The sequence below is a fragment of the Janthinobacterium sp. genome (assembly GCF_031995485.1).
Classification (GTDB): Bacteria; Pseudomonadota; Gammaproteobacteria; order Burkholderiales; family Burkholderiaceae_D; genus Janthinobacterium.
In genome coordinates, this window is the sequence record NZ_DAMAGB010000054.1 from 1 (window position 1) to 43,740 (window position 43,740).

Genomic DNA, 43,740 nt, shown 5'->3' on the forward strand with positions numbered 1-43,740 from the left:
AAAAATATTTGATCCGACCTTGCACACCGCTTGACGGGGATAACAGTATCTACGGCCACGATTATTCCGTAGGTCGGGTTAGCGCGCAGCGCGTAACCCGACAGCATCGTTAACCGGAGCCATACCGCACTACGCCAGCTTGACCATCTCCCGGTACAAATCCGCCTTGCCTTCAAAACCGATACCGGGCAGCTCCGGCAATAAAATATGGCCATCGTCGACCTTGACGCCATCGGGAAAACCGCCATACGGCTGGAACAGGTCCGGATAGGATTCATTGCCGCCCAGTCCCAGCCCGGCCGCGATATTCAAGGACATCTGGTGGCCGCCGTGCGGGATGCAGCGTTTGGCTGACCAGCCGTGTTCCTTCAGCATGTCGAGCGTGCGCAGGTATTCCACCAGGCCGTAGCTCAAGGCGCAGTCGAACTGCAGCCAGTCGCGGTCGGCGCGCATGCCGCCGTAGCGGATCAGGTTGCGCGCATCCTGCATCGAAAACAGGTCTTCGCCCGTCGCCATCGGGTTTTTATAATAGTTGCGCAGGGTGGCCTGCAGTTCGAAGTCGAGCGGATCGCCCGGCTCTTCGTACCAGAACAGGTCGTATTGCGACAGCGCTTTCGCATATTTGACGGCCGTATCGAGGTCGAAGCGGCCATTCGCATCGACCGCCAGCTTCTGGCCATCCTGCAACACGCTGAGCACGGCATCGATGCGGCGCAAGTCTTCGTCCAGATCGGCGCCGCCGATTTTTTTCTTCACCACCGTATAGCCGCGGTCGATATAGCTGCGCATCTCGTCCTTGAGCTTGTCATGGTTCTGGCCCGGATAATAATAGCCACCGGCCGCGTAGACAAAGATATGGTGGTCGGGCATGCCGTTGCCGTAGCGGTCGGCCAGCAGCTGGAACAGCGGCTTGCCTTCGATCTTGGCTACCGCATCCCATACGGCCATGTCGATGGTGCCGATCGCCACCGAGCGCTCGCCGTGGCCGCCCGGTTTTTCATTGGCAAACATGCAGTTCCAGATCTTGTGCGGATCGAGATTGGTGCCGGCGTCATCAATGAGGCTGGCCGGATCCGCTTCCAGGATGCGCGGCATGAAGCGTTCGCGCATCAGGGTGCCCTGGCCATAGCGCCCATTCGAATTGAAGCCATAGCCGATCACGGGCTTGCCGTCGCGGATCACGTCGGTGACTACCGCAACCAGGCTCAAGGTCATTTTGCTGAAGTCGATATACGCATTGCGGATCGGGGAACTGATGGGAACGGTCTTTTCGCGGATTTCAATGATTTTCATGAAGGCATCTCCTGATTAAGTCAATGCCCAGCTTACTCTTGAAGCTATCCCCTATAATTCACCTGAATGAAAACCATTATTCACTTCAGGTGAAAACTAATGAAAAGTGACACTGCGCCCGACCTGGCTTTTTTCGTCTTGCTGGCCAAGCTGGGCAATATGACGGCGACCGCGCGCGAACTGGGCGTGACGCCACCGGCCGTTACCAAGCGCCTGAGCCTGCTGGAACAGCGCCTGGGCGTGCGCCTGGTCCACCGCACCACGCGCCGCATCAGCCTGACCAATGAGGGCGAACTGTACCTGGCGCAAGCGGCGCAGATATTGAACCAGATCCGCGATATGGAAGAGTCGGTTGCCAGCGGCCGCGCCGCGCCGAAAGGCCTGCTGCGCGTGAATGGCACGCCCGGCTTTGGCCGCACGCGTATCGCCCCCATCGTGTCGCGCTTCGCGCATGCGTATCCGGAGGTGGAAGTGGAACTGCACCTGACGGACCGGCCCATCAGCCTGGTGGAAGAAGCGTATGACCTGGCGATCCGCTTCGGCGAACTGCCCGACACGCGACTGACAGCCAGGAAACTGATGCGCAACCGGCGTTTCCTGTGCGCCTCGCCGGCCTACCTGAAGCAGGCGGGCGAGCCGCAGACGCCGGAGGAACTGCACCGCCACCGCTGCATCCTGCACCGGCAGAACGATGATGTGTATGGCACCTGGCGGCTGCAAAAGGGTCGCTCGGTGGAACTGGTCAAGGTACGCGGCGCCGTGTCGAGCAACGATGGCGATATCGTGCTGAACTGGGCGCTGGACGGACATGGCATCGTGCAGCGCTCGGAATGGGACGTGGCCAAATACCTGGACAGCGGCCGCCTGCGCGAGGTCATGCCAGGCTATACCCTGCCCCCGGCCGACCTGTATCTGTATTACCTGAGCCGCAGCAACCTGCCTGCCAGGATGCGCGTGTTCATCGACTTCCTGGTGGCCGAGTTCAGCACCTGAAGCACAGCCTTACCATTGGGCAGCGTAGTTCGGAAATGGCGAATGCATGTGCTCCGGTTCGACCGGCGCTGTCATCCAGTCGCGCGGGTCGACCTTGTAATACTTGAGAAACTCGGCATACAGCTCTGCATGATGCTCAGCCATCTGGTACGGTTTCTCAAAAAACGTTTCGGTGGCGACAGCAAAGAATTCGGCCGGATTGGTGGCGCCATAATGGTCCATCACGCTATGCTGGTGATAGATGGCGTCATGGCGCAAATGCTCAAAATCGCGCGACAGCACCGTGGCCCAGCTGCGGTAGCTCGATACGTTCGGCAGGTAGGGCGCGCCATTGGCGGCGCCCGCTTCGCTGTCGAGCTGGTGGGCAAATTCATGCAGCACCACGTTCTGGCCGTCGGTCCAGTCGGCCGCGCCGCGCTGCACATGGTCCCACGCCAGCACCACGCGGCCATCGCCCCAGGATTCGCCAAGCAGGCCATTGGCGGCAGGCGTGACCACGCCGCCCGGCCCCACTTCGTTGCGCGTGACCACGAATTCATTCGGGTAGACGAGGATGGTGTCGAGCGCCGGATACACCTGTGTTTCGCGGTTCAGCAGCAGCAGGCAGGCCTGGCCGGCGATGGTGTAGCGCATCTCGTCGGTAATCTCCAGTCCGCCGCAGCCGACAAATTTCTTTTGATACAGGAACTGCACCACCAGCCGGCGCAGCTGTTCCTGCAGCGGCGCCGGCATGTGCCTGTAGACGGGGATATTGGCGTCCAGAATCGCCAGTCCTTCGGGCGCCAGCGGGCGCGCCAAGGCACGCTTCAAGCGCCAGCGGGGAAACCACAGCGACAGGGCGATGCCGATGGTGACCAGGGCGATCCACAGCAGCGGATTCATGCTTCAACCCGTTCCGACAGGAAAGTCGGGCCAGTCAGTGGCGGGCGGGAATAAGTGGGGCAGGCAGGGGCAGACAAGGCAAGACTCCTTGGTTAGGCAGTCCAGTCAACATGGGGATGCATAACAACTTTTCAATCCGCCGCCGTGCAAACCATTCCCAGAGAACAATAGCAAAAGCCGGGATGTGACCCGGCTTCCGTGGCACCTGGAGTGCGCATGATAATCATAGTGCCTATCATTACGCTGCCGGCTGGCAAAAAGCCGCGCCGGCAGGCATGTGCTTACTCGCTTTTTTGCTGCGGTGCGCCGAACAGGGCGGCGACCAGCGGATCGCGCGTGACCGGGCCACGGTTGACGCGGATTGCGTAATGGGTGTCATCGGCCAGGATATGGAAGTGACGGCCGCTGCCTGCCATGCTCTGCTCGCGCAGGCCTGGACGATCCTTGCGTGGTGGCGCGCCTTCGCGTTTCGGCTGCACAATGGCGGCCAGGAAAGCACGTACACGTTCCGGATCCGGCGTCAGCTGATACACGGCCTTGCCCAGATAGGTGGCGGTGCCTTCGATATAGCGTGCCAGTTCGATCACGCCCGCTTCGCGCAGGTCGCGGATGTATTTGCGGGCGCCCGATGGCGAAAATTTCAGGAACCAGGCGATTTCATCAGCCAGCATCTCGTGCAGCGACAGCTCACCGATCAGTTTTTGCATGTTTTCGATACGGCGCAGCGTGGCCGAGGTGGAACGTACGCGCTCGATGGGAGCCATGGAAATCGGGTTCATGCGCTCCGGAGGGATCGGGGCTGCACGCTCTACCATTGCCATTGAGGAACCTTTTTCGGATCCACGAAGTTCCTGGTGCGCTGCCTTCATTTCGCTCTTCACGTGAGACTGGGTCATTGCATGCATTTGAATACTCCTTTTAAACGATTGCCGGTAGTCTGAATTGCTGAGTACTTGGTGTTTGCCAAGAAATCACTAATTCCAGACGTCTGACCACAGAATGCCTGTCTTGCCGCCCCTGGTCTGTGCGTTAACGAACATTACCGAACATTAGGGGCCGAGAAAGTAAAAATATTTCCATGTGGAATTAGTTTCTTTTCTGCATTGGGTCTGAACGCAGTATTGCATTTCAATTCAGGACCGAACGTGCGATGGCGAACAGAAGGGCAAATGAGCTTGCAATAAGATCAAGGTGATCGTCAGGCATCGAGCAGGCAAGGGTTTGTCCGGCCCGCTCACCGTTATACCGCCTGGCGCCCACTCCTGATGACTGGCCGGTGGACTTGCCGCTGCCGGAAGCGCCAACAGGCGGGCTGTCTTGCATGCTGTCCCGTTGGCCTGTACCAGCATCGCCCAACCATTCTTTGCAAAGGAATCATGATGAAAATGCCTTATCTGCTGGCCGCCGCTGCCCTGATCAGTCTTTCCGCGTGCAAAAAACCCGCCGACGCACCGCTGCCTGAAGCAGCGCCGCCAGCAACCGCGCCGGCCGTTACTCCGACTCCGACCCCGGTCGATCCGGCCGCTCCCGCTACCACGCCCGAGACTGCCCCAGGCGCCACGCCGGCTCCATTGACCGATCCGGCCACCGCACCGGCCGTACCGCCAGCAACGCCGGCCAAATAATTACCTGCCTACGACGCCGCGCACGCAGTCACGACTGCAACAACAGCTACAGCGCGGCGTGCCCCCACTCCTCGGGGGAGTTACGCGTTGCGATTGTTGATGCAACGCGTTTTTTTATGATTGGAGTCGGTTGCCGTTACCGGGTTCACCGTTCCAGTCTTGACATGCCACAAACTCCTCTCAATCAATCCGGCAATCCGCACGCTTTTCCAGCCGATCGTGCGAAAACACGGAATCGGGCCACAAACCGTTTTGTGCGCGCCACAATTTAACGTTTAGAAACAAACACTTGCTATCGTCGCCAAAATACGTTTCACTGGCACGGAAGATGCTTTTATATTTTCATGGCCGCCATCAGAGCAGCCCCATAAATAAAAATCATCTACTTTTGGAGACACAGCATGATCACCCCTGCCCGCAATCCGTCTTTTTTCGCGTCTTTTCTCAATGCCAAAGCCCTGGCCGTCGCCGTTGCGCTCGCTGCGCAATTCCCGCTGTCGGCCCATGCCGCCGACCTGGTACGCCTGGGTAACCTGAAATTTGCACACTATGGCGCGGTTGCCTATATGAAGGAAATCGCTCCGAAATACGACCTGAAGATCGAAGAGCGCATCTTCGCCAAGGGCCTCGACATCGTGCCGGCCATGATCGCCGGCGAAATCGATGTCTCCGCCAGCGCGCTGGAAGCGGCCATCACGGGCCGTGCCACCGGCCTGCCGGTGTACCTGGTAGGCGGCTTCGCCAAGGGCGGCGTGCAGATCGTCGGCCGCCCTGACCTGAACATCAAGGGCATCGCCGACCTGAAAGGCAAGAAAGTCGGCGTCACGCGCGGTGGTCCGCAGGAAATCCTGCTGTTTGCCGAACTGACCAAGGCCAAGCTGACCTGGTCCGACAAGCCGGGCAAGGACGTGCAGATACTGTACATGGGCTACCCCGACCTGAACCAGGCGCTGCTGACCCGCGACATCGATGTGATGAGCCAGTCCGAGCCCTACTCGACCCAGGCGATCCACAAGAAATACGGCGCGGCCATCATCAAGCCGTACGACACGCCGCTGGGCGAACCGGTGCGCGCGCTGGTGATGACGGAAAAAATGTACAAGGAAAAGCCGGCCGTGGCGCAGCGCTTCATGGATTGCTTTGTCGCTGCCACCCGCGCCTTCCTGGCCGATCCGAAGCTGGCGGAAAAATACGTGCGCGAGTCGATGTTCAAGAACCAGATCACCAGCGAGGACTACCGCGACGCCATCGACAACGCGATCTTTACGGAAGACATCACCCAGAGCCACGTGCAGCTGACCACCGACTACATGGTCAAGTTCGGCGTGGGCCGCATGGCCAAGGCGCCTGCCGCCAGCGACTGGGTCAAGCTGGACCTGCTGGAAAAAGCCAAGAAATCCTACGCACCACGCTAACCCTGGAAGGCTGACGATGAATGTACCCATGATGAAACGTATCGTGCACGGCTCCGCCGTGCCGGTGGCCGTGCTGCTGCTGTGGCAGGCCATGTCCACTTTCGGCTGGATCAATCCGCAGATCCTGCCCTCGCCGGTGGCGGTGGTGGTGAAGTGGTATGAATACCTGATCCCGATGCAGGAATATACCCCCGAGGCCGGCAACTATCTGGTGTGGATGTTCTCGGGCGAACTGCCGCATGACGCGTGGGCCAGCCTGTCGCGCGTGCTGGGCGGCTTTGCCATCGGCGCCGGCCTGGCGCTGCCGCTGGGCCTGTTGATGGGCACCAACAAGACCATCTACAAACTGTTCGATCCGCTGGTGCAGGTGCTGCGCCCGATTCCGCCGATCGCCTATATTCCGCTGGCCATTTTATGGTTCGGGCTGGGCAATCCGCCCGCCTTTTTCCTGATCAGCATCGGTTCGTTCTTTCCCGTGCTGATGAATACCATCGCCGGCGTGCGCCAGGTCGATGGCATTTATATCCGCGCCGCCCGCAACCTGGGCGCCAGCCAGATGACGATGTTTCGCCGCGTGATCCTGCCGGCGGCCACGCCGTATATCCTGGCCGGCGCGCGCATCGGCATGGGCACGGCGTTTATCGTCGTGATCGTGGCGGAAATGATCGCCGTCAACAGCGGGCTGGGCTTTCGCATCCTGGAAGCGCGCGAGTATTTCTGGTCCGACAAAATTATTGCCGGCATGTTTACCATCGGCCTGTTTGGCCTGGCCATCGATATCGCCATGAACGCCCTGAACAATCATCTGCTGCAGTGGCACCGCGGCCTGGAACACTGAAGAGGAAGCGCCATGACCACCATTAATATCAAAGCAGTCAACAAGGTATTTACCACCGGCGGCAGCGACGTGATCGCGCTCAAGGACATCAACCTGGACATTGCCAGCGGCGAATTCATCTGCCTCTTGGGGCCGTCCGGCTGCGGCAAATCCACCCTGCTCAATGCGCTGGCCGGCTTCGCGCATCCGACCTCGGGCCAGATCCTGGCCGGCGGCAAGCTGATCACCGAACCGGGTCCGGACCGCGGCATGGTGTTCCAGGAATATGCGCTGTTTCCGTGGATGTCGATCGAAAGCAATATCGCGTTCGGCCTGGAAATCGCCGGCAAGTCGCAGGCCGAGATCAAGGAGCGCGTCGACATGCTGCTCAATATGCTGGGCCTGACGGAATTTCGCCTGCGCTTTCCGAAGGACCTGTCGGGCGGCATGCGCCAGCGCGTGGCGATTGCCCGCGTGCTGGCCCTCGATTCGCCGATCATGCTGATGGACGAACCGTTCGGCGCGCTCGATGCGCTGACGCGCCGCAACCTGCAGGATGAACTGCTGAAAATCTGGAAAGTGTTCGGCACCACCATCGTCTTCGTCACGCACTCGATCGAGGAATCGATCTACCTGGCCGACCGCACCATCGTCATGACCTACCGTCCCGGCACCATCAAGCGCGACGTGACGATCGACCTGCCCCGTCCGCGCGACCCGAGCGACCCCGAGTTCAACCGCCTCAAACGCATGCTGGGCGAGATGGTGATGGAGGAGCAGCAGCGCCACCATAATGCCGAAACCATGGCCAGCACGGCTGACTAAGCGCGGGTCAGCCTCCCCCCGCTGTGCTGGCGCCAAGCCTGACGCCGGTGGCATTGGGGGGCTGACCCAAGCCTTCATGATACCCACCATAAAACCCTCGCTCGCTGCGCTGCTGGCCATCACCTCGCTGGTGGCGCTGACCTGGTCGACCCATTCCTGGGTCCAGCAGCGCCAGCTCGACGAACTGCACCGCACGCTCGATTCTCGCGCCGAGCTGTATGCGGCGTCGATCGGCGGCGCCCTCAACAAATATGAATTCCTGCCGCTGGCGGTGGCCCAGAGCGAGGCGGTGGCGCAACTGATCGAGCAGCCGACACCGGCCAGGGTCAGCGAACTGAACGCTTACCTGGTCGACATCAACCGCCGTGCCGGCGCCTTTGCCGTGTATGTGCTCGATGAAAACGGCACCACGCTGGCGTCGAGCAACTGGCAGGACGCCAGTTCCTATGTCGGCGTCAACTATGGCTTCCGGCCCTATTTCAAGAACGCCATCGCCGGCGGCATCGGCCGGTTTTACGGCATCGGCGCTTCCACCTTCGAGGCCGGCTATTTCATTTCGCAGCCGGTCTTGCGCCACGGACGCATCATCGGCATCGTGGCCGCCAAGGTCAACCTGGACTGGATCGAGCAATCGTGGCGCACACCGGGCGCGGGCGAACAGATCTGGGTCAAGGACGCCAACGGCGTGATTATCCTGGCCAGCACGCCGTCGTTCAAATTCAATACCCTGGCGGCCCTGTCGGCGGCGGCCAAGCAGGATATCAGCGTGCAACGCCAGTTCTTGCAGGAAAACCTGCCGATCCTGCCGCACCGTGTACGGCGCCAGTTTGCCGATGGCGCCAGCGTGATGACGCTGGAACGTGCGCAGACCGACCAGCTGCCGGCGTTACCGGGCAAGGCCGACTACCTGGCCGTCAATCGCCCGCTGGGCCCTTTGCGCTGGCAGATCACGGTGCTGGCCGAACTCGACCAGGTCGACGAAGCGGCCCGCAACGCCGCCATCGCCGCGGCCCTGGGCTGGGCCCTGCTGATGCTGGCCCTGATGTATGCGCGCCAGCGCCGGCGCCGGATTGCCGACAAGCTCAAGGCCCAGCAAACCCTGGCGCTGGCGTATGAACAGCTGGAAATCAAGGTGGCCCAGCGCACAGCAGACCTGGTGCACGCGAATGGCCGGCTGCAGGCGGAAGTGGGCGAGCGCGAACGGGCCGAGCAAACCCTGCGCTACGCCCAGGCCGAGCTGGTGCAAAGCGGCAAGCTGGCCGCCATCGGCCAGATGGCAGCCGGCGTCACGCATGAGCTGAACCAGCCGCTGGCCGCCCTGCAGACCTTTTCCGACAATGCCAAGGTATTCCTGGCGCGCGGGCGCATCGATGACGCGCTCGACAACCTGTCGACCATTTCCGACCTGGTCAAGCGTCTCGGCTACGTCACCTCGCAATTGAAGGGCTTTGCGCGGCGCAGCGACGATGCGCGCAAACCCGTCTCCGTGCGCCAGGCGTTTGCGCAAACCATGCTGCAAGTGCGCACGCGCAAGAATTCACAGCGTTTGAGCTTGCATGAAAGCTGGCCCGAGGAAGAAATCGTCGTGCTGTGCAATGCCATCGGCCTGGAACAGGTGTTCAGCAACCTGATCACCAACGCCATGGACGCTGTGCCCGAGACCGAACCGGTGCAGATCTGGCTGCAGGTACGCAGCGAAGGCGCCCTGGCCGTACTTCATGTGACCGACAATGGCCCCGGCATTGCGCTGGCCTCGCTGGACCGGATATTCGACCCCTTCTATACCACCAAGGAACATGGCCTGGGGCTGGGCCTGTCGATCAGCGCCGGCATCGTGCGCGCGGCCGGCGGCGCGCTGGCCGTGCGCAACCGTTCCAGGGCCGAAGGCGGCGGCGCACAGTTTACAATCACACTCACGCGTGACGACGATCACAAAGAAAACAAATAAAGAGACCAAGGATTCAGCGGATGCATGAGAACAATTTCGACGGCATGCAAGTGCTGCTGGTGGAAGACGACGCGGTGGTGCGCAAAGGTGCGCGCCAGTCGCTGGAACTGGCCGGCCTGCAGGTCACTGCCGTTGCCACGGCCGAAGAAGCCCTGCCCTACCTGATGCCGGAATTTGCCGGCATCCTGCTCAGCGATATCAAACTGCCCGGCATGGACGGCCTCAGGCTGCTCGACATTGCCGTGGCGCAGGACGCCAGCCTGCCGGTGATCCTGGTCACCGGCCACGGCGACGTGTCGATGGCGGTAGGGGCCATGCGCCGCGGCGCCTATGACTTCATCGAAAAGCCGTTCTCGGCCGACCTGCTGGTGGAAGTGTGCCGGCGCGCGCTCGACAAGCGCCACCTGGTGCTGGAAAACATGAACCTGCGCCGCCAGCTCGAACAGCGCGTCGGCATTGAGGCGCGCATCGTCGGCCGCAGCCCGGCCATGGCCAGGGTGCGCCAGCTGGTGCTGAACCTGGCGCCGAAATCGGCCGACATCATTATCCTGGGCGAAACCGGTACCGGCAAGGAACTGATCGCGCGCTGCCTGCACGACTTCAGCGAGCGGCGCGACCATCCGTTCGTCGCCATTAACTGCGGCGCCTTGCCCGAAGCCATCTTTGAATCGGAGCTGTTCGGCCACGAGGAAGGCGCGTTTACGGGCGCGCAGCGCCAGCGCATCGGCAAGATCGAATATGCGAACGGCGGCACCTTGTTTCTCGATGAAATCGAAAGCATGCCGCTGGCGCTGCAGGTGAAATTGCTGCGCGTGCTGCAGGAACGCCAGGTCGAGCGGCTCGGCTCGAACAAGCTGATTTCCGTGAATTTCCGCGTGATCGCGGCGGCCAAGGAAGACCTGAACGTGCTGGCCGAACAGGGCAAGTTCCGCGCCGACCTGTATTACCGCCTGAACGTGGCCAGCCTGACCCTGCCGGCGCTGCGCAACCGGCGCGAAGACATCCCGCTGCTGTTCGAGTTCTTCGTGCTGCAGGCCGCGCTGCGCTACGGCCAGCCGGCGGCGCTGGTCAGCGCCGAACTGGTGGCCTCATTGATGGCGCAGCGCTGGGCCGGCAATGTGCGCGAACTGCACAACGTGGCCGACCGTTTCGTGCTGGGCCTGCTGGACGAGACGCTGAGCCCGGCCGGCTGCCGCGAAGCATCGCTGGCCGAACAGGTCGATGCGTTTGAAATCTCGATCATCGAGGAGGCGCTGCGCCGCCATAACGGCAATGTGATCGACGCCGCCGCCAGCCTGAATATTCCGAAGAAAACCCTGTACGACAAGCTCAAGCGTTTCGATATTTCGACTGAGCAATTTCGCTGAAACCTGCACGCCGGCCAGCCATACGCCCACAGCAGCTAGGGGCGTACTCCTACTTGCCGGGTTTGCTTTTGGTGACAAAATGGACACTTCTTAATTGACATCAAAGGAGTTTTCCATGAAATCATCCTCACTGATTTTCGCGGCCCTGCTGGCAGGCGCCGCCTCGCTGGCCCAGGCGCAGTCCAAATCCAATCCGCCGGTCGACGCGCCAATGCGCGACAGCACCAGCACGCCGCAAGGCGAAGAAGCACGCAAGACCGTCGATCCGACCGGCAAGCTGGAAGCGCAGGAAAAGAAACACGCCAAAAAACCGACCAAGCGCGTGCAGTCCGAAGCGCATGTCAATCCGAACAAGGGCACGGCCATGCCGCCGCCGCCACCGAATACGCAAAGCGAAACCGGCAATACTGGTTCGAGCAGCAACACCGGCGTCGCGCCACCGCCGAAACCGGCACGCTGAGCTGAAATCGCCATCTGACCATTTCCACCACCACTAAAGGAGTTTCCCATGAAATCGACCACCATGCTGTTGTCCTCGATGCTGCTGGCAGCCACCGTTTCGCTGGCCCAGGCCCAGACCCAGACCACCCCGGATATGAACCGGGACAGCACCGGCACGCCGCAAGCGGCCACTGAAATGACCGACACCCAGGCCGCCAAGCCGGCCAAGAAAGCCAAGAAAGCCAAGCGCGGCAACCAGGGCGACGCGGCCGTGCATAACAAGGTCACCCAGGACGGCGCGGTCGCTCCGAAGGACATGCAGCCAGCGTCCACGCCAGCGCAATAATTGCTGAGTGACAGCACTCAACTGCCGGCAAGGTCTTCACGGCCGGGCCGGCAGTGTGTTTTCCAGACATGGAGGAAGCATCATGAAAGCTCCCATTTTCTTGCTGGCCGCTGCCCTGATGGCGGCCGCCGGCGCGTCGGCGCAGGTCCAGCCCGACACGGCCGCCTCTTCATCGCAGGCAAAGCAGCCGGCAAAAGCGCCATCTGCCAGACATCCGCATCAGGCCAAACCGGCACCCAAACCGCGCAAGGGTGCGCCGGCCTCGGAGCCGACCAGGCCAGCCAAGCCCAGCCTTCCTGTCGTGCCTGAAGCGCACTGAGGCTATAGGCCCACAATACCATGCGGCGCACTCCTACCCGCAGCGCCGGCCAGGCATGTGACAATGGTTCCATCGATCAATGACCACAGGATTACGTACCATGAAAACCGCCGCGCTGTTGCTCTCCGCTACCCTGATGACCGTGGGCGGCGCCTGGGTGCAAGCCCAGTCGACCACCAATGTGAACCAGACCGGCAACCACGTCAATAACCGCGCCGACCCGGGCCAGCAATCGGACCAGTCGGACAAGCTCGATAACAAGGGCAAGCCCATGCCTGGCAGCAAAATGCGTGAAAGCACCAATACCCGCCACAAGGCGCCAGCCAAACACGCCAAACGCCCCGCCCACGCGACGCCGGCAACGCCAGCAACCCCCGATACCCCGGCAGGTCCTGGCACGCTGTCGCCGCCGCCCACGCCTGGCGTGCAGAGCATGCCGATTCCGCCGGTGCCGCCGACCACGCCGGCTACCATGCAATAAACACCTGGTTTCAGGGATGCCGGCGTCTGGCCGCGCATCCGGAAACCAGCCGTCGCGGCGCTTTTTCCCATGACGTTGAGCAGCGCCAGCGCATGGCGACCGGCACCGCCCCAGCTGACAGCGCCGACGGCTGCCCCTCTCTTTTCCATCGAATATCGAGTGCAAGCCCGGCCTGCGCCATGCCGCCGCATGGTCGAGTTGCCCAACTGCACCCGCGCCTGGCGTACCGCCTTGACAATGCCGCGTGCGAAAAACTGGCGACGCCGCTATCGGCCTGGGTCGCAGCAAATACAAGACAACTGGCCGGACAACCACAGATTGCTCGGCAGCGAGAGTGCCGGATTAACCTCGGACGCGTAGTGACTCCTGCTTGACAAGCGAAAAGACAAGCGGTGGCGTGCGATGCAACTGCTGTCTTAGCCCCGCAATGGAGCCGGACACGACAGATTGGCAATAACACTGTCGTATAAGTTAGCAAGCCCATCATTGTTGCTAATATACATCTGCAAACGAGGGCTCGGTCGTGGCATTGCTTGCTGTGTCGACCAGGCTTTCCCTCGGCTGTGCAATTGAATAAACAATTTATTGCGTATAAATTGTTTTTTTGTGGTGGTTTTGCAACACTAATGAGTTACAACAAACGTTTGTGCGCTAGCGCACCGACCGGTTGAACCTGGAAACGTATTCTCCAATCCAACAGCAGTGCATTTCACGCAAAACATGCGCATCTGGAATTGTTGTCGCGGTAGAAGGCAGTCCATCTAGCCGTTTTGATGTCTTAGAAAAATCTCTTATTAACGTTGGGAGTTACTTGTGAATAATTTAAAAAAAATCGCCGTTGCCGCCGCCGTCCTGTGCTCGTCCATCGGCGCACAGGCTCAGGAAATCAATCCATCCTGGTACATTCAACCTAGCATTAATGCTTCGAAACCAGATTCGGATTTTTCTTCCGATAAAACCGGCTACGGTGCTGGCTTGCGTTTTGGTAAACCAGTTTCGCCACAGTGGGATGTTCAGTTCGGCACCACCTATACCCGTTCGAAAGACAACGGCAACCGCTACCAGCAAAACACGCTGGGCGTTGATGGCCTGTTGTTCTTCAACCGTAACCCATCGTTTGCTCCCTTCCTGGTAGTCGGCGCCGGCATGCAGCGCGACAAGGACAATGGTCCTCTGGGCGAACGCAGCAAAAGCTCCCCATACGCCAACCTGGGCCTGGGTTTCCAGAGCAAGCTGACCGACCAGTGGTCGACCCAGCTGGACGTGCGTAACGTGCATGGCTTCCTGCGTGGTAACACCTTCCCACAAAGCAAATCGAGCAACTGGTATGTCAACGTCGGCCTGAACTACGCTTTCGACAAACCGCCAGTCGCCGCTCAGCCAGCGCCACCGCCGCCAGTGCGTGAAGAAGTCGTCGTGGTGCCGCCACCACCGCCACCTCCGCCACCGGCTCCACGCTTTGAAAAAGTAACGATGGCTGCGACCGAACTGTTCGCATTCGACAGCGCCAAGCTGGCACCGACCCAGACCAAGCTGGACGAAATCGCCCGCGTGCTGAACGCAGCGCCGGACGTCAACAACGTCGTCATCAGCGGCTATGCTGACCGTATCGGTTCGGCCAAGTACAACCAGAAACTGTCGCAGCAACGTGCTGATTCGGTCAAGGAATACCTGGTTGCCCACGGTGTTGCCGCCAACCGCCTGTCGGCCGAAGGCAAAGGCTCGACCAATCCAGTCGTTACTTGCGATAACAAGAAACGTGTTGACCTGATCAAGTGCCTGGAACCAAACCGTCGCGTTGAAGTCGAGCAAATCACGATCGAACGCCGCGTGCGCTAATCTTCACCGTTAGTGGTACGCCACTGTTCAAAAAAGGGGCCTCGGCCCCTTTTTTTCATTGAAAGCCACGCATGAGCATATCTACCCGTAATCCCCGCCTGGCCAGGCTGGCCCCGCTCGGCAAGACGATGCGCAGCGTGATCGTCTGCTCCGTCACCGAATGGCTCGAACACCGCGCGTCCAGCAAGGGCGCCGCCCTCGCCTATTACACCCTGTTTTCGGTTGCCCCCATCCTGGTACTGGTGATCGCCATCGCCGGCTTTTTCTATGGCCCGGCCGCCGCGCGCGGCGAATTGATGGCCCAGCTGCAAGGCCTGCTGGGCACGCAAGGCGCCGAAGCGATCCAGCTGGTGCTGGCCGGCGCGCAAAATCACGATCAGGGGCGCATCGCCACCCTGATCGCCGGCGCGCTGCTGCTGTTTGGCGCCACCAGCGTGTTTGCCGAACTGAAGGCCAGCCTTGATGAAATCTGGCAAGTTCCGGCCCTGAAAGAATCGGGTGCCTGGGACATGCTGCGCACGCGTCTGCTCTCGTTCGGCCTGGTGCTGGTACTGGCCTTTTTGCTGATGGTGTCGCTGGTGATCAGCGCCGCCATGGCCATCCTGGAAAACTACTGGGAGGGCCACTGGAAAGATGCTGCCGTGCTGTTTTCCGTATTGTCGAACCTGATCGGCTTTGGCGTGATCGCCTGCCTGTTTGCCGTGATCTACAAGATGCTGCCGCGCGTGCGCCTGTCATGGCGCGACGTGATGATCGGCGCGCTGGGCACCGCCTTCATGTTTTCATTGGGAAAATACGCGATCGGCGTGTATATCGGCAACAGCGGCGTGGCCAGCAGCTATGGCGCCGCCGGCTCGCTGGTGGCCCTGCTGATCTGGATCTATTATTCGGCGCAGATCTTTTTCCTCGGCGCTGAATTCACGCGCCAGTTCACCTTGCAACTGGGCAGTATGAAAGATGCGCCGAAGACGGAAGATGGCGATCTGGTGACGAAGGTATTGAAGCGGCATCAGTCGTGATGTGATTATTGCGCATGTTACGGCGCAGGTCGGATTAGCGCTACGCGCGTAATCCGACAATATGGTTGGCATTACCGGTGGTGTCGGGTTACGCCCTGCGGGCTAACCCGACCTACGCCACCGTCGCCAGAAAAGGCGTTCCGGGCCAAGCGGGCCTGAAAAATGTCGAGGGCAAGGCGCAGCGACGAAGACAGTACGCATGTACGGCGAGGCGCTGCAACGCCGCCATCGGCATTTTGTCGGGCCCGCGCCTGCGGCCCGCCGTTTTCAGTAACGCAGGTCGGATTAGCGCCACGCGCGTAATCCGACAACATGGTTGGCATTACCGGTGGTGTCGGGTTACGCCCTGCGGGCTAACCCGACCTACCCGACCTGCCCTACCTACTCTCCCAGCAGTTCCGCCACCACTTCCATCCCCTGCACGCGCTCGGCCACCACCTTGACGATGACGATAATCGGCACGCCCAGCAGCAAGCCCCAGACACCCCACAGCCAGCCCCAGAACAGCAGGCTGACGAACACGGCGGTCGGGTTCATGCGGGCGATGCGGCCCGTCATCCAGGTGGTGACAAAGGTGCCGATCAGGGTGGCGATGCCCAGCGACGAGGCCATCACCAGCAGCACCAGTTCCAGCGATTCGAACTGCAAAAAGGCAACCAGGCCGGTGGCAACCGTGATCAGCAGCGGACCGAAATACGGAATGATGTGCAGGAAGCCGGCCATGATGGCCCAGGCGCCCGCGTTTTGCAGGCCGATCATGTGCAGCGCCACCCACATCAGCAGCGCCAGCAGCACATTGGTCACCAGCAGCATGAACATATAGTTCTGGATCGAGGTGTTGATGTCTTCCAGGATATGCACGGTGACCTTCTTGCGGCTCAGCGAGGGGCCGGTCAGCTTGACCAGCTTGCGCTTGAAGGTATCGCCCGACAGCAGCAGGAAGAACACCAGGAAGATCACCATGGTGGCCTGGCTGACAAAGCCCATCAGGCCCAGCGAGCCGGCCCAGACCCAGTCCATGATCTTGAAATTCGGTCCTTCGGCCGCTGCCGCGCGGCGTACGTTGCGGCGCGCTTCGGCGCCGGCCGCGACCTGCTCGATTTCATTGGCCACGGCCTGCATTTTCTGGAACGTGCTTTCCTTGCCGCCCGTGTTGGCGGCGATCAGGCGCGCCAGCTTGTGCGTGGCGGCCGGCAGCTCTTCGACGATCGATTCGAACTCGCCCTGCACGCGTTCGATCACGACGATCGAGCCGAACAGGATCAGGCCCGTAACCAGGGTGGCGCCGATCACGCGCGGCAGGCGGATTTTTTCCAGCCAGCGGACGACCGGATTGAGCGTATAGGCAATGAAGATGCCGAAGATAACGGGAATGAGGAATTTCTGTGCCCACTGCAAGGCATACACAAAACTGACAGTGGCGATGATGCCGAGGGCCAGGCCGCGCGCATTGACATGCAGCGGGAGGCGCAACGACGGGTCGAGGTGATGCTCCACGGGCGTGCCGGCAGGCGGCTCGACAGGAGCGGCAGCAACCGGCTTGGGAGGAAGATCGGCTGGCTGGTGCTTCATGAGACTCCCGCGACGGTCCGTGGATAGCCAAAGCGCCCGCCATCATGGCAGGCGCTCTGGCAGGGCTGGCAATTACTTGGTGCGGATATCGTTCTTGACCGATTTCACGCCTTTGACGCCGCGGGCGATTTCGCCGGCTTTGACAGCGTCGCCTGGCTGGGCAACGAAGCCGCTCAGCTGTACCACGCCTTTGAACGTTTCAACGTTGATTTCGGTCGATTTCAGGGTCGGCTCGTTGATGATGCTGGCCTTGACCTTGGTGGTGACCAGTGCGTCATCCACATATTCGCCCGTACCTTCTTTGGTTGGGGTCGAAGCGCAGCCAGCAACGGCGAACAGGGAAGCGACGAACAGGCCAGTAGCGATAGATTTGGTGAATTTCATGGTATTTTCCTTCTTAGGAGTGGTCAATCAGGGTGCTCACGAGGAGCTTCTTATAACAGTTCAATTCAGGCGATTACGAGTGCTTAGTAATTGAACTGAGTCTTTGCAGCCTTTACACATTCATCTTTGGCTGCGCCGGCCAGGGCGTCACATTTTTCCGTGGCGACCTTGTACTCGGCTTTTCTTTTTTCTTCACGCGCATCGCTGCGCGCTTCGATGACTTTCTTGTCTGCCTTGGCGTCGGCCAGGGCCGCGACCTTGGTCGACTTGGCCAGCTTGACGCAGACATCCTTTTCGTTGCCGGTGACGGCGTCGCAGCGCTTCAGGTCGACATCGTAGTTGGCATCGGCAATCTTGACGCGGGCCTTGGTGTAGGCACGCAGCGTATTGGTGTATTGGGCTTGCGCCACGGCTTCATCGTAGGCACGCACGGCTTTCGCTTCGGCGATGCACACATCTTTCGGATTGCCGGTGATTTTTTCGCACTCGGCGTGCGCTGCCTTGTAATTGACGCCGGCCTGCTCATTGGCTGTCTTGTAGGCGGCCTTCGCTTCGGGAGTGGCGGCCATCGCCGAGCTGCCCCAAGCGGCGCATGCCAGGCTGACGATAATCGCGGCGAACGTCTTGTTCTTGTTGATGTTGTTCTTGTACATGTGTTGCTCCCTGTTGGTGATGATCTTTTGCCGATCTGCGTGGCATGACTACCGTTTTACGTGGATCGCCGGCCTCCTTCTGTACGCTGCCGTACACAAGTTATCGAATTTTCCAGCAGCGCATGAAGATATTGATAAAGAACAACGAAACAGCAGAAAACCGGCGCGACCTGTGCAGATTAAGCAACAAATAAGTACGTGCGGCAGCGTACAGACCGGCTCTTTGGCGATCCATAAGATGAGCCCATGTCATTAAACAACGTCAGGAGAAAAAAAATGAAAACCAATACCACCTTGGCCGCACTGATGCTGGCAGCAACCGCCGTACTGAGCGGCTGCGCCAGCACCACACCTTCGCAGAATTACAATGGCACCCAGCCTGAATCGGCTACCTATGGCACCATCGATTCGATCCAGGCGGTACAGGGCCGCGGCCAGACCAGCGGCGCAGGCGCCGTGGTTGGCGGCATCGCCGGCGCCCTGCTGGGCAGCAATATCGGCTCGGGCAGCGGACGCACGGCTGCCACCGTGGCCGGCGCTGTCGCCGGTGGCGTGGTCGGCAACCAGGTCGAAGGCCGCCAGCAGCAGGCACAGAATTACCAGATCAACGTCCGCCTCGATAACGGTCAATACCGCAACGTGGTGCAGGACAGCATCTATGACCTCAATCCCGGCAACCGCGTGCGCGTTATCGACGGCCGCGTCTACCGCTATTAATTCACAGGTCTTTCATTGACCACCGGCGCGGCCATTGATCGCGCCACTTTAACCGCATGACTACAAGGAGATACCATGGGCACCATTATTCTGGTTATTTTGATTCTGGCGCTGATCGGCGTGCTGCCGACCTGGCCGCACAGCCGCAGCTGGGGCTACGGCCCCAGCGGGGTAGCCGGCCTGATCGTCGTGATCCTGATCCTGCTGCTACTGACCGGCAGGCTATAAGCAAAGGCGCTACGGCGCCTTTTTTCATTTCAGAGAGGAGAAAGCATGAACAAGCAAATTACCCACACCGCGCTGGCAGGCCTGCTGCTGGCCTGCCTGGCGCCGCTGGCGCAGGCGCAGACGGCGCCGCCGGTGGCCGGACCACAGGCAGGCGACCCCGCCCGCTGGTACCAGGCCGACAGCACGCCGCAGGCGCAACTGCGCACCTTGCAGAAAGAAATCGGCGCCGCGCTTGCAGAAGCGAAAAAAGCCTGCCGCCAGGAAGCGCCCGCCAACCGCGCCGCCTGCCTGAAAACAGCGCAGGACACGTACAAACAGGACATGGCCAATGCGCAGTCACTGCGCGACGCGGCCCATCCGAAATAGGTTATACAGTGCTCTGCTCGTATGGTGGTAATTCATGCACCACCAGCGGCGTGTCTTCCGTCACGAACGCCAGCCAGCCCGCCGCCTTGATGGCGCGCAGCGCATCCTGGTAGCCCTGCTCCCAGCGCCATTCGATCGAGCCCCTGGAAAAATTGATGTCCTTGGCCGCCATATGCCAGTCGCGCCCGGCATACGGCAGGCGTACGATATGCATGGTGCTGTCGCAGCCGAGCGCAATGAGCTCCTCGGTCTGCCGTCGGTTGTGCTCGGTATCGGGCAGCTTGGCATACAGCTCGCGCAGCTTGTGCTGCAGCGTATGCGTATTCACATAATCTTCGATATGGCGCTTCGAACGCGAAGCAAACGTGACGTCCTTCTGCCGCGTCTGCACCTCGTCGAGCGTGGTCGGCTCCGGCCCTTCCGAACTCCACAGGTCGACCATGAACACCAGCGTGTCGACGTGCGGTGTGTCGTCCAGCACGGTTTCCAGCGGGGTATTCGAATACAGGCCGCCATCCCAGTACAGGTCGCCATCGACGCGCACGCCGGGAAAGCCGGGCGGCAAGGCGCCGCTGGCGCGGATGTGCTCGACGCCCAATCGCTGGCGCTGGGAATCGAAACTGTGCAGGCTGCCACATTTGACGCGCAGCGCATTGACCGACAGGCGCATGCCGCCCGGTTGGTTCAGGTAGTCGAAGTCGACCAGTTCTTCCAGCGTGCTGGCCAGCTCGTTGGTATCGTAGAAACTGGCCTCTTCGGGCGGTACGGCCAGGCCGGCCGGGAACAGGCTGAAGTTGCGCGGCTTGAAAAAACCGGGCACGCCGCGCAGCACCGTGTCGAGCGTGGCCAGCCAGATATTCGAGCGCCGCTGCGCATCGCCCACGCGCGTCATGTCGATGCTGTCGCGGTGCGAGACGCGCTGCCAGAACTCCTTCAGGCGCACCAGCCGGTCCTCATGCTTGTTGCCCGCCAGCAGAGCGGCATTGATGGCGCCGATCGAGGTACCCACTACCCAGTCGGGCGCCAGCGCGTGCTCATGCAGCGCCTGGTAGACACCGGCCTGGTAGGCACCCAGCGCCCCGCCCCCTTGCAACACCAGCACCACGCGCAGGCGCGCAGGATTCAACGGATTGATCATGGTAGTCAAGATAGCCCCTGTTTTCTCGCGTGCAGTGCTGCACCGTAAGTCATTGTAAGGGATCGTGGCAGCTTGCGCAGACTGCCGATTGGGAAGCGGACGGCCAAAAAAAAGCCGTCCCGAAGGACGGCGTTGCAGACATGCTTGCGTCAGCAGCTATCAATGCTTGCGGCGGAACCAGGCGGTGGCGGCGGCAACTGCCGCCACCAGCACCAGTGCCGGCTTGACCAGCTTCTTGCGGCCGATAAACGACAGCGCTGTCAGCGCATACGGCGCCAGTGCCTGCAGACGCATGCCGCCAGGTGCCACAAACGCTTCGACGCGGTGGCCGGCAAAGCCGACGGCCGTGTCGACCACGCCCTTCAACAGCGTTTCGGGACGCAGCGCATAACCGACGCTGGCGCGTGCATGCACGATGCCGACGCGATACAGTTCGCCTTCGGCAATCAGCTGGCGCTTGCGCGCTGCCGGTGCCATCAATTTGTCGTTGTCCGACATGAGTTCTCCTTGTTTGGGCAGCATGAAATAGACAGGGCCCGCATGGAATGATTCCATGCGGGCCCTGCCAGCTGGCTACATCAACATGTCGCGGTCCGCTTTCAGTTCGGCCATGGTAGCCGGCATGGAAAGCTTACCTTGGCGCAGCATGGCCCGTGCATACATGACCAGGCCGATGGCCAGCAGTGCGAACACTGCCGTCATGATCAGCAGGATCTTCCAGCCCAGGCTATCCCAGGCCAGGAAGACCACCAGCACGCTGCCGTAAGCGATGGCAAACAGGCCTGCGACCATTGCCAGCGCGAACATGACCACCAATTGCAGCAAATGATTGCGCACTTCCGACAATTCGATGCTGGCCAGTTCCAGCCGCGACAACATCAGTCCGACTGCGTTCCTGGCCAGGCCGGCGATCGATGCGATCAATCCCGGCCCCTGGTGTGACGAAGCAGACTTGTCCATATCGCTCCCGACAGTAGATTACTTGCGGCCCAGGATGAAGCCGATCAGCACGCCGACGCCAGCGGCCAGCGCCACGGTACGCCATGGATTTTCTTTGACGTAGCCATCCGCCTGGGCAGCGATTTCCTTGGCCGACACGATGGCAGCGGCTTGCGCTTCCTGTGCCTTGACCAGGGCGGCGTCCAGGGTTTTCATGCCCTTGACGCGCACTTCGTCGGCTTTTTCGCCCGTCAGGGCTGCAGCGGCGCTGAACAATGCCTGGGCATCTTTCACCAGGGTTTTGACATCGTTATTGACGGTGGTGATATTGTTTTCCAACATGGTTAAACTCCTCAGCTGTGGATGGATGTAGTTAGTAGTGACAACGCGATGGAAAACTTATTCCATCAGATCGCGCATGTCGTCGGCGTGCTCTTCTTCGACGGCCATGATCTTGATCAACAAATGACGCGTGGTCGGGTCTTTTTCGCCGATCGTGACGATCATCTGGCGGTACGATTCGATCGCCACGCGTTCGGCGATCAGATTGGCCCGCACCATGCTTTGCACGTCGTCGGAGTCATCATACTCGGCATGGCTGCGCTCAAGCAATGTTGCCGGATTAAAATCAGGCTTGCCGTTCAATTGAACGATGCGCTCGGCCAGCCAGTCCGCGTGTTCCTGTTCCTGCTCGGCATGTTCGAGGAATTCGGCCTTGATGGTGCCGTTGTCACGTCCGCTGACGGTGTAGTAATGGCGCTTGTAGCGCGCAATGCAGACCAGCTCGGTCGCCAGCGCTGCATTCAGCATGGTGATGACTTCCTGGCGATTGCCTTGATAGCCTTCCGTCACGGCGCCATCGTCCAGATTGCGGGCGGCGGCGCGGATGGCGGCGGTATCGATTCCCGAAGGAGTAGCGACTGAAGTATCGGACATAATTTTCCTCTCAATTCTAGCGTGGGTATCCGCCGGCCAAACAGGGCCGGCGCTGCCTTGGTACTGCCGCGGCAAAGGGCGCCTGCCCCATGCCGCGCGTGACACCAATCAGTTCAAATTAACGACGGGCGGGAATCGCCGTGTTGTCTTCCGACAGCACGATTTCCACGCGACGATTCAGCTGGCGGTTGCCGGCCGTATCGTTGCCCGCCGCAGGGTAAGCGGCGCCGTAACCGCGCGTGGCGATGCGGTCGCGGGCGATGCCCTGGCCGACCAGCGCGGCGCGTACCGAATCGGCACGGCGCTGCGACAGATCCAGGTTATGCGCCGAGCTGCCGGTGCTGTCGGTAAAGCCTTCGATCAGCACGGTACGCTGTGGATTGTTTTTCAGCACGTCAGCCAGCTTGCGCGCCGTGTTGGCGCCGTCGGCCGTCAGGTCCGACTTGTCGGTGCCGAACAGCACATCGCCCAGGGTGATGATCATGCCGCGTTCGGTTTTCTTGGCGGCCAGGTCGGCCAGCTGCACTTCCAGTGCGGCGGCGCGTGCCTGGGCATCGCGGGTCGCCATTTCAGCGCTTTGCGCCTGGGCCTTGGCCGCTTCGGCCGCAGCCTGGGCAGCCTGGGCGCGGGCAGTGGCCTGGTCAGCCTGCTGGGTACGCGCTTCGAGGCGCAATTCGTCGCGCTGCTTGCCGGCGTTCGCCACATCGGCTTCGGCGGCTTTCTGTTTCGCGACTTCCTGTGCGGTGGCGATTTTTTGCTTGGCCAGATAGGCCAGCTTGTCGACCTGTTCCTTGTCTTCCTGGCGCGTGGCGGCAGCGTTTGCCGCTTCCAGCGCGGCGCTGGCATCACGCCATTCGCGCGCCGCATAGGTCGATACCATCGGGTTCGACTGGGCGGCCATGTAGTCGCCGCGGGTCTGGTCGAGCAGGCTGGTGGTAGTTGGCGCGGAGCTGCAGGCAGCAACCAGGGCAGCCATGGCCAGCAGGCCGGGAATGGTGGTGTAGGTAGCTTTTTTCATGATGGTCTGTTCCTGTTCTTATTGTTGGGGAGCTTGCATGTTGGCGCGGTTGAGTTCTTCGCGCATGACGCGGATGTTCTCGTTGATTTCGTCGGCAGCCGTGGTGGCCTTGGTCGAATTGGCCTTGCTTTGCGCCAGCTTGGCGTCCGCTTGTGCCTGGTCGGCCAGTTCGCGTGCCAGCTTGTAGTCGCGCTCTTTCAAGGCCTGGTTGGCGCGCATCATTTTTTCGCGGGCCGAACGCATTTCGTCAGGAGCCAGTTCGGCAGCGCCGGCGCTGGCGGCGTTGTCGAGTGCTGCGCGCGATACCGCCACGTCGGCGGTGGCTGGCGTTTTCTGGCTGGCGCAGCCGGTCATCAGTACAACTGCGGTGGCGCAAGCGGCCAGGGCGGTCAGGGGGGATTTCAAAAGATCTCGGTTTGTCATTTTTTTTCTCCTGGAGAACATGAATGGGTTACAACATTAGGGGAGCATCAAAAACTTGTGCTACTGCGCCGTACTGATGCATGAAGCGGCGCCTGATGTATGACGTTATAGCCCCTGGCTCCAGCGCTATCAGTTCGGTGCCGCACATAGCGTACGAAAGCGACAATAGTTCGATTTGCAAGGTGCGCCAGCGCACAAATGGACACGGAAAACGGCGCTTTTGCTGTAGCATCGGGCATACTCCTGCGCCGGGTTTTCTCGCCCCTGATCTATCCAGAAAGAATCGTTCCATGCCTCACCTGCCGCTCCCCAAGTCACGTCGCGCGAAGATTGCGCTTGCCGCAGCCGGCCTGCTCGTTGCCGTGCCTGCCACCGCCATCATCGTCCTGTTGAATGCCGACTGGAACCGCGCCAAGCCCTGGCTCAGCGCACGCACCAGCGAAGCACTGGGCCGCCCCATCGCCATAGACGGCGACCTGACGCTGGCCTGGCGCCAGGAGGGAAATCAACGCGGCTGGCGTGGCTACCTGCCCTGGCCGCACCTGCAGGCGCGCGATGTGCGCATGGGCAATCCGGATGGCGTCCCGGTCGACCCTGCCCATCCGCAGTCGGCCACTGTCAGCCAGCTGGCGTTTTCGCTCGACCCGCTGGCACTGCTCGAGAAAAAGATCGTCATCCCCGAACTGCGTTTCGACGCGCCGCAACTGCGCCTGCTGCGCGGCAAGGACGGCAGGAACAACTGGACGTTTGAAAAAAAGAATCCCGATTCGCCGTGGCGCTTCGAACTGCAAAGCGTCGTCTTCAGCAAGGGCACGGTCTACCTGACGGACGCCATTACGCAATCCGACATGCGCGCCGATGTCGACACCATCAACGATGCCCGCTACGGCATTGCCTGGACCCTGGCCGGCAGCTATCGCGGCGCCCCCATCAAGGGCAGCGGCAAGGCAGGCGGCGTGCTGTCGCTGCAGCGGCAAGGCACGCCGTTTCCGCTGCAGGCCGAAATGCATTCGGCCGGCACCACGCTGGCCATCGCTGGCACGCTGACGCGCCCGACCAACCTGGCCGCGCTCGACGTGCTGCTGAAGATATCGGGCCCCAGCATGGCGCAGCTGTATGCCTTGACCGGCGTGCTGCTGCCGGAAACGCCGCCGTTCAGCGCGCAGGGACGCCTGACAGGCGTGCTCAGGCGTGGCGGCAGCGACTGGACCTACGACAAGTTCAGTGGCAAGGTTGGATCGAGCGATATCAGCGGCAGTGCCAAATACCTGGAGCGCAAGCCGCGCAATATATTGACCGGCAACGTGCATTCGAAGCTGCTGCACCTGAACGACCTGGGGCCGCTGGTGGGCGCCGACAACCGCGCCAGCAAGGTGCAGCGCGGCGCGCAGCTGAACCAGCCGGCCGGCCGCGTCCTGCCGATCGAAACCTTTCGCACCGAACGCTGGACCAGTCTCGATGCCGACGTGCGCTACACGGCCGACACCATCACGCGCGACGCCAACCTGCCGATCAGCGAAGTCGATACCCACATCGTGCTCAAGGACAGCGTGCTGTCGCTTAACCCGCTCAACTTCAATATCGCCGGCGGCACGCTGGTGTCGCAGATCAGGATGGACGGCAGCGGCAAGTCCGCGCCAGGCCGCATCGCCGCCGAGATGAAGGCCAGCGCGCGCCGCATGCAGATCAAGCAGCTGTTCCCCAACCTGCAACCCTTGCAGGCCAGCGTGGGCCAGATCAATGGCGACGCCGCATTGACGGCTACCGGCAACTCGGTCGCCAGCCTGCTGGGCAACTCCAATGGCGAAGTCAAGGCCCTGATCAATGGTGGCAGCGTCAGCAAGCTGCTGCTTGAAGAGATGGGCCTGAACATCGGCAGCGTGGTGCTGGCCAAGCTGTCGGGCGACAAACAGGTCAGGCTCAATTGCATGGCGGCCAGTTTCGGCGTCACGCACGGCCTGATGCAGACGCGCCAGTTCATCGTCGACACCGAAGACGCCACCTTGCATGTCGACGGCACCATCAACCTGGAAAATGAAAAACTCGATCTGACCTTGCAGCCCGACAGCAAGGGCGTGCGCATCTTCTCGCTGCGTGCACCAATCTATGTGAAGGGTACCTTCAGCGACCCTGATGTCAGTATCGACAAGGGCGTGGTGGCGCTGCGCGCAGGCGGCGCACTGGCGCTGGCGGCGGTGGCGCCCTTCGCCGCCCTGCTGCCGCTGGTCAATGCAGGCCCAGGCGAACAGAGCGAATGCGGAACCTTGCTGAGCCAGGCCAGCCGCAAGCCGGTGGCGCCGCCTCCCGGCAAACAGCGCGCGCGCAGTCCCGCCAGGACAGGCGCGCACAAGACGGGCGAGCGCGCCATTGCGCGCTGAGATGGCGGGGCAACATGCCACACTTACATTTGTTACCTGTCTATGTGCGTTGCCGAACAGACCCTGTTGCCCTGCAAATCTATTCTGTACCTGTGCCTGCATCAATGACTGGCGTACCACCGGCCTCTACCCTGCCGGCGCCACGGGACCGAATCTAAAGGAGATCTACCATGCAAACGATTAAAAAACTCGCCGCTACCACTTCCATCGCCGCACTGGTGCTGAGCCTGACCGCTTGCGCCAATATGTCCGGCCAGGATAAAAATACCGCCATCGGTGCTGGCGTCGGCGCCGTTGCCGGCTCCGTGCTGACCGGCGGCAGCGCAGTTGGCGCAGTCGGCGGCGCAGCTGTCGGCGGCGTGATCGGTAACCAGGTCAAACCGAAGTAATCGGCAACAAAAAAGCGGGGCGGCTACTTTGGTAGCCGCCCCGCTTTTTTTACGTCCGCTGAAAAGGTCACGCGCCGTTATACAAACACATTGGCCATGCCGGCCGTACCCGTGTCCTTGACCAGTTCGTAGCAGCGGCAGGAGACTGCCTCCAGGCCGGCCGAATCGAGGATCTCGATATTGCCACGGCTATAGGTAATCAGTTTCTGCTGCTGCAGTGCGCTGGCTGCCTTGGTCACGCCGACACGCCGCACGCCCAGCGTATGGGCCAGAAATTCATGGGTCAGATGAAATTTTTCCGACTGCAGCCGGTCGCGCGTGATCAGCAGCGAACGCGCCAGCCGGGCTTCCAGCACGTGGAAGCGGCTGCACACGGCAATCTGGATCGCCTGCGCCAGCAGCGTATCGGTGTAACGGTACAGCAGGCGCTGCAGCGAATCGAGCTGGGCAAATTCGGCGCAGAAATCGGCGCGCGAAATACGGCTGGCACTGCCAGAACGCTGGACGACGGCGCGCACCTGCGCCAGTTCATGGCCCAGCGCGACGGAAGCGCCCAGCACGCCTTCGCGGCCGACCGAACCCACTTCGAGCGTCATGCGCCCTTCGGCCACGGCCAGCAGCGAAATCAGGCAGTCGCCCGGAAAATAAATATGGCCGATCGGCTGGCCCGGTTCATACAGCACGTCGCCCACGTCGACCGTAACGGTATCGAACAGCGCCGCCAGATGCTTGAGGTCGGACTCAGGCAGGCTGGCCAGCAAACGGTTGCCCGCAGCCGGTGCGCTCAAACCGGAGCGGCCTGCATCGCGAGGCAGGTTGATGGTAGCGGTCATTGATGGCATTGCCTTTTTCCTTGGTGTCGTTACAACTCGACATAATTTTTACTTAGCCTACGGGGCCACCATGCGCATGTATGTACGGTGACGCACGGAAGCGAATGACATGCAGACGCACACTCGGCTTTCAAACCAATAACAAGATTCAGGGCAAGCCCTTCCCGGAGCCAGCCATCCAGCATTTCATTATCAGAAACAACCAGACAGGAGCATTACATGAGCACCACCACCAAACCGTTGCACCCCTTGATTCTTGCCGCCGCCGTCGCGGTACTGCTGTTCTGCGGCGTCGGCACCGCCGCCCTGATGGGCTGGCTGCCATCGTCCGACAGCCGCGATGCCCAACCGCTCAACAGCGCCGCGTCCAGCGAACAGCTGGCCAGCCTGCAGGCGATCGCCCCGCCGGCAACCGCACAGCCGCTCGCGCCCCTGCCCCAACAGCAGCCGCAACAGCTGGCGGTCCAGCCAGCGCCTGTCGCGGCACCCGCTCCGCGCCCGCAACCGCAGCCTGAGCCGCAATATGTGGCGGCACCGGCACCGGCGCCCAAGGTGTGCAATAACTGCGGCGTGATCGAAGCGATCCATGAAGTCAATACGCGTGCCTCGGGCAGCGGCGTGGGCGCGGCCGGCGGCGCTGTCGTCGGCGGCCTGCTGGGCAACCAGGTGGGCGGCGGCCACGGCAAGCAGCTCGCGACCGTGCTGGGCGCTGTCGGCGGCGCCGTGGCAGGCAACCAGATCGAAGGCAGCGTGCGCGCCACCCGCAGCTACAACATCGTCGTGCGCCTGGACAACGGCAAGACCCGCACCGTGCACCAGAGCGCCGCGCCGAACTGGCGCCAGGGCGACCGCGTGCGCGTGGTCAACGGCGGCTTGCGCGCCGGTTGAAGCCGGGCGGCATTGCCGCCAGCTTGTTGTTGATTCAATACACGCCCGGCCAGTCCGGGCGTTTTCTTTTTGATCATGTTCGTTCGCGCACAGATGCAATCAAAACGGCAGGAGATCATGCACTCAGGAAATTTCAAAGAGTCAACAAACCGGAGGCGGACATGAATCACGACAAGACAGGCAGCAACAAGATATGGCTGAGCTTTATCGGCGGCGGCATGCTGGCGACGATACTGGGTTTTTGTGCGCTCGACCTGGCACCGCAGGCGCACGCCGCTCCCGTGTTTGGCGTGATGCTGCTGCTGACCGGCGGCATGCTCAGCTGCCTGGCAGGCGCGGTCGGCATGGCCGGCATGTTGTCCTGGATTCCCGGCATTACGGAGGCCGACCAGGCAGTAGTTCAAGGCAATGCGAATAAAGCAGGGTGAAGTTGCAGTTGTGTACGACAGCGTACAGATAGTTCAGGCAGCAAAGTAGACAATGCGTCATGGCATCAGCGTTTTGCAGGGAGTGTCACTCCGGCAGCGACGCAAATGGCAAAAACCGATGAGGGCACAGGCGGCAACGTCTTGTTTTCATCCATATATTACTCACGGAGGACACATCATGCTCTATACAATCGCAGTAGTACTCATCATTCTCTGGCTGCTGGGTCTGGTTACTTCCTACACCATCGGCGGCTTTATCCACATTCTGCTGGTCGTTGCAGTGATCATGATTCTGTTGCGTCTGATCAGCGGGCGCGGCCTATAGAGGCTGTAGCCAGCGGCAACTGAGGCTGGCGGCGGCGCACGTGCAAACGGGCGCCGTCTTTCCATTTGCACCTGCACTGGCAAGTCCGGCGATTTTGCAGTAACGTGTGCGGGCAATCCCCCGGGTACTTTCAAGAACAACATTAGGAGAAACTCCATGAATCCATTCAAAACCCGTGTCGGCGCCAAATCGGTGATCGGCATGCTGGCCCTGACGATCGCCGTTTCCGGCTGTGCCGACATGTCGGCCACCCAGCGTGGCACGGCCACTGGCGCCGGTGTCGGCGCCGGCCTTGGCGCATTGATCGGCGGCACCACCAGCGGTGGCGGCAGCGGCCGTACCGCTGGCGGTGCCCTGCTCGGTGCCGCCGCTGGCGCAGTGGTCGGCAATATCTGGTCGAACCGCATGGAAAACCAGAAGCGCACGATGGAACAGGCCACCCAGGGCACCGGCGTGCAAGTGACGCAGACCTCGGATAACCGCCTGAAAATGGAAATCCCGAGCGATATCTCGTTCGACACCAACCGCGCCGATATCAAGGGCAACTTCCGCCCCATCCTCGACCGCTTCGCTGCCACCCTGAACGACAACCCGAGCACCACCGTGAGCATCATTGGCCACACCGACAGCACGGGCAGCGCTTCGATCAACGAGCCGCTGTCGGTCGAACGCGCAGCGCACACGCGCGACTACCTGTCGATGCGCGGCGTCTCGCCGACCCGCGTGGTGGTCGAAGGCCGTGGCGCGCGTGAACCGATCGCCTCGAACTCCGACAACGACGGCCGCGCCCGCAACCGCCGCGTAGAAATCTACGTCGCCGAGATGGCTCCTAGATAACACCGAACCAAACCTGCTGCGCGTCGCGACTTGCGGCCTGCGATGCTCACCGTACTCCAGTACGGTTGCGCTTCTCGACCACAATTCGCTTCCGCTCGCTACGGTTTTGTTCGGTGTCGAGACGTTGGTTTCATACCAATAAAAAAACAAAAACCGCAGACAATTTGACTTGTCTGCGGTTTTTTTTACGTACAACGGTTTATTTCGCCGTTGCCGCCGCGGCGCCGGACTCTTTCGCCACCTTGGCAAAGTCGCCTGCCGTTACCACCGACACGGCGTCCGACTTCAGGTACTCGCGCAAGCCCTGGTTCACCTGCGCCAGGGTCAGTGCCGCCACTTTCGCTTCCAGGTCCTTGTCGTAGGCCATGGTGCGGCCATCTTCCAGGTACGTGGCCAGGGTGCGCGCCAGCGGTCCATCCTGGGTGCGCTCGACTTCTTCCGACTGCAGCCAGCCTTTTTTCGCTTCCACCAGTTCCGCTTCCGTAAACCCTTCGGCCAGCACCTTGGCGATTTCCTCGCGCAGCGCCGCTTCCACCTTGACGGTGTTTTGCGGCGCGCTGATGGCATAGGCCATCCAGAAACCGGCCGGATCGCGCGCCGGCACGCTCAGTTGCGAGCCGACGCCATACGACAGGCCTTCCTTCTGGCGGATGCGGTCGGCCAGGCGGCTGCGCAGCGCGCCGCCACCGAGCATGTGGTTGGCCATCAGCAGCGCCGGGTATTGCGGCGCGTCGTCTTTCAGAGTCAGGGGCTGGATTGCGAACAGCACGCTGTTGGCCTTGTCCGGCGTTTCCAGGCTGACTTTTTCACCGCTGACCGGCTTGACGGTATCGGCAATGCGCACATACGGCTGGGCTGCCTTCCAGTTGCCGTACAGGCTGGTGACCTGCGCTTTGAGCGCGGCCGCATCGAAGTCGCCAACGGCGGCGAAGCCGGCGTCGGCAGCGCCGTAGTAGCCGGCGTGGAAGGCCTTGACGTCGGCCACCGTCACGCTTTTCCAGACGGCCAGCTGTTCCGGCAAGGTCTTGACATGGCGCACGTGCTCGGGCGGCGTTGCATCGAGCAGGCGCACAAAGGCGTTCGAGGCCAGCGGCATCGGCTCGGGCAGTTCCTGCTCGGCGCGACCGACGCGTTCGCGCTGCAGCTCGAGGAATTCCGTCTCGCTCAGGGCCGGTTTTTGCAGTACCTGCGCCAGCAGGTCCATCGCCGCCGGCAAGTTGTCGCGCTTGCCGCTCAGGGCCGCCGTGATGCCTTCGGCGCCACCGGTGATGCTGACCTGCATGCCGAGCTGGTCGAATTTATCCTTCACTTCCTGGCGCGACAGTTTGTCGGTGCCGCGCGCCAGCAGATTGGCCGTATAGCTGCCCACGCCGGACTTGCCGGCCAGGCTGTCGGCACTGCCGAAATGCAGTTTCAGCACCACGCTGACGGTATTGCCCTTGGTTTTCTTCGGCAGCAAGGCGCCCTTCAGGCCATTGGGCAAGGTAAAGCGCTGCGTGCGCGCTTCGATATTGTCGGGGCTCGGGTCGAACGCTTCGCCTTGGGCGACGACCGCGCGGCCCGTATAGCCGGCCAGCTGCGGCGCCACGTCGGCATACGCCGGCACGGTGGTGCGGTCCGGCGCATCGGTCGGAATAAAGCGGCCCAGCGTGCGGTTCGAGCTCTTCAGGTATTTTTCGGCCGCTGCCTGCACCTGCGCCGCCGTCACCTTGTCAAGCTGGTCGCGCTGCAGGAAGAACAAACGCCAGTCGCCGGCCGCCAAGGACTCGGTCAGCGCGATCGTCAGGCGCGCCGTGTTCGAGGTGGCCAGTTCGATCTGCTTGTTCAGCTGCTGCTTGACGCGCGCCACTTCGGCTTCCGTGACCGGCTGCGATTTCAGGTCTTCCAGCACTTTCAGCATGGCGTCCTGAGCCGCGTCGAGCTTGCCATCGAGCGGCACCAGCGCACCGAACAGGTTGTAGCCCGGCTCCAGGTTGCTGACCGAGTTGTATTCGATCTTGCTGGCCAGTTTGGTTTCCACCAGCGCCTTGTGCAGGCGGCCGGACGGTGCGTCGGTCAGCACATGGCCCAGCACTTCGATGGCGACCGCGTCCGGATGGCCCGACGGCGCCACGTGGTAGCCGGCGCCGACGAACTGCGTGCCGCCGCTGCGGCGCACCGTCACGGCGCGCTCGCCGTCCTGCACCGGCTCGGCCGTGTAGGTCGGGTCGATCACGCGCGAGGGTTTCGGAATTTTGCCGAACAAATCATTGATCTGCTTCAATACTTTTGCTTCGTCGAAGCGCCCCGCCACCATCAGCACCGCATTATCGGGCTGGTAGTACTTGTGATAGAACGCGCGCAGGCGCGGAATATTGACCTGCTCGATATCGGAACGCGCGCCGATGGTCGACTTGCCGTAGTTGTGCCAGTCATAGGCGACTGCCTGGATGCGCTCGCTGGTCACGCCGATCGGATCGCTCTCGCCCATCTCGAACTCGTTGCGCACCACCGTCATTTCACCCTTGCTGGTCTTCGGGTTCCACAAATCGTTCTGGTCGATGGCGGCGTTGACCATGCGGTCCGCTTCCATCGCCAGCATCTGGCGCAGGTTGTCGTCGTTGGCCGGGAAGGTGGCGTAGTAATTGGTGCGGTCGTACCAGGTGGTGCCGTTGAACTGCGCGCCCGTCGAATTCAGGATCTCCACCGGGGTTTTCGTGCCCTTCTTGACGCCGAAGTTGGCGCTGGGCTTGAACAGCAGATGCTCCAGCAAGTGGGCCATGCCCGTCTCGCCGTAGTTTTCGTGGCGCGAACCGACCAGGTAGACGATATTGGTGGTCAGCGTCGGTTTGCTGGCGTCCGGAAACAGCAGCACGCGCAAGCCATTCGCCAGCTTGTATTCGGTAATGCCTTCGACCGAGGTAACCTTGACGGCGGCGGCCGGCGCGCCGGCTTTCTGGGTCTTGACGGTGGGTGCGGGGGTGGCGGCCAGAATAAAGGAAGGTGACAGGATGCCGGCGGCAAGCAACAGAGCGGTAATTGGTTTCAAATCGTGATCCTGGTAGCACTGCGTTGTAAGAGAAATGCACACAAGTAATAATTTTCCGGGCCCGCGCTGCGTCTTCGCTGCCGTTTGAAATTGTTACTACTACGCAATTTACGACAAGCTTGTCAATTACGCAAGCGGCGCAGTCACTGCCCTGAAATAATGCCGTGCTATACTCGACCGTTCCAGAACTATCTGCCTGTATATGAGACGAGCTCTCGTCCTGCTCTGCCTGTTTGTTTTCATCGCGCTACCCCAGGCATTCGCCAGCATGGCGTACGCCAGTCCCTCCCCATTCCAGCACGCGGCCCTGCATGCGGCCAGCGTCGATTGCCCTGACGCCAGCGCACACCCTGACACCGTTTCCGATGCCGATGCCGACAGCTGCGACGCGGAAGAATGCGACAACGACCCCATCACGCTGTATCCCCGGTTTCGCCAGGCCGTCCCGTTTTGCGCCATCATCTGGCAGGCAGGACCGGGCGCACTTGTCGAAGCGGACGTGTGGCAGGCGATCCGCCCGCCACGCGTTCGCCGCTGATGCATATCCGACCACAGGCCTGGGGTTCTCGCCGCCAGGCAAGCTTGAAACTTTTTGACTTTACAAGGTAAGACATAATGGAATGGTTATTTGACCCGACAATCTGGGTCGGCCTGCTGACGCTGGTCGTACTGGAAATCGTGCTGGGCATCGACAACCTGATTTTCATCGCCATCCTGGCCGAGAAACTGCCGCCGCACCAGCGCGACAAGGCGCGCGTGCTGGGCCTGGCGCTGGCCCTGATCATGCGCCTGGGCCTGCTGTCGCTGATCTCGTGGCTGGTGACGCTGACCACGCCGCTGTTCTCGGTCTGGCAACTCACTTTTTCAGGACGCGACCTGATCCTGCTGGTCGGCGGCCTGTTCCTGCTGTTCAAGGCCACCACCGAGCTGCATGAACGCCTCGAAGGCGTGACCCACGCCGAGACCGGCCCGAAAGTCTACGCCGGCTTCGGCCTGGTGGTGGCGCAGATCGTGGTGCTCGACGCCGTCTTCTCGCTCGACGCCGTAATCACGGCGGTCGGCATGGTCGAACACCTGGGCGTGATGATGGCCGCCGTGATCATTTCCATCGGCGTCATGATGCTGGCCTCGAAAGCGCTGACGCGCTTCGTCAATGCGCACCCGACCGTGGTGGTGCTGTGCCTGAGCTTTTTGCTGATGATCGGCCTGTCGCTGATCGCCGAAGGCCTGGGCTTCCACATTCCGAAAGGCTATCTGTATGCGGCCATCGGTTTCTCGGTGGTAATCGAGTTCTTCAACCAGCTGGCGCGTCGCAATTTCCTCAAGCTGCAGTCGACCACGCCGCTGCGCGACCGCACCGCGCAAGCCGTGCTGAGCCTGCTGGGTGGCCGCAAGGGCCGCGAAGCGGTGCAGGAAGACGAGGTCAAGGAAACGCCGGACATCTCGGCCTTCGGCGTGGAAGAGCGCAATATGGTCAGCGGCGTGCTGACGCTGGGCGAACGTTCGATCCGCTCGGTGATGACGCCGCGCGGCGACGTGTCGTGGGTCAACCTGAACGACAGCACGGAAAAAATGCTGACCCTGCTGCGCGAGACGCCGCACAGCATGATTCCCGTCTGTAACGATGACCTCGACAATGTGGTGGGCCTGGCGCGCAGCAAGGACCTGATCGAGGACCTGGTCTCGCACGGCAAGATCGACCCGGCCAGCATGCGCGAAGCGATCGTGGTGCCGGAAGCGGCCGGCGTGCTGAAGGCGATGGAAACGCTGCGCCGTTCGCGCGGCCAGCTGGTGCTGGTGGTCGACGAGTTCGGCACGGTCCAGGGCGTGCTGACGCCGATCGACATCCTGGAAGCGATCGCCGGCGAATTCCCGGACGAGGACGAACAGCCGGACGTGGAGGTGCTGGGCGCCAATCACTGGCGCATCGACGGCGCGACCGACCTGCATTACCTGGAGCAGGTGTTCGAGACCGATACCCTGGTCAGCGAAGACGGCGAATACAACTCGCTGGCGGGCTTCCTGCTGGCTCACTTCGAGAACATGCCGGCCGTGGGTGAAGTGCTGGAGCTGAACGACCTGCGCTACGAGATCCTGGAGGCCGACGAGCGCCGCATCGCCTGCGTCGACGTGCGCCGCATCGAACCCGATCGCAGCCTGTAGTTCGGCTGTCATCACAGTTTGTAACAAGCCGGCAAGCGTGCACCGCCTGCCATCGCGTATGCTGGGGACTGCCTTTTTTGGAGACCCCAGCCATGTACCCTGTTCTTTCCCGAATGACCTTTGCCGCCTGCGCCCTGCTCGCCTTGCAGGCGCACGCCAAGGACGCCCCTCCCCCGATCAAGCCCGGCCTGTGGCAGATCGACAGCAAGATGGCATCCCCTGACGTCGCCACCGACAGCGCCATGTCGATGGTGCTGCAGCAGCTGGGCAACCTGCCGCCCGACCAGCGCAAGCAGCTCGAAGCGATGGCCGCCAGCCGCGGCATGGCCATGCCCACCGTCGGCGCCGATGGGGCCGTGCGGGTAACGGCTTGCGTCACGCCGGAGATGGCGGCGCGCAAGCAGATTCCCACCGGCCAGCCCGGCGACTGCCGGTCGAACAATGTGAGTACGCCGGGCGGCCTGGACGTGTCGTTTACCTGCGCCAATCCCAAGTCCAGCGGCACCGGCAAGGTGACGTTCCAGGGCGACCAGGCGTTTACCATGCAGTTGAGTGCGACCACCAGCGCGCGCGGCACGCCGGAGCAGGTCAACGTGGCCAGTACCGGCAAGTGGCTGGGCGCCAGCTGCCCGGCAGCAATTCAGAAACCGTGACGGAAACCGAGATTGAAGGCGGCGTCACCACGCCCGCTGTCGCTGGCGTTGCCCACCGTATAGCGGGCGCCATTCTTGTTGTGGATCTTCGCGTACGAAGCATAGAAATCGCTGCGCTTTGACAGCGAATACGTGACGCCCAGCGCCACCTGGTTGGCGTCGCGGTTGGCCAGGTCGCGGTCATCCTTGCGCACGTAGGATGCCAGCAGCTTGAAGCCGGCAACCGGCACCGATACGCCCATCAAGGTGTCGCGGCTGTCCGACGACGACATCGACAGCGCCAGCGAGCTGTAGGCAACGCTGGGATCCCACGGCGAACTGCCATAGCCCCGGTTGAGGCCGACGGCGGCAAACGCGGTGGCCAGGCCCAGGTCCAGGTTGGCCGCCACCAGCGTATTGCGGGCCGACATGTCGATCGCCGGCACGGTGCCCTCGGCCTGGATGAAATTGTTCTTGCGCTGGTGCGACACGCTGACATTCACGGCGCCGGCCGAATAGCCGAGCGTGGCGCCATAGGCGCGGTTCTGCGCGCGGCTGTAGGGCGATTCGCCAAAGCTGTAGATGGCGGCGGCGCTGACGCCGCGCAGGGCCGGCGTCACGTATTTGACGGTATTGTCATAGCGTTTTGCGCCATAGCCGGCCAGGTTGCCGGCGCTGCCCGCCATGCCGCCCCTGAACGGGTCGGCCACGTCGGTCAGGGTGACATATTGCAGATTGTACTGGCGGCCCAGCGTCAGCGCACCCAGGCGGCTGTCGAGGCCGACATAGGCCTGGCGGCCGAACAGGCGCCCTTCCTCAGACTGCCCCGTATCGTTGGCAATGCCCGCTTCCAGCGCATACACGGCGCTGACCTCATTGCCCAGCGCTTCGCGGCCCTGCACGCCCAGGCGCGAGCCGGAAGCGACGCCGCCCGCGACCTTGCCGGATGCGCAATTGGCGGCACAGCCGCGCTCGGCGACCACGCCGGCGTCGAGCACGCCATAGATGGTGGCGCTGCTGCCAGCGCCGGGCGCGGCAGTCGTCTCGGCCTGCGCGCATAGCGCCAGTGGCCCTAATCCCATCACAACAAGCGCAAGGCAGGAGGTCTTCATGATAAATATCTCGGTAACGTGAAAGCAGAAATTGCCGGTATCGATCAGGACACGCGCTGTGTGTCTGACCCATAGTTACCTTATCCGCGTTTTTAAGCAAGCGATCTGTGCGATGTACAACAGAAAGCAAATGCTCGGCATTCCAGCGTGTCACCAGCCAGCAACAACTGTCGGCGCCCGCGCCAGACTTGCTTTTTATTAACGCTGATTGCAAAACAACAAACGCGACTATCTGGCATAACTGCCCTCCCCAGTGTTCGATGCCGCACGTTGCACGATCTGGCGCAGCGGTTACACTACGGGTTTTACCGACAGCGGCCCGCCCGTTTTACTGCATGCTAGCTATCCTCGAACGCATTGATCCCTACACCAGCAATATCGCCTTGCTGGTCGAACTGTTTAACTCATTGCGTCCCAAACGCCCCCACGACAGCGCCACCGCGATCGCCAACGTGCGTACCTTGCGCCAACTGCTGCAAGGCAACCCTGCGCAAGCGCGCGCCCTGCATGAATACGTGTTGCGCGTGCTGGCCGCGCGCCGCCATGCCAGCCTGTACACCGACATCGGCGTACTGTCGAACAATGGCTTTTTTACCGAACTCAAACGCCGCATCGCTTACCGCATGCTGCCGCCCGCACTGGGCGATGAATACCTGAACGATGCGCTCGACCAGGTGCTGTACCTGAAGACCGACTATTTATGGATCAGCAATGTGCCGGCTGCGGACTGGCTGGCCCTGATCGACGTGCTGACCGGGCAGGAGATCGAACTGGCCGTGGGCGACGGCAATATCATGCTGCCTGGCCTGCTCGACGCCATCAGCACCCTGTCCTATCGGGTCTGCGCCATGGGCCTGGAGCCGGAACTGACGCGGTTTCACAGTGAAATCGAAGTGTTCCAGTCGCCGTTCATGGTGCAGAACACCGAAGTGAACGCCTACCTCGAAGCGTACACCCAACTGCTGCAAGGCAATATCACGCATATCGAAGATGCGCGCCACCTGCTGGTGATGCTGGACCAGTGCGACGCCGTGATCGCCAAGATCCGCAAGAAAGCCTTGTACCAGGGCACCAGCATTCCGTTGACCTACCTGCTGGTGGCGCTGGCGCAAAGCATCGAGCGGCTGCGCAAGCTGCTGTTCCTGGTCGATACCAGCGGCGAGCTGCCCGGCGCGGCCACCGCCGAGGCCATCACCACCATCAACGTCGATGCCGGCACCAGCGTGATCGACGCACGTCCGATCAGCCGCCGCCGCGCGGGCGCGGTGGCGCTGGCGATGGAACTGATCCGCGCGCACAACCACAAGTACAAGGTCAGCGACCTGTTTACGGACAATATCAACTTGCTGGCCCGTAACGTGACGGAAAACGCCAGCCGCACCGGCGAGCACTATATTGCCGAAAACCGCCGTGAAATGGCCGGCATGTTCCTGTCGTCGGCCGGCGCTGGCGTGATCATCGGCTTCATGGCGCTGTTCAAGATACTGATGTCGTATCTGCGCTCGGCGCCGCTGGTCGAAGCGTTCATGTTCAGCATGAATTACTCGATCGGCTTCATGTTCATCCACCTGCTGCACTTCACGGTGGCCACCAAGCAGCCAGCCATGACGGCCTCGCGCATCGCCGCCGGCCTGCACAGCAAGGACGGGCGCAATATCGACCTGGACAGCATGGCCGAGCTGATCAATAAAGTGTTCCGCACGCAAAACATGGCCGTGCTGGGCAATATCGCTACCGCCATCCCGACGGCCTGGCTGATCGCGCTTGGCTACCACGCCATCACGGGCCACCACCTGGTATCGCCCGACAAGGCAATGCACTTGCTGCACGATATCGATCCGATCGGCAGCCCCGCCATTTTCTACGCCATGATCGCCGGCGTGTGCCTGTTCGTGGCCGGGTTGATTTCGGGCTACTATGACAACCAGGCGCTGTACACGCGCTGGGCCCAGCGCATCGCGCAATTGCGCGGCCTGGGGCGTATCATCGGCCAGGAACGGCTGGCCCGGCTGGGCCTGTACCTGGAAAATAACCTGGGCGGACTGATGGGTAACTTCTATTTCGGTATCCTGCTGGGCACCATCGGCACCCTTGGCTTTTTGATCGGCCTGCCGATCGATATCCGCCACATTACCTTCTCGGCGGCAAACTTTGCGACAGCCCTGGTCGGACTCGATCACAATATGAGCTGGCAGCTGGCCGTCAAGTCGCTGGCCGGCATCTTTGCCATCGGCACGGCCAACCTGCTGGTCAGCTTCGGCCTGGCGCTGTGGGTGGCCCTGCGCTCGCGCCAGGTGCGCTTCAAGCATGGTTTGCAGTTATTGAAGATCCTGGGCAAGCGTTTCATCAAGTCGCCCATCGTCTTCTTCTTTGGTTCCAACAATCCGCCGCCACTGGCGCTGGCCGACGACATGATCAACCCCTTACCTCCCAAAGGCCCAAAATGAGCGCCAAGCGCCTGCAGCCCTATCTGACCGCATTCCTGCTGTGCTGGACCCTGGCTGCATGCGCCTCGCTGCCCGACGTCAAGAATCTGAACAACGAACTGGAACCGGTGGCCGCGCCCAAGGTGGTCAACGGCAAGGGCGCGCTGCTGAACGTCAACAGCCGCGCCGCCCTGCTCAACAAGCGCTGGGCCAAGTCCGGCATGGACCTGAAGACCCAGGCCGCGCTGGAGGAAGCGGCCACCGGCGTGCCGCTGATCAAAGGCAACAAGGTGACGCTGCTGTTCGACGGCCCGCAGACCATGAAAGAAATGCTCAAGGCCATCACCGAAGCCAAGTCCACCATCAACCTGGAAACCTACATCTTCGACCAGGACCCGATGGGACTGAAGTTCGCCGATGCGCTGATCGAAAAGCAGCAATCGGGCGTGACGGTCAATATCATCTACGACAGCGTGGGGACGCTGGGGGTGCCGCAGGCGTTTTTCGACCGCATGCGCGCGGCCGGTATCCATCTGGTGGCGTTCAACCCCGTCAACCCGGCCAAGCTCAAGGGCGACGAATGGAAGATCAATAACCGCGACCACCGCAAGGTGCTGATCGTCGACGGCAAGATGGCGTTTACGGGCGGCATCAATATCAGCAACACGTATTCGAAAAGCTCGCTGTTCCGCTCCAAGGCCAAGCCGTCCGACAAGAGCGACGTGGGCTGGCGCGACACGCACGTGAAGATCGAGGGTCCGGCCGCGGCCGCTTTCCAGTGGCTGTTCATCCGCACCTGGGCCCAGCAGGACCGGGCCGACCTGCCCGATGCGCCCTACTTCCCGCCGCTGCCCGAAGTGGGCGACAAGCTGGTGCGCGTGGTGGCCAGCGAACCGGGCGGCGGCTTCGAGATCTACAAGGCCTATATCCTGGCAATCCAGGAAGCCAAGAAATCGATTCATATCACCTCGGCCTATTTCGTGCCTGACAAGCAGACGGTCGATGCCCTGACCGCCGCCGCCAAGCGTGGCGTGGAGGTCAAGGTGGTGCTGCCGGGCGTGTCCGACAGCGGCCTGGTGTTCCATGCCGGCCACGCGCTGTACGACGAACTGCTGGCCGGCGGCGTGCGCATCTACCATCTGAAACTGGCCGTGCTGCACGCCAAGACGGCCGTCATCGACGGCGCCTGGTCGACAGTCGGCTCGACCAATATCGACATGCGCAGCTTCATGCATAACAGCGAGCTGAACGTGGTGGTGCTGGGCGACAGCTTCGGCCGTGAAATGGAAAACGCGTTCCAGGAAGACTTGCGCGATTCCGAGGAAATTACCAAGGCCAAGTGGGAATCGCGGCCGTGGGCCGACCGCATGAAGGAATGGGCGGCGCAGTTCATGCATTACTGGCTGTGATGCCGATAACGTTGTTGGCGAGGACGGTGGTGACGTCGGATTACGCGCTTGCGCGCTAATCCGACCTGCCCGACCCCACCCGACCGCGTCACCCATCGCAGGTCGGATTAGCGCTTCGCGCGTCATCCGACAACATTGTTGGCTGGGCCGGTGGTGGTGTCGGATTACGGCCCGAAGCGCCTGATCCGGCCTGCATCACCCCATCAAAGCGGCCGCATGCTGGCCCACACGCCGCCGGTGCGCTGGAACGCCTCGGTGCTGACTTTTTCAAAGTCGCCGCTCGCTTCGTTCCAGCCATAGCGCTCGACGCGGATCTCGCTGTCTTCGATCAGGATTACATTGAACGAATTGCTCTCGCCCCTGCCGCGCGTGGAGGTGGCCGTGCCGGCCTGCACCATCAGCGCCGCATAGCCGTCGATCTTGTAGCGCTCGGCCGTGTTGCCCGACACGCTGGCGTGCAGGTGGCCGGCCAGCAGCAGATCGACGCCGCATTCGGAAAACATCTGCAGCGCCTGCGGCGCGCGGTCGACCAGGTCGTCCTCGTCGAAGTTTTCCGGCAGGTCGAACGGGTGATGCGTGACGATCACGCGCGTCAGGCTTTCGGGCAAGCTGGCCAGCCGGGCGCGCAGCGCATCGATCTGTTCATGGCTGATGCGCCCATCCTTGAATGTCAGCGAGCGCGCCGTATTGATGCCCAGCACGGCAATTTCATCGTCGACATATTCGGGCGACAGGTCGTCCGTCACATAGCGCTGGTACTTCACCAGCGGCGTCAGGAAACGGCTAAAGACGTTGTACAGCGGCACGTCGTGGTTGCCCGGCACGATGATCTGTGGTCCCGGCAGGCTGTCCAGGTAGCCGCGCGCGGCCTGGAATTCGGCGCTGCGCGCGCGCTGGCTCAGGTCGCCCGACACCACCACCAGGTGCGGTTCGAGCTTGTCGATCAGCGTGCGCAGCGGCGCCAGCAAAGCCTGGTCGACCTTGCCGAAATGCAGGTCCGATAAATGCACGATGGTGCGCATGTCAATTCTCCTCTGTTGCGGTGATGGTCACTGGCGCGGGCACGATCACGTCGAGCGCGGCCGGACGGATGCGGTATTTCAATGGGGTATTCATGACGGTCACTTCGCCATCGGTGGCCACGCGCAGGCGGTGGTGGCGGGTGGCGATTTCCACCTCGGTCAGGCTGACGATATCGAAATCCTTCGCCTGGCTCAGTTTGCCGAACAGCGCATGCAGCGCGAGGCGCAACAGGCCCAGCCTTCCCGGCCGCTGCGCCACATACAGGCTGAGCTTGCCAGCGTCCAGGCGTTCGCGCTCGCCGATATTCAGCCCTTCCATCAGGTATTCGTTATTGCCGATAAAGACAAACGGCGTGCGCCGCGCATGCACGGCGTCGCCCACGCTCAGCTGCACGCTGAGGAAGGGATAGCGGCGCAGCGCGGCGACCAAGGCCCAGCTGAAGGCCAGCCACTTGCCGCGGCCCAACCGGCGCTGCTGCTTTTCGCGGTCGCGCACGATGTCGGGATACAGGCCCAGGCTGGAGTTGTTCAGAAAGATGCGGCCATTGACTTCGCCCACGTCGACCTTGTGCGGCACGCCTTTGGCCACATTGGCGATCGCCGCGTCGAGTTCGAGCGGGATATTGAGGTCCTTGGCGAAATGATTCAGCGTGCCCAGCGGCAGCACGCCAAACGGCGTGCCGCTGCCGACCACCACCGAGGCCACCGCATTGATGGTGCCGTCGCCGCCGCCGGCCACCACGATCGGCGCGCCATCGCGGATGGCCTGCTCGGCGGTGGCGATCATTTCCTCGCCGCTGGCGGCCAGGGTGATGGCGGCGTCGAGGCCGACGCTGGCGAAAGTCGCTTCCAGTTGCTGCGCCCAGTCCGGTGCGTAACCGCATCCGGCGCTGGCGTTGATGATGACTGCGACTTTGGTACCCAGAATATTCCCCTGTTATTTTGTTTGACGGATATGCCGGCGGCGGCGCAGTGTCGACATGCCGGCAATGCAGATGGCCAGCCAGCCATAGCTTTCCGCCATCGCCGCCAGCACATCGCTCAGGTAGTGCGCGCCCAGATAGATGCGGCTGAATCCTACCAGCGCCGCCATGCCGAAGGCGGCCAGCGCAATGACGATGCGCCGGCGCCACTGGCGCCTGTCCGTCTGGCATATCAGGTAGGCGCCCAGCAGGCCGTACATCGCCGTGGCGGTGGCGGTATGGCCGCTGGGAAAGCTGTAGGTGCTCAGCGCATCGAGCAAGGGCGTCTCGAAACTGGGCCGCGCGCGTCCGAAAATATACTTTAACAGGACGTTCAGGAACATGACGCCCGGCATGGTAATGACCAGCGTAAACAGCCAGTAGGTCGCTTTCTGGCGATACAGATACCAGGCCAGCAGGCACGCCAGCGTGATGGCGCCGATCACGCCATGCAGGTGCGTGATCACCAGCAGGCAGGCGGTAATCCATGGCACCGCATGCTGGTTGAACCAGTTTGCCACCTGCAGGTCCAGCACGGTGATGTCGTCCATGCCCATCACCTCTTCGGCGATTTCGTGGAATACCACGATGGCGATCAGCATCAGCACCACGCCCACCGTCATATGCAGGCCCAGTTCGCCCTCGGGCGAGAGCCGCGCCTCGACAAAACGGCGTACCTTGATCAACCATCCCGTCGTCATGCTCGTGTCATTGTTGTGTTGCAAACTGGCTTCTCCTTCACTTATCTCATCATGATCAAAAATACCACAGCCAAAAAAATATACTGTCTATCCATACAGTAGCTGTGTTTTCATACAGTAGTTGTGCTATTCTGATGACTCGTTCAACACATCTCCCTCAAAGGAATTGTCATGGCAACATTGAATAGCGGTTTTGGCTCACGGTTCGGCCTGGAATTCGCTC

At 61.7% G+C, this 43,740-nt stretch carries 46 protein-coding genes; 27 read left to right on the forward strand and 19 right to left on the reverse strand.

Going from position 1 to position 43,740, the window contains the following annotated elements; genetic code table 11:
* Positions 1-129 precede the first annotated feature (129 nt).
* Positions 130-1,293 (reverse strand): mandelate racemase/muconate lactonizing enzyme family protein, encoded by a 1,164-nt coding sequence (locus tag RTQ46_RS23360; protein WP_312439986.1) that lies wholly within the window; start codon positions 1,291-1,293, stop codon positions 130-132.
* 99 nt (positions 1,294-1,392) lie between these two features.
* Here RTQ46_RS23360 and RTQ46_RS23365 point away from each other — a divergent pair, with 99 nt between their 5' ends.
* Complete coding sequence (locus tag RTQ46_RS23365) at positions 1,393-2,286, forward strand: LysR family transcriptional regulator (protein ID WP_312439987.1); 894 nt, start codon at positions 1,393-1,395, stop codon at positions 2,284-2,286.
* 9 nt (positions 2,287-2,295) lie between these two features.
* Here the strand turns inward: RTQ46_RS23365 and RTQ46_RS23370 are convergent, their stop codons facing one another.
* Together RTQ46_RS23370 and RTQ46_RS23375 are read right to left on the reverse strand one after the other, a co-directional pair.
* The gene (locus tag RTQ46_RS23370; RefSeq protein ID WP_312439988.1) at positions 2,296-3,168 is read right to left on the reverse strand and encodes a zinc-dependent peptidase; all 873 of its coding nucleotides are present in this window, start codon (positions 3,166-3,168) and stop codon (positions 2,296-2,298) included.
* A 281-nt stretch (positions 3,169-3,449) separates the two neighbouring features.
* Entirely contained in the window at positions 3,450-3,947 is a 498-nt protein-coding gene (locus tag RTQ46_RS23375; protein WP_312439989.1) for a winged helix-turn-helix domain-containing protein, read from the reverse strand.
* A gap of 597 nt (positions 3,948-4,544) precedes the next feature.
* Between RTQ46_RS23375 and RTQ46_RS23380 the strand changes: the two genes are divergently transcribed.
* The 12 genes from RTQ46_RS23380 (at position 4,545) to RTQ46_RS23435 (ending at position 15,610) form a co-directional block, all read left to right on the forward strand.
* The gene (locus RTQ46_RS23380; RefSeq protein WP_312439990.1) at positions 4,545-4,793 is read left to right on the forward strand and encodes a hypothetical protein; all 249 of its coding nucleotides are present in this window, start codon (positions 4,545-4,547) and stop codon (positions 4,791-4,793) included.
* A gap of 401 nt (positions 4,794-5,194) precedes the next feature.
* Complete coding sequence (locus RTQ46_RS23385; RefSeq protein ID WP_312439991.1) at positions 5,195-6,208, forward strand: ABC transporter substrate-binding protein; 1,014 nt, start codon at positions 5,195-5,197, stop codon at positions 6,206-6,208.
* A 28-nt stretch (positions 6,209-6,236) separates the two neighbouring features.
* Positions 6,237-7,046: an ABC transporter permease gene (locus RTQ46_RS23390; RefSeq protein WP_409518367.1), complete on the forward strand. Its 810-nt coding sequence runs from the start codon at positions 6,237-6,239 to the stop codon at positions 7,044-7,046.
* A 12-nt stretch (positions 7,047-7,058) separates the two neighbouring features.
* Positions 7,059-7,850, forward strand: coding sequence for an ABC transporter ATP-binding protein (locus tag RTQ46_RS23395; RefSeq protein WP_312439993.1), 792 nt, complete (start codon positions 7,059-7,061; stop codon positions 7,848-7,850).
* Between the two features lie 76 nt (positions 7,851-7,926).
* Positions 7,927-9,798, forward strand: coding sequence for an ATP-binding protein (locus RTQ46_RS23400; RefSeq protein ID WP_312439994.1), 1,872 nt, complete (start codon positions 7,927-7,929; stop codon positions 9,796-9,798).
* A 20-nt stretch (positions 9,799-9,818) separates the two neighbouring features.
* Entirely contained in the window at positions 9,819-11,165 is a 1,347-nt protein-coding gene (locus tag RTQ46_RS23405; RefSeq protein WP_312439995.1) for a sigma-54 dependent transcriptional regulator, read from the forward strand.
* Between the two features lie 115 nt (positions 11,166-11,280).
* Positions 11,281-11,625: a hypothetical protein gene (locus RTQ46_RS23410; RefSeq protein ID WP_312439996.1), complete on the forward strand. Its 345-nt coding sequence runs from the start codon at positions 11,281-11,283 to the stop codon at positions 11,623-11,625.
* A gap of 48 nt (positions 11,626-11,673) precedes the next feature.
* On the forward strand, positions 11,674-11,952 hold the full coding sequence (locus tag RTQ46_RS23415) for a hypothetical protein (RefSeq protein ID WP_312439997.1): 279 nt from the start codon (positions 11,674-11,676) through the stop codon (positions 11,950-11,952).
* 82 nt (positions 11,953-12,034) lie between these two features.
* Positions 12,035-12,271: a hypothetical protein gene (locus RTQ46_RS23420; protein ID WP_312439998.1), complete on the forward strand. Its 237-nt coding sequence runs from the start codon at positions 12,035-12,037 to the stop codon at positions 12,269-12,271.
* A gap of 100 nt (positions 12,272-12,371) precedes the next feature.
* A complete protein-coding gene (locus RTQ46_RS23425; RefSeq protein WP_312439999.1) occupies positions 12,372-12,752 on the forward strand; it encodes a hypothetical protein in 381 nt (126 codons plus the stop codon).
* Positions 12,753-13,565: 813 nt separating this feature from the next.
* A complete protein-coding gene (locus RTQ46_RS23430; RefSeq protein WP_312440000.1) occupies positions 13,566-14,591 on the forward strand; it encodes an OmpA family protein in 1,026 nt (341 codons plus the stop codon).
* Between the two features lie 71 nt (positions 14,592-14,662).
* Positions 14,663-15,610, forward strand: a complete 948-nt coding sequence (locus RTQ46_RS23435) for a YihY/virulence factor BrkB family protein (RefSeq protein ID WP_312440001.1) — start codon at positions 14,663-14,665, stop codon at positions 15,608-15,610.
* A 381-nt stretch (positions 15,611-15,991) separates the two neighbouring features.
* Here the strand turns inward: RTQ46_RS23435 and RTQ46_RS23440 are convergent, their stop codons facing one another.
* The 3 genes from RTQ46_RS23440 to RTQ46_RS23450 all read right to left on the reverse strand — a co-directional run bounded on the left by RTQ46_RS23440 (position 15,992) and on the right by RTQ46_RS23450 (position 18,219).
* Positions 15,992-17,083: an AI-2E family transporter gene (locus RTQ46_RS23440; protein WP_312440027.1), complete on the reverse strand. Its 1,092-nt coding sequence runs from the start codon at positions 17,081-17,083 to the stop codon at positions 15,992-15,994.
* Positions 17,084-17,254: 171 nt separating this feature from the next.
* Positions 17,255-17,566 (reverse strand): BON domain-containing protein, encoded by a 312-nt coding sequence (locus RTQ46_RS23445; protein ID WP_312440002.1) that lies wholly within the window; start codon positions 17,564-17,566, stop codon positions 17,255-17,257.
* A gap of 83 nt (positions 17,567-17,649) precedes the next feature.
* Positions 17,650-18,219, reverse strand: coding sequence for a hypothetical protein (locus RTQ46_RS23450; RefSeq protein WP_312440003.1), 570 nt, complete (start codon positions 18,217-18,219; stop codon positions 17,650-17,652).
* 276 nt (positions 18,220-18,495) lie between these two features.
* Between RTQ46_RS23450 and RTQ46_RS23455 the strand changes: the two genes are divergently transcribed.
* The 3 genes from RTQ46_RS23455 to RTQ46_RS23465 all read left to right on the forward strand — a co-directional run bounded on the left by RTQ46_RS23455 (position 18,496) and on the right by RTQ46_RS23465 (position 19,530).
* A complete protein-coding gene (locus RTQ46_RS23455; protein WP_312440004.1) occupies positions 18,496-18,936 on the forward strand; it encodes a glycine zipper 2TM domain-containing protein in 441 nt (146 codons plus the stop codon).
* Positions 18,937-19,011: 75 nt separating this feature from the next.
* On the forward strand, positions 19,012-19,164 hold the full coding sequence (locus tag RTQ46_RS23460; RefSeq protein WP_065307223.1) for a DUF3309 family protein: 153 nt from the start codon (positions 19,012-19,014) through the stop codon (positions 19,162-19,164).
* A 45-nt stretch (positions 19,165-19,209) separates the two neighbouring features.
* Positions 19,210-19,530: a hypothetical protein gene (locus RTQ46_RS23465; protein ID WP_312440005.1), complete on the forward strand. Its 321-nt coding sequence runs from the start codon at positions 19,210-19,212 to the stop codon at positions 19,528-19,530.
* Between the two features lies 1 nt (position 19,531).
* Here the strand turns inward: RTQ46_RS23465 and RTQ46_RS23470 are convergent, their stop codons facing one another.
* From RTQ46_RS23470 to RTQ46_RS23500, 7 genes are all read right to left on the reverse strand, one after another.
* Complete coding sequence (locus tag RTQ46_RS23470) at positions 19,532-20,668, reverse strand: patatin-like phospholipase family protein (protein WP_312440028.1); 1,137 nt, start codon at positions 20,666-20,668, stop codon at positions 19,532-19,534.
* A gap of 159 nt (positions 20,669-20,827) precedes the next feature.
* Positions 20,828-21,166 (reverse strand): hypothetical protein, encoded by a 339-nt coding sequence (locus tag RTQ46_RS23475; protein ID WP_312440006.1) that lies wholly within the window; start codon positions 21,164-21,166, stop codon positions 20,828-20,830.
* 75 nt (positions 21,167-21,241) lie between these two features.
* On the reverse strand, positions 21,242-21,628 hold the full coding sequence (locus RTQ46_RS23480; protein ID WP_312440007.1) for a phage holin family protein: 387 nt from the start codon (positions 21,626-21,628) through the stop codon (positions 21,242-21,244).
* 18 nt (positions 21,629-21,646) lie between these two features.
* Positions 21,647-21,949, reverse strand: coding sequence for a DUF883 family protein (locus tag RTQ46_RS23485; protein WP_312440008.1), 303 nt, complete (start codon positions 21,947-21,949; stop codon positions 21,647-21,649).
* Positions 21,950-22,006: 57 nt separating this feature from the next.
* Positions 22,007-22,543 (reverse strand): ferritin-like domain-containing protein, encoded by a 537-nt coding sequence (locus tag RTQ46_RS23490; protein WP_312440009.1) that lies wholly within the window; start codon positions 22,541-22,543, stop codon positions 22,007-22,009.
* Between the two features lie 118 nt (positions 22,544-22,661).
* A complete protein-coding gene (locus RTQ46_RS23495; RefSeq protein WP_312440010.1) occupies positions 22,662-23,561 on the reverse strand; it encodes an OmpA family protein in 900 nt (299 codons plus the stop codon).
* Between the two features lie 18 nt (positions 23,562-23,579).
* A complete protein-coding gene (locus RTQ46_RS23500) occupies positions 23,580-23,915 on the reverse strand; it encodes a DUF4398 domain-containing protein (protein ID WP_409518369.1) in 336 nt (111 codons plus the stop codon).
* Between the two features lie 359 nt (positions 23,916-24,274).
* Here RTQ46_RS23500 and RTQ46_RS23505 point away from each other — a divergent pair, with 359 nt between their 5' ends.
* Positions 24,275-26,362 carry an AsmA family protein gene (locus tag RTQ46_RS23505; RefSeq protein WP_312440012.1) on the forward strand — a complete coding sequence of 696 codons (2,088 nt, stop codon included), beginning with the start codon at positions 24,275-24,277 and terminating at the stop codon, positions 26,360-26,362.
* Between the two features lie 170 nt (positions 26,363-26,532).
* Positions 26,533-26,751 (forward strand): glycine zipper 2TM domain-containing protein, encoded by a 219-nt coding sequence (locus RTQ46_RS23510; RefSeq protein ID WP_312440013.1) that lies wholly within the window; start codon positions 26,533-26,535, stop codon positions 26,749-26,751.
* A 77-nt stretch (positions 26,752-26,828) separates the two neighbouring features.
* Here RTQ46_RS23510 and RTQ46_RS23515 read toward each other — a convergent pair whose 3' ends face one another.
* The gene (locus RTQ46_RS23515; RefSeq protein WP_409518368.1) at positions 26,829-27,584 is read right to left on the reverse strand and encodes a Crp/Fnr family transcriptional regulator; all 756 of its coding nucleotides are present in this window, start codon (positions 27,582-27,584) and stop codon (positions 26,829-26,831) included.
* A gap of 219 nt (positions 27,585-27,803) precedes the next feature.
* Here RTQ46_RS23515 and RTQ46_RS23520 point away from each other — a divergent pair, with 219 nt between their 5' ends.
* The 4 genes from RTQ46_RS23520 (at position 27,804) to RTQ46_RS23535 (ending at position 30,062) form a co-directional block, all read left to right on the forward strand.
* Complete coding sequence (locus RTQ46_RS23520; RefSeq protein ID WP_312440015.1) at positions 27,804-28,472, forward strand: glycine zipper 2TM domain-containing protein; 669 nt, start codon at positions 27,804-27,806, stop codon at positions 28,470-28,472.
* Positions 28,469-28,900: a hypothetical protein gene (locus RTQ46_RS23525; RefSeq protein ID WP_312440016.1), complete on the forward strand. Its 432-nt coding sequence runs from the start codon at positions 28,469-28,471 to the stop codon at positions 28,898-28,900. Before RTQ46_RS23520 ends, RTQ46_RS23525 begins: the two co-directional genes overlap by 4 nt.
* Positions 28,901-29,078: 178 nt before the next feature.
* Complete coding sequence (locus RTQ46_RS23530) at positions 29,079-29,225, forward strand: lmo0937 family membrane protein (protein ID WP_121670992.1); 147 nt, start codon at positions 29,079-29,081, stop codon at positions 29,223-29,225.
* 156 nt (positions 29,226-29,381) lie between these two features.
* Positions 29,382-30,062 (forward strand): OmpA family protein, encoded by a 681-nt coding sequence (locus RTQ46_RS23535; protein ID WP_312440017.1) that lies wholly within the window; start codon positions 29,382-29,384, stop codon positions 30,060-30,062.
* A 199-nt stretch (positions 30,063-30,261) separates the two neighbouring features.
* On the opposite strand, the gene RTQ46_RS23540 is transcribed toward RTQ46_RS23535, so the two are convergent.
* Positions 30,262-33,090 carry a pitrilysin family protein gene (locus RTQ46_RS23540; RefSeq protein ID WP_312440018.1) on the reverse strand — a complete coding sequence of 943 codons (2,829 nt, stop codon included), beginning with the start codon at positions 33,088-33,090 and terminating at the stop codon, positions 30,262-30,264.
* A 268-nt stretch (positions 33,091-33,358) separates the two neighbouring features.
* Between RTQ46_RS23540 and RTQ46_RS23545 the strand changes: the two genes are divergently transcribed.
* The 3 genes from RTQ46_RS23545 to RTQ46_RS23555 all read left to right on the forward strand — a co-directional run bounded on the left by RTQ46_RS23545 (position 33,359) and on the right by RTQ46_RS23555 (position 35,906).
* Positions 33,359-33,628, forward strand: a complete 270-nt coding sequence (locus RTQ46_RS23545) for a hypothetical protein (protein ID WP_312440019.1) — start codon at positions 33,359-33,361, stop codon at positions 33,626-33,628.
* Between the two features lie 77 nt (positions 33,629-33,705).
* Complete coding sequence (locus RTQ46_RS23550; RefSeq protein WP_312440020.1) at positions 33,706-35,253, forward strand: TerC family protein; 1,548 nt, start codon at positions 33,706-33,708, stop codon at positions 35,251-35,253.
* Positions 35,254-35,345: 92 nt separating this feature from the next.
* A complete protein-coding gene (locus tag RTQ46_RS23555; protein ID WP_312440021.1) occupies positions 35,346-35,906 on the forward strand; it encodes a DUF3617 domain-containing protein in 561 nt (186 codons plus the stop codon).
* Here RTQ46_RS23555 and RTQ46_RS23560 read toward each other — a convergent pair.
* Positions 35,894-36,967 carry a porin gene (locus RTQ46_RS23560; protein ID WP_312440022.1) on the reverse strand — a complete coding sequence of 358 codons (1,074 nt, stop codon included), beginning with the start codon at positions 36,965-36,967 and terminating at the stop codon, positions 35,894-35,896. The genes RTQ46_RS23555 and RTQ46_RS23560 overlap by 13 nt on opposite strands.
* Before the next feature lie 365 nt (positions 36,968-37,332).
* Between RTQ46_RS23560 and RTQ46_RS23565 the strand changes: the two genes are divergently transcribed.
* Positions 37,333-39,444 carry a site-specific recombinase gene (locus tag RTQ46_RS23565; RefSeq protein WP_312440023.1) on the forward strand — a complete coding sequence of 704 codons (2,112 nt, stop codon included), beginning with the start codon at positions 37,333-37,335 and terminating at the stop codon, positions 39,442-39,444.
* Positions 39,441-40,832: a cardiolipin synthase gene (gene cls / locus RTQ46_RS23570; protein WP_312440024.1), complete on the forward strand. Its 1,392-nt coding sequence runs from the start codon at positions 39,441-39,443 to the stop codon at positions 40,830-40,832. Before RTQ46_RS23565 ends, cls begins: the two co-directional genes overlap by 4 nt.
* A 203-nt stretch (positions 40,833-41,035) precedes the next feature.
* On the opposite strand, the gene RTQ46_RS23575 is transcribed toward cls, so the two are convergent.
* From RTQ46_RS23575 to RTQ46_RS23585, 3 genes are read right to left on the reverse strand one after another with little or no spacing between them, the layout of a single operon-like run.
* A complete protein-coding gene (locus tag RTQ46_RS23575) occupies positions 41,036-41,854 on the reverse strand; it encodes a metallophosphoesterase family protein (protein ID WP_312440025.1) in 819 nt (272 codons plus the stop codon).
* Between the two features lies 1 nt (position 41,855).
* Positions 41,856-42,782 (reverse strand): diacylglycerol kinase family protein, encoded by a 927-nt coding sequence (locus RTQ46_RS23580; protein WP_312440029.1) that lies wholly within the window; start codon positions 42,780-42,782, stop codon positions 41,856-41,858.
* 9 nt (positions 42,783-42,791) lie between these two features.
* Positions 42,792-43,517: a phosphatase PAP2 family protein gene (locus tag RTQ46_RS23585; protein ID WP_312440026.1), complete on the reverse strand. Its 726-nt coding sequence runs from the start codon at positions 43,515-43,517 to the stop codon at positions 42,792-42,794.
* Positions 43,518-43,740 lie beyond the last annotated feature (223 nt).

What these genes read in the sequence shown, in the direction of transcription:
- RTQ46_RS23560 (WP_312440022.1), bottom strand. Translation starts at nt 36,967, where the DNA reads ATGGGATTAGGGCCACTGGCGCTATGCGCGCAGGCCGAGACGACTGCC.
- RTQ46_RS23400 (WP_312439994.1), top strand. Translation starts at nt 7,927, where the DNA reads ATGATACCCACCATAAAACCCTCGCTCGCTGCGCTGCTGGCCATCACC.
- RTQ46_RS23520 (WP_312440015.1), top strand. Translation starts at nt 27,804, where the DNA reads ATGAGCACCACCACCAAACCGTTGCACCCCTTGATTCTTGCCGCCGCC.
- RTQ46_RS23415 (WP_312439997.1), top strand. Translation starts at nt 11,674, where the DNA reads ATGAAATCGACCACCATGCTGTTGTCCTCGATGCTGCTGGCAGCCACC.
- RTQ46_RS23480 (WP_312440007.1), bottom strand. Translation starts at nt 21,628, where the DNA reads ATGGACAAGTCTGCTTCGTCACACCAGGGGCCGGGATTGATCGCATCG.
- RTQ46_RS23545 (WP_312440019.1), top strand. Translation starts at nt 33,359, where the DNA reads ATGGCGTACGCCAGTCCCTCCCCATTCCAGCACGCGGCCCTGCATGCG.
- cls (WP_312440024.1), top strand. Translation starts at nt 39,441, where the DNA reads ATGAGCGCCAAGCGCCTGCAGCCCTATCTGACCGCATTCCTGCTGTGC.
- RTQ46_RS23375 (WP_312439989.1), bottom strand. Translation starts at nt 3,947, where the DNA reads ATGAACCCGATTTCCATGGCTCCCATCGAGCGCGTACGTTCCACCTCG.
- RTQ46_RS23515 (WP_409518368.1), bottom strand. Translation starts at nt 27,584, where the DNA reads ATGACCGCTACCATCAACCTGCCTCGCGATGCAGGCCGCTCCGGTTTG.
- RTQ46_RS23505 (WP_312440012.1), top strand. Translation starts at nt 24,275, where the DNA reads ATGCCTCACCTGCCGCTCCCCAAGTCACGTCGCGCGAAGATTGCGCTT.
- RTQ46_RS23420 (WP_312439998.1), top strand. Translation starts at nt 12,035, where the DNA reads ATGAAAGCTCCCATTTTCTTGCTGGCCGCTGCCCTGATGGCGGCCGCC.
- RTQ46_RS23410 (WP_312439996.1), top strand. Translation starts at nt 11,281, where the DNA reads ATGAAATCATCCTCACTGATTTTCGCGGCCCTGCTGGCAGGCGCCGCC.
- RTQ46_RS23465 (WP_312440005.1), top strand. Translation starts at nt 19,210, where the DNA reads ATGAACAAGCAAATTACCCACACCGCGCTGGCAGGCCTGCTGCTGGCC.
- RTQ46_RS23425 (WP_312439999.1), top strand. Translation starts at nt 12,372, where the DNA reads ATGAAAACCGCCGCGCTGTTGCTCTCCGCTACCCTGATGACCGTGGGC.
- RTQ46_RS23380 (WP_312439990.1), top strand. Translation starts at nt 4,545, where the DNA reads ATGATGAAAATGCCTTATCTGCTGGCCGCCGCTGCCCTGATCAGTCTT.
- RTQ46_RS23455 (WP_312440004.1), top strand. Translation starts at nt 18,496, where the DNA reads ATGAAAACCAATACCACCTTGGCCGCACTGATGCTGGCAGCAACCGCC.
- RTQ46_RS23485 (WP_312440008.1), bottom strand. Translation starts at nt 21,949, where the DNA reads ATGTTGGAAAACAATATCACCACCGTCAATAACGATGTCAAAACCCTG.
- RTQ46_RS23395 (WP_312439993.1), top strand. Translation starts at nt 7,059, where the DNA reads ATGACCACCATTAATATCAAAGCAGTCAACAAGGTATTTACCACCGGC.
- RTQ46_RS23475 (WP_312440006.1), bottom strand. Translation starts at nt 21,166, where the DNA reads ATGTCGGACAACGACAAATTGATGGCACCGGCAGCGCGCAAGCGCCAG.
- RTQ46_RS23360 (WP_312439986.1), bottom strand. Translation starts at nt 1,293, where the DNA reads ATGAAAATCATTGAAATCCGCGAAAAGACCGTTCCCATCAGTTCCCCG.
- RTQ46_RS23435 (WP_312440001.1), top strand. Translation starts at nt 14,663, where the DNA reads ATGAGCATATCTACCCGTAATCCCCGCCTGGCCAGGCTGGCCCCGCTC.
- RTQ46_RS23585 (WP_312440026.1), bottom strand. Translation starts at nt 43,517, where the DNA reads ATGACGACGGGATGGTTGATCAAGGTACGCCGTTTTGTCGAGGCGCGG.
- RTQ46_RS23470 (WP_312440028.1), bottom strand. Translation starts at nt 20,668, where the DNA reads ATGATCAATCCGTTGAATCCTGCGCGCCTGCGCGTGGTGCTGGTGTTG.
- RTQ46_RS23530 (WP_121670992.1), top strand. Translation starts at nt 29,079, where the DNA reads ATGCTCTATACAATCGCAGTAGTACTCATCATTCTCTGGCTGCTGGGT.
- RTQ46_RS23385 (WP_312439991.1), top strand. Translation starts at nt 5,195, where the DNA reads ATGATCACCCCTGCCCGCAATCCGTCTTTTTTCGCGTCTTTTCTCAAT.
- RTQ46_RS23460 (WP_065307223.1), top strand. Translation starts at nt 19,012, where the DNA reads ATGGGCACCATTATTCTGGTTATTTTGATTCTGGCGCTGATCGGCGTG.
- RTQ46_RS23365 (WP_312439987.1), top strand. Translation starts at nt 1,393, where the DNA reads ATGAAAAGTGACACTGCGCCCGACCTGGCTTTTTTCGTCTTGCTGGCC.
- RTQ46_RS23535 (WP_312440017.1), top strand. Translation starts at nt 29,382, where the DNA reads ATGAATCCATTCAAAACCCGTGTCGGCGCCAAATCGGTGATCGGCATG.
- RTQ46_RS23490 (WP_312440009.1), bottom strand. Translation starts at nt 22,543, where the DNA reads ATGTCCGATACTTCAGTCGCTACTCCTTCGGGAATCGATACCGCCGCC.
- RTQ46_RS23445 (WP_312440002.1), bottom strand. Translation starts at nt 17,566, where the DNA reads ATGAAATTCACCAAATCTATCGCTACTGGCCTGTTCGTCGCTTCCCTG.
- RTQ46_RS23550 (WP_312440020.1), top strand. Translation starts at nt 33,706, where the DNA reads ATGGAATGGTTATTTGACCCGACAATCTGGGTCGGCCTGCTGACGCTG.
- RTQ46_RS23370 (WP_312439988.1), bottom strand. Translation starts at nt 3,168, where the DNA reads ATGAATCCGCTGCTGTGGATCGCCCTGGTCACCATCGGCATCGCCCTG.
- RTQ46_RS23450 (WP_312440003.1), bottom strand. Translation starts at nt 18,219, where the DNA reads ATGTACAAGAACAACATCAACAAGAACAAGACGTTCGCCGCGATTATC.
- RTQ46_RS23390 (WP_409518367.1), top strand. Translation starts at nt 6,237, where the DNA reads ATGATGAAACGTATCGTGCACGGCTCCGCCGTGCCGGTGGCCGTGCTG.
- RTQ46_RS23575 (WP_312440025.1), bottom strand. Translation starts at nt 41,854, where the DNA reads ATGCGCACCATCGTGCATTTATCGGACCTGCATTTCGGCAAGGTCGAC.
- RTQ46_RS23565 (WP_312440023.1), top strand. Translation starts at nt 37,333, where the DNA reads ATGCTAGCTATCCTCGAACGCATTGATCCCTACACCAGCAATATCGCC.
- RTQ46_RS23405 (WP_312439995.1), top strand. Translation starts at nt 9,819, where the DNA reads ATGCATGAGAACAATTTCGACGGCATGCAAGTGCTGCTGGTGGAAGAC.
- RTQ46_RS23510 (WP_312440013.1), top strand. Translation starts at nt 26,533, where the DNA reads ATGCAAACGATTAAAAAACTCGCCGCTACCACTTCCATCGCCGCACTG.
- RTQ46_RS23495 (WP_312440010.1), bottom strand. Translation starts at nt 23,561, where the DNA reads ATGAAAAAAGCTACCTACACCACCATTCCCGGCCTGCTGGCCATGGCT.
- RTQ46_RS23555 (WP_312440021.1), top strand. Translation starts at nt 35,346, where the DNA reads ATGTACCCTGTTCTTTCCCGAATGACCTTTGCCGCCTGCGCCCTGCTC.
- RTQ46_RS23500 (WP_409518369.1), bottom strand. Translation starts at nt 23,915, where the DNA reads ATGACCGGCTGCGCCAGCCAGAAAACGCCAGCCACCGCCGACGTGGCG.